Raw genomic sequence first — 54,497 nt, 5'->3', positions numbered from 1 at the left:
GGTGCCGTCCTCGCGCCAGCAGCTCGCCGAGCGCGGCCAGCTCACCGACGCGGCCGAGCAGCTGCTCGCCGACCTGCCCTCGATCTGACCCGCTCCGACATGTCGCGCCCGTGGCCCTCGCCGCGGGCGCGATCTGCCGCCCGGCACGCGACCTGATTCACCACGCGAGCGCGAAGCCTTTCCGCGGCGCCCGGCTACGCTGACGCCATGATCGGGTATGCCGAGCGGCGCGACCGGCTCACACCGGACGAGGTCGCCGCCGTGGTCGAGCTGGCACGCGCGGCGGGGGACACTGACGGCGCGTACCCGCTGTCCGAACACACGGTGCTGCACCTGCGGCACGGTGGCGAGGCCCCCGCGGTGCACCTCATCGCCCGCACGCCCGACGGCGAGCTCGCCGGCTACGCCCACGTGGACACCACCGACGCGGTCGACGGACCGTCGGCGGAGCTGGTCGTACACCCGCTGCGCCGCCGGCACGGCCTGGGCCGGGCTCTGGTCAAGGCGGCCATCGAGGCCGCGGCCGAGGCCGACCCGGCGGGCCGGCTGCGGCTGTGGGCGCACGGCGACCACCCGTCGGCCGGCGCGCTGGCGCTGTCGCTGGGCTTCCGCCGGGCCCGGGTGCTGTGGCAGATGCGGCGCTCGCTGTTCGCCGAGGTGCCCCAGCCCGACCTGCCCGAGGGCGTGCTGCTGCGCCCGTTCCGGCCGGGCGAGGACGACGAGGCCTGGCTGGCGCTCAACGCGCGCGCCTTCGCCGACCACCCGGAACAGGGCCGGTGGACCCTGCGCGACCTGCACGTGCGGATGGCCGAGCCGTGGTTCGACCCGGCGGGCTTCCTGCTGGCCGAACGTGACGGGGTGCTGGCCGGGTTCCACTGGACCAAGGTGCACGGCGAGCTGCGCCGCGACGCCGAGGACGCGCACCACCACGACCCGATCGGCGAGGTGTACGTGCTCGGCGTCGACCCGTCGGCGCACGGCTCCGGCCTGGGCCGCGCGCTGACCGCGGCCGGGCTGCGCCACCTGCGGGCCCAGGGCCTCGACCAGGTGATGCTGTACGTCGACGAGTCCAACACCGCCGCGACGGCTCTCTACCAGCGGTTGGGCTTCGCCCGCTGGTCCACCGACGTGCTCTTCCAGCGCGCCTGAACACCCTCTTCCGCAATGCTGTGAGATCCATCACCATCTAAGGGTGTGGTTGCGGCCGTAGCCGCACCTCGGCCACGGCCTGCGGAACACGGCCCGGGTGCGGTCAGCGCCGCGGCCGGCGCGGGCGGCGACGGTGGGAGGCGGCATGGAGCAGGAGTCGCCTGATGTGCTGTCGCAGGAGCCTACGCCGAGCCCGGCGGCACCGGCCGACTTCACCGACTGGGTGGCCCGCCGGCTGCCGCCGCTGGAACACGCCGCACGACAGCTCACCGGCGACGACACGCAGGCCGCCACGCTCGCCCGGGAACTGCTCGGCCTGGTCGCGATGCGCTGGTCGAGGTTGCGCGGCAACGACGCGGAGCACCATGCCCCGCCCGGTGCGGCCGCGGACCGGCTGCTGCAGCGCCTCTTCGCCCGGGAGGTCGCCGACGCCGTACCGCAGCACCGGGTGCGGCTGGACCTGGACCGCACCCCGCCTGCCCGGCGTGGCCGCGTACTGCCCGCGACCGTCGAGGAGGAGGCGGCCGCCCTGTGGCGACGTGGCCGGGCCACCACTCGCCGCCGGTTGCTGATCGCCGGCGCGGTCGGCGCGGTGGCGCTGGGCGCGGCCGGGATCAGAGCACTGGCCGCCGGGCGCGAGGAGGGCCGGCAACCGCTGTCCGCCCTGCCCACCGGCCCGGCCGCGCTCGACGGGGTCGACGAGGTGCCACCCGTGGCGCGGCAGCTCGCGCTGCCCGTGGCGCTGGTCGCGAAACTGCCGAGGGAGCTCGCCCCCGGCGACCCGGCGCGGCTGCCCGCCCTGAGCGCACGGCCGACGCCGCGGGCGCTCGCCGTGCTCGACGCCGCCATGGGCGCGGCCGCCGCCGGGCCGCTGCTGGTGCTCGGCGAGGACGGCGGCTGGCGCCGGGTCGACAAGCTCCCGGTGGAGGCCGCCGCGCTGCTGTCGCCGGGAGCGCTGGCCCCGGACGGTGCACGGCTGGCGGTTGTCACGGCCGACGAACTCTGGGTGGTCGAGTCGGCCGGCGGCCTGGCGCGGCGGCACGACGTCGCGCCGGAGTCGCCCGTGGTCGTCTGGCTCGGGCCGCGGCACCTGCTGGTGGCCGTCGACAAGCTGCTCGACGTCGGCTCCGGCGCGTTGCTGCCGGCGCCGGTGGGCGTACGCGACGCGATCGCGCCCCGCCGCGCCGCCGGGACGGACGCGCCGTCGACGGTGCTGGAACTGCTCTCGGCCGGCGACCCGATCACGGCTCCGCCGCGGGTGCGCAGCTGGGAGTTCGCCGGGCGCGAGCACAGCGAGGGCACGGTCGCGGTGACCGGGCCGGGCGCGGGGCGGCTGGGCCGGTTCCTCGGGCCGGGGTTCGCGGTCGCGGGCGGTGGAGGCCTGGTCGCGCGGATGTGCGAGCCGGTGGGGCTGCCCGTCCGGCCCGGCTGGCGGCCCGCGGAGGCGGTGGCCGTGCTGGATCCCGGGGCGGCCCGGGTGCGTCGGCTGCTGGTGGCGGACGCCGACGTGACCGGGAGCCTGACCTTGCTGGGCTGGCTGGACCGGCGTCGGGTGCTGCTGTGCTGCGGCGTCGCGTCGGGCGCCACGCCGGGGGTGAACCAGCGGTTGCTCGTGTGGGACGTACGCGACGGCAGCCTCGCGCTGGTGGCGACGGTGGCCTCGAACGGCTCGTTGTCGCTGGCAGACCTGGACGGGGCGGTGTGACCGCGTTCACTTCCCGGCCACATCTTGCTGATGGAACCGACACCGGTCCTGTTTTGCCTGTTCACCCTGCGTTCACCTGAGACGGGAGAACCGTCTACCTGCGCCGTGCAATGTCGGGGTCAGGCCGGCGACGGCCGTTATCCCTGACTAGGAAGGCACCCCTGAAGTGAACCGTAACGTGCTCTCTCGGCGCGTGCTTGCGGGCGTCGCGATCGCTGCGCTTGCTCTTGCCGGTTGCTCCTCGAAGGGCGACACCACGACGGACCCCTCCGCCAGCGCCGACGCGTCCGGCGTGGCCGCCCTCTCCGGTGAGCTGAAGGCGTCGGGCGCCAGCTTCCCGAACACCTACTACCAGGAGGTCATCCTCTCCCTGAAGGATGCCGCTCCGAACTTCAAGGTGACCTACAACTCGGTGGGCTCCGGCACCGGCAAGAAGGAGTTCGGCTCCGGCCTGGTCGACTTCGCCGGCACCGACAGCACGGTCAAGGACACCGACGGCGTGCCCGCCGGCTCCTACCTGTACATCCCGACCGTCGCCGCGCCGATCACCGTGTCGTACAACCTCAAGGGCGTCGACAAGCTGCAGCTCAGCCCGGTCACCCTGGCCAAGATCTTCCAGCGTGAGATCAAGACCTGGAACGCGCCGGAGATCGCCGCCGACAACCCGGGCGTGACCCTGCCGGCCACCGCCATCTCCGTGGCGCACCGCTCGGACGGCTCGGGCACCACCAACAACTTCACCAAGTACCTGGTCGCCGCCGCCGGCGCCGCCTGGAAGCTGGGCAGCGGCGACACCGTCGCGTGGCCGGCCGACACCCAGGCCGGTGCCAAGAACACCGGTGTGGCGCAGCTGATCAAGGCCGCCGACGGCGGTATCGGCTACGTCGACCTGAGCGACGCCAAGGACTCCGGTCTGCCGTTCGTCGCGATCAAGAACAAGGACGGCCAGTTCGTGCTCCCGACGCTGGACGGCGCCACCGCGGCGCTCGCCGGTGCCGAGCTCAAGGACGACCTGACCTTCAACCCGCTGAACGCGGCGGGCGCGACCTCCTACCCGATCACGGCGCCGACCTACCTGCTGGTCAAGCCGAAGTACGACGACCCGAAGAAGGCCGAGCTGGTCAAGGGCTTCGTCAAGTACCTGCTCACCGACGGCGCGGCCATCGCGGCCGAGGTCAACTACGCGGTGCTGCCGGCCGACCTGCAGGCCAAGGCCCTCGCCCAGCTGGACAAGGTCAGCTGAAGCTGAGCTGACCTGAGCACCACCCCGGTGCGGCGGGTCCTCCCGGACCCGCCGCACCGGCCTCGCCAGGCCACCCCTCGGAGAAGAGATGACAGTCCTAGACAAATCCGCTCAGCTGACCCGGAAGGACCGCGGCAGGCACGCCGACCGGCTCTTCTGGGCCTTGTGCGTATCCGCGGGCTTCGCGGTGCTGGTGATCCTGGCGTTGATCCTGATCACCATGGTGAAGCAGGCGTACCCGGCCTTCTCCGCCGAGTTCTTCACCAGCTCGACCTGGATCCCGAACGACCCCGACGGGGACGGCCCGGCCAAGCCGGTCTACGGCACGCTCGCCTTCCTGTACGGCACGCTCGTGGTCTCCGCCATCGCCGTCGTCGTCGCGGTCCCCGTCTCGATCGGTATCGCGCTCTTCCTGACCGAGCTGGCCCCGCGCCGCGTCCGCACCGCCATCGTCACCCTCATCGACCTGCTCGCGGCGGTGCCCTCGGTGGTCTTCGGCCTCTGGGGCATCCTCGTCGTCGCGCCGGCCATGACGCCGGTCTACAACTGGCTGCACGAGGTGCTGGGCGGCGTGCCGGTGCTCGGCGCGCTGTTCGGCGAGCCGCGCAGCAGCGGCCGCAGCTTCATGACCGCCGGCCTGATCCTCGCCATCATGATCGTCCCGATCATCACGTCGATCGCGCGCGAGGTCTTTGCGACCGTGCCCGACTCCGACAAGCAAGCGGCCTGGGCGCTCGGCGCCACCCGCTGGGAGATGATCAAGGGTGCGGTGCTGCCGCACAGCTTCGGCGGCGTGGTCGGCGCGGTGATCCTGGGCCTCGGCCGCGCGATGGGCGAGACCATCGCGGTCGCCCTGGTCATCGGCAGCTCGGTGCAGATCGCCGCGAACCTGTTCGAGGGCGGCTACGCGCTGCCGGCCATCATCGTCGACCAGTGGGGCGAGTCCACCGGTGACTTCACCGCCGCCCTGATCGGCATGGGTGTGGTGCTGTTCGTCATCACCGTCGTGGTCAACCTGATCGCCCGGTTCGTCGTACGCCGGGCAGAGATCCGGATGAGGGGAGCGTCGGCATGAGCGAGCCTTGCGAGCGAATCATGATGCAGCGCCATGGCGCCGACGAGCAGAGCGAGGAGAAGGCATGAGTGAGCCTTGCGAGCGAATCATGATGCAGCGCCATGGCGCCGACGAGCAGAGCGAGGAGAAGGCATGACCACGACCGCCACCCGTCCTGCGGCGGCCGCTCCGGTGCCGGCGGACCTGCGCCGCTCCGCGCTGCCGCTGCGCCGCCGCCTGACCGACGGCTTCAGCAAGTCGCTCATGGGCCTGGCGCTGCTGATCGCGCTGATCCCGCTGGGCCTGGTCATCTTCCACGTGGCCAGCCGCGGCCTGGCGCTGATCAGCTGGGAATTCCTCATCGAGGACATCCCGAACTCGGCCCGCCGGGCCGGTGGCGGCATGGGTCCCGCGGTCGCCGGCACGCTGGTCATCACCGGCGCTGCGGCCGCCATGGCGATCCCGCTCGGTGTGCTCGGCGCGATCTACCTCAACGAGTACGGCAAGCAGAACGCGCTGGCGCGGCTCATCCGGACGATGTCCGACGTCATGACGGGCGTGCCCTCGGTCGTCATGGGTCTGTTCATCTACGTCTCGTACGTGCTGGTGGTCAAGGAGCAGTCCGGCTTCGCGGCCGCGCTCGCCCTGGGCTGCCTGATGCTCCCGGTGATCATCCGCAGCTCCGAGGAGATGCTCCGGCTGGTGCCGGACGAGCTGCGCCAGGCCAGCGCCGCGCTCGGCGCCCGGCGCTGGAAGACGACCGTCTCCGTGGTGCTGCCCGCGGCGATCTCCGGCATCGTCAGCGGCGTGATGCTGGCCATCGCGCGCGCGGCGGGCGAGACTGCCCCGGTCGTGCTGGTCGCCGGCACGATCTTCACCTCCAACTGGAGCCTGGACGGGGCCAACACCACCCTGGCCGCGCAGATCTTCAAGAACGCCGGGGAGCCGTTCGTGGCGGCACAGGATCGTGCCTGGGGCGCGGCGCTCACGCTGATGCTGATCGTGCTCGTGTTCACCATCGCCGCCCGCCTGATCTCCAGCCGCTTCGCCATCAAGGAACGTTGAGGATGACCGCCATGAGCACCGACTTCACCCTGTCCACCCTTCTTCCGGGAGCCGTGCCCGCCATGCCCGTCGCGTCCGCACCGCCGGTGATGCAGCTGGAGAACGTCAGCGTCTTCTACGGCAACTACGAGGCTGTCCGCGGCACCACCATGGCGGTCCGTGAGCACCAGATCACCGCGCTCATCGGCCCGTCGGGCTGCGGCAAGAGCACCGTGCTGCGCTCGCTCAACCGGATGAACGACCTGGTGTCGGGTGCCCGGGTGGCCGGGAAGATCACGTTCCACGGCCAGGACCTGTACGCCCCGGACGTCGACCCGATCCAGGTGCGCCGCCGCATCGGCATGGTCTTCCAGAAGCCGAACCCGTTCCCGAAGTCCATCTACGAGAACGTGGCGTACGGCCTGAAGATCAACGGGATCAAGGACAACATGGACGACCGCGTCGAGCAGGCGTTGCGCGGCGCGGCCCTGTGGGACGAGGTCAAGAACAAGCTGAAGACCAGCGGCCTGGCCCTGTCCGGCGGCCAGCAGCAGCGGCTGTGCATCGCGCGGGCGATCGCGGTCAAGCCCGAGGTGATCCTCATGGACGAGCCGTGCTCCGCGCTCGACCCGATCGCCACCGGCAAGATCGAGGACCTGATGCACGACCTGGCGGGCACGTACACCATCGTGATCGTGACCCACAACATGCAGCAGGCCGCCCGCGTCAGCCACCACACCGCGTTCTTCACCGCGGAGCTCGACGAGGCCGGCGTCCGCCACGGCCGCCTGGTCGAGTTCAACGACACCGGCCGCATCTTCACCAACCCCGCCGACAAGCGCACCGAGGACTACATCACCGGCCGCTTCGGCTGACCCGCCCACGGTCTCCCCACGGCCCACCGCCCGGCGCCCGCGGCCCCCACGGCAACTTTTAAAGACTTGCGGCCTCAGGAATTCCTGAGGCCGCAAGTCTTTAAAAGTCGCGCCAGGTGAGGGCGGCGGCCCTGGGCGGGGTCAGAGGGTGGGCATGTAGGGGCTGGTGACGTCGCGGTGGGTGGTGAGCATGTCCGGCACCGTGGGGTATGCGGAGAGTTCGCGCAGCGTGACCAGGGTGGGTGGGAGCATGGGCAGGTCGCCGGACTCGTGTTCGGCGATCGCCTCCTCGGGCGTCAGCCAGCGGGCCCGGTCGGCCTCGAACTCCGGCAGCGCGGCGTCCTGGCCGTCGGGCATGGCGGCCAGGAAGAACCAGGTGTCGAAGCGGCGCGGCTCGAACACCGGGGTCAGCCAGCGGTGCCACGGCGTCAGCGCGGCCGGCAGCAGGGTCACCCCGGTCTCCTCCTCGATCTCGCGTACCGCCGCGTCGGCCGGGGTCTCACCCGGCTCCAGCGAGCCGCCGGGGAATGCCCACATGCCGCCGAACGCCATCGCCCGCATCCGCCGGATCAGGAAGATCGTGCGGTCGGGGCGGATCAGCACCACGGTCGACGCCTCGCGGGGCGTCGCGGGCTCGGCGCCGGACTCGGCGAACTCGCGGGCCAGCGTCTCGAACCGGGCCCGTTGCTCGGGCGGCAGCAGGTCGAACGGGTTACTCGACATGGACCAGCACCGCCTGTCCCTGCCCGACACCGATGCAGGCCGCCGCGATGCCGTAGCCGCCGCCCTGGCGGCGCAGGGTGTGGCACAGGTCGACGACGACCCGGGGCGCGGACGCGCCGAGCGGGTGGCCGTACGCGATCGCGCCGCCGTCGACGTTGACCAGCTCGGGGTCGATCTCCGGCAGCTCGTGCAGGCAGCTGAGGACCATCGCGGCGAACGCCTCGTTCAGCTCCCAGGCGGCGATGTCGCCGAAGCCGAGCTTCGCCTTGGCCAGCAGCGCCCGGATCGCGGGGACCGGGCCGGTGGAGAAGCGCTCCGGCGAGACACCTGCGACGGTGCTGGCCACGATGCGGCCCAGCGGCTGTACGCCGAGGCGCTCGACGGCGGCGGCGGAGCCGATCAGGGTCGCCGCGGCGCCGTCGTTGACGGGCGAGGAGTTGCCCGCGGTGACCGTGCCGTCCGGGGTGAACGCGGGGCGGAGCTTGGCCAGCGCGGCGGCGCTGGTGTCGGGGCGCACCGACTCGTCGCGGGTCACCCCGGCGACCTCGACCACCCGGTCGTCGAAGCGGCCCTGCGCCCAGGCGGCGGCCGCGCGCTGCTGGGAGCGCAGCGCCCAGGCGTCCTGCGCCTCGCGGCCGATGCCGAACTCGTGCGCCACCTGCTGGGCGGCCACGCCCAGCGGCACGGTCCACGCGTCGGGCATCAGCGGGTTGACCATGCGCCAGCCGAGCTGCGTGTTCCACAGCTTCGCCTCGCCGGGGAAGGCCGTGTCGGGCTTGGCCAGCACGAACGGGGCGCGGCTCATGCTCTCCACACCACCTGCGACGACCAGGTCGTTGTCGCCCGCGCGGACCGCCCGGGAGGCCTGCACGATCGCCTCGGCGCCCGCCGCGCAGAGCCGGTTGACGGTCACCCCGGGCACGGTCATGGGCAGGCCCGCCAGCAGCGCCGCCATGCGGGCCACGTTGCGGTTGTCCTCGCCGGCTCCGTTGGCGTCGCCGAGGATGACGTCCTCGATCAGCGCCGGGTCCAGTTCAGGATGCCGCTTGAGCAGCGCGACCAGGGGCGCGGCCGCGAGGTCGTCGGTGCGTACGCCGGACAGCCCGCCCTTGTGGCGGCCGAACGGGGTGCGGACCGCGTCGATGAGAAACGCCTGCGAGGTCATGCTCCGCAGGCTACGTCAACTGAGGGATCGTTCAGTAACCCAGGTTCGTGAAGCCGAGGTACGCGCGCAGCTTCTCGGTGTGCGCCGACGAGGGCTGGGTGGCTCCGTCGATCGCCCGCAGCTCGGCGACGCCGCGCACGCTGGACAGCAGCCACACGCCGTCGGCCGCGGCCAGCTCGGCCGGGGTCACCATGCGCTCGGCGGCGGTCCAGCCGAGGTCACCGGCGTTGTCGAGCAGGTGCCGGGCGGTCGTCCCGGGCAGGATGCCGGTGGTCTCCACGGGCACCGTGTACAGCGTGTCCCCGCTCAGCCAGACCAGCGTCGAGGTGGGGCCCTCCAGCACGTAGCCGTCCGCGGACACCCACAGCGCGTCGTCGGCCCCCTGGGCGAGGGCCCAGCGCTGCGAGGCCATGTTGATCGCGTACGACAGCGACTTCACGCCGCCCAGCAGCCACGGAGCCGAGGTGCGCGCGTCGGCCGGGTAGCCCAGCGAGATCGTGGTGACGGTGATGCCGTCGCGCCGGGCGGCCAGCGTGGCCGCGCCGATCGGGTTCACGGTGGCGAAGCAGGTCACCGGGCCGCCGGTGGCGGCGGTCGCCTCCGCGCCACGGGTGCAGACCAGCCGCAACGCGCCCTCGGCCTCGGCCGGCCACTGGGCGCAGGCCGCCGCGGCCAGCTCGCGCAGCGCGTCCTCGGCGGGCAGGGCCAGCTCCATCCGGGCGGCCGAGCGGGCCATCCGGGCCAGGTGCTCGCCGATCAGCCACGGCTGCACGCCGCCACGCCCGTCGGGCCGCACGTGCATGGTCTCGAAGACCCCGTCGCCGCGCAGCACGCCGAGATCGTCGGCACGGAGCACGGGAGTGTCGGCCGGCACCACGCCGAGGCCCTGGACCACGAGAACAGGCTGCACCACGGCCGGAATGCTACGCCGCCGCACGGCCGCTCCCGCGACGGCCTTGATCGTTCGAGCGCGCTCAAGCGCCGAACTATGATCGGACGATGCCCGAACAAGGCTCCGCCGAGCTGGCCGAACTCCTCCGGGACCGCGGCCTGCGGCTCACCCCCCAGCGGCAACTGGTGCTCGACGCCGTGCGCCAGCTCGTCCACGCGACCCCGGAACAGGTGCACGCGGCGGTGTGCGAGGTGGCCTCCGGAGTCAACATCACCACCGTGTACCGGACCCTGGAGCTCCTGGAGGAGCTCGGGCTGGTGACCCACGTGCACCTGTCGCACGGCGCGCCGACCTACCACGACGCGGCGGTCGTGCAGCACGTGCACCTGGTGTGCCGCAGCTGCGACACGGTCACCGAGCTGGAGCAGAGCGAGCTGGCCCCGCTCGCCGAGCGGCTGCTGACGCAGCGCGGCTTCCGGATGGACATCGGGCACGTGGCCTTGTTCGGACTCTGCGGGAGCTGTGCGTGATGGGTACGACCGTGCTGGTGGGTCACTTCGACCCGGACTCCGCCGACGCCGCCGTCCCGGCGCACCACGGCGACCCGAACCGTGAGCAGCGCACCCTGCTCACCGCGGCCGGGCTGGTGGACCGCTCGCACCGCGGCGTGCTGGCGCTGACCGGCCCCGAGCGGCTGAGCTTCCTGCACAACCTCACCTCGCAGCACCTGACCGCGCTCGCCGACGGCCAGGGCACCCGCACGCTGGTGCTGTCCCCGCACGGCCACATCGAGCACGAGCTGTGGGTCTCCGAGCTCGACGGCACGCTCTGGGTGGACGTCGAACCCGGCACCGTGGACGACCTGGTGACCTTCCTGACCCGGATGCGCTTCTTCACCCAGGTTGAGATCAAACCCGCCGACCTGGTCGTACACAGCCTGGTCGGCCCGGGGGCCCTCGCCGCCGCCGCGAAACTCGGCGTCGCCGTGCCCGCCGAGCCGGACGTGCTGGAGGTGCCGGGGCCGAAGTTCGCCACCGGCGCGGTGCCGCCGCGACCGACGACGGTGTACGCCTTGGCCCCGCTGCCCGGCGGCGGTTTCGTGCGCCGCCACACGCTCGGCGACCTCCCGGTGCTGGACCTGCTGCTGCCCGCCGAGACCGCCGCCGCGACGCTGGCCGCCCTGGAGCTGCCGTCCGCGGGGCTGTGGGCGTACGAAGCCGTGCGGGCGGCCGCGAAGCAGGCCCGGGTGGGGGTGGACACCGATCACCGGACGCTGCCGTCGGAGGTGGACCTGACCGCCGCCGCGGTGCACCTGGAGAAGGGCTGCTACCGGGGTCAGGAGACGGTGGCCCGGGTGCACCACCTCGGCAAGCCGCCGCGCGCGCTGCGCCTGCTGCACCTGGACGGCATCGCCACCGACGAGCTTCCGGCGCGTGGCACCGAGATCACGGCGAACGGCCGTACCGTCGGATTCATCGGCACCGCGGCCCGGCATGCGGAACTCGGACCGATCGCGCTCGCGGTCCTCAAGCGCAATATTTCCGGCGACACCCCCCTCATCGCGGGAGAATCTACGGCCTCTATCGACCCTGACTAGAAATATGACAGGATGCGCGCATGACGAACGGCACTCTGATCACCGTCGCGCCCACCGGCGCGGAATCCGCCAAGGCTGACGTCCCCGCCCTGCCGGTGACGCTCGACGAGCTGGTCGCGACCGCGAAGGAGTGCGAGGCCGTCGGCGCGAGCGTGATCCACGTGCACATCCGCGACGAGGCCGCCAAGCCGAGCCTGGACCCGGTCCGGCTGCGCGAGACCGTCGCCGCGCTGCGTTCGAGCACCGACCTGATCGTGCAGCTGTCCAGTGGCGGCTCGGTGCACGACCCGGAGTCCGCCCGGCTGGCCGTGCTCGACGCCGGCCCGGACATGGCCAGCTGCACCATGGGCACCGTCAACTTCGGCGACGACGTGTTCATGAACCGCTGGGAGTTCATCGTCGACCTGCACACCCGCATGCAGGAGCGCGGCGTCGTGCCCGAGTACGAGATCTTCGACCTCGGCCACCTGTGGGCCCTGCAGCGCCTGCTCGACAAGTACGGCCTCCCGTCCGGCGGCCACGTGCACGTCGACCTCGTGATGGGCGTGCCCGGCGGCATGCCCGGCACCGCCGCCGCGCTCGTCGCCTGCCAGCAGGCCCTGCGCGACCTGCCCGAAGGCACCACGTTCTCGGCCACCGGCATCGGCCGGTTCACGCTGCCGGTGCTGCTCACCTCGCTCGGCTCGGGCGGCCACCTGCGCGTCGGCATGGAGGACACGGTCACCTACGCCAAGGGCCAGCCGGTCGAGTCCAACGCCCAGCTGGTCGCCCGCGCGTCCGCATTCGCCCGGTTGGCGCAGCGGCCCCCGCTGACGCCGGGTGAGGCACGCAACCTCCTGGGGATCCCGCCGCGCTGAAATGTGAAACCCCGGTAGCGTTCCTTACCATGGGCAAGGTTTACGAGGGCGGCGTGCCGCTCGTCGAGGTGGAGCGCAGCGGGTTCGTCGAGGGCTGGCACCGCGGGTCGGTGATCGTACTGGACGCGGCCGGAAACCCGGTCGCGGCCGCCGGTGACGTCACCGGGCCGATCTTCGCGCGCTCGTCCAACAAGCCCATGCAGGCCATCGGCATGCTGCGGGCCGGGCTGCGCCTGGCCGACCCGGCCGACCTGGCGCTGGTCGCCGCCAGCCACTACGGCGAGGACTTCCACGTCTCCCGGGTACGCGCCCTGCTGCGCAGCGGCGGGCTCACCGAAGCCGCCCTGCGCTGCCCGCCCGACCTGCCCCTGGACGACGCCGCGAAGATCGCCAGCGGCGGCACCCCGCAGCGGGTCTACATGAACTGCTCCGGCAAGCACTCCGGCATGCTGCTCACCTGCCGCGCCGCCGGCTGGGCCGTGGAGGACTACTTCCAGCCCGATCACCCGCTGCAGCACCGCCTCAACGAGACCATCGAGGAGTTCGCGGGCGAGTCCGCGGCGGCGATGGGCGTCGACGGGTGCGGGGCGCCGGTGCTCGCGCTGTCGCTGACCGGGCTGGCCACCGCGTTCCGCCGGATCGCCGAGGGCGTGCCCGGGTCGCTGGAGCGCTCGGTCGCCGACGCGATGCGGGCGTACCCGGAGCTGGTCAGCGGCACCAACCGCGAGGACGCCCAGCTCATGCGTGCCGTTCCCGGCCTGGTCAGCAAGGTCGGCGCCGAGGGCGTGTGGGCCGCGGCCGTACCCGGCAAGGGCGCGGTAGCCATCAAGATCGATGACGGTGCCGCCCGCGGCCGCGGCCCCATCATGATCACCGCCCTGCGCCGCCTCGGCATCCCCGTCGACGTCCCCACCCTCACCGAACCCGCCCTCCTCGGCGGCGGCCGCCGCGTAGGCGCCCTCCACCCCCTCTGGTAGCCCACTCCACCGCCACGGCCGCCGCCACCGCCTCAGCGCGCCGCGCTTCACCGCACTGCGCATCACCGCACTGCGCCGCGCCCCACTGCACTGCGCCGCGCCTAATCGCGCCGCGCCGTGCTGCGCTGATCATGAAGTTTTGGCGGCGACACGCCGGTGACCGTGCCATAAGTTCATGATCAACGTGGTTGTGGCGCGAAGGGCTGGGCTGGGGTGGGTCGGGAATGGGGGGTTTGTGGCGTGGCGTAGGTCGCTAGCGGGTAGTTAGCAATATGCTTGCTGTTGCTAGCGGTCGTGGGTAGCTTGGTGGGCGTGCAGAGTCCCGACATCGGCGCCTTCATCAAGGACTTGCGGGAGAACGCCCGCATCTCCCTGCGGCAGCTGGCCGAGCAGGCCAACATCAGCAATCCGTACCTGAGCCAGATCGAACGCGGGTTGCGCAAGCCGTCCGCCGAGGTGCTGGCGCAGCTGGCTGCGGCGCTGCGGGTCTCCACCCCGGCCATGTACCTCAAGGCCGGGCTGCTCGGCTCTGACGACCACCAGGGCGTGCCGACCGCGATCGCGGCCGACCCGCTGCTGACGGTCGCGCAGAAACAGTCACTCACGCAGATCTACGAGACGTTCGTACGCGAGAACGCGCGCGCCGAAGAGGCCGCCACCCCGGAGCCCGTCCCCGCGGCGGCCCCGGTGGAGCCGACCGTCGCCACGGCGAAGAAGCCGGCGGTCAAGAAGGCGGTCAAGAAGGCCGTGCGCCAGCAGGCACAGGAGGAACAGTGACCATGACCCAGACGTCGAGCAAGTCCGGCAAGTCCGACGAGCGCACCTACCCGAGCGCGTTCTACGCCGCCGCGGGCGTGGGCGACATCGCGTACGAGCAGCTGCGCAAGCTGCCCGAGCTGGCCGACAAGCTGCGCGACAAGGCCGCGGAGCTCGCCGACCAGGCCGCCAAGACCGACATGCCGCAGTGGAAGGCCAAGGCCAACGAGTACGGCGCCTTCGCCACCAGCAAGGCCGCCGAGTTGACCTCGAAGGTCGACGCGGCGCAGATCCGCGACAGCATCGTCTCGGGTACGCAGACCGCGGCGGAGAAGGCGACGAAGTTCTACGACTCGCTGGTCGCCCGTGGCGAGCAGGCGTTCACGGAGCAGCCCGCGACGCCGGGCTTCGACGCCAAGCCCGAGACCAAGTCCGCGCCCACGGCGGAGGCGAAGGCCGAGGCCAAGACGGGGGAGGACGTGCCGCCGGCCGCCAAGCCCGCCGCGAAGAAGCCGCCGCGCGCGGCGAAGTGACCCCGCGCTCTCGTCGCGGCGCGCCGATCGATCGGTCGGCACGCCGCGACGAGACGTATCCGGCGTCGTCACCGCTGGGATGCCGGGCTCGATGGTTCTAAGCTGTGAGCCATGGCTGCGATCGTTATCAAGGGCTGGATCGACTTCATCCTGTGGATCTTCATCCTGGGAATCCTGCTCTGGGCTTTCGCCGACTGCGTCATCCGGCGCAAGGAGGCGTTCCCCGCGATCGGCACCATGCCCAAGGCCGGTTGGCTGCTCGTGATGGTGCTGCTGGTCGTGCTGACGTTCTTCACCGGTGTCAACTTCTTCGCGTTCATCGGTGCCGGCGTCGCCGCGTACTACCTGCTGGATCTGCGCCGCGGCCTGCGCGAGGCCGCCGAGGGACCCTGGTGATTCGGTGATCAACGATCTGCGCTGGCCGCCCCCGCCGGACGGATTCCCCCGACGCCTCGGCAAGCCGCGCAACTCCGCCCCCAACACCGGCCGCCCCGCCCCGCCCGCGCTGCCCACCGAGATCGTCGACACCCCGCACGGCGTGCAGCTGGAGCGGCTCAGCACCGGTGTCGGCGAGCCGGTCACCGTGTTCGCGCACGGGCTCGGCCACGGCATCGCCGAGACCCGGCCGCTGGGCAGCGCCGTCGCCGGCAAGCGGGTCTTCTTCCAGTTCCGCGGCCACGGCGAGTCCAGCTCGCCACGGGGTGCCTGGGACTACGGTGATCTGGCCCGCGACCTGCGCGCCATCGCCGACATGGCGGGCGCCACCCGGGCCCTGGGGGTGAGCCTGGGCGCGGGCGCGCTGTGCCGGCTGCTGGCCGAGACGCCCGACCGGTTCGAGAAGGTGGTGCTGTTCCTGCCGGCGGTGCTCGACCGGCCGCGGCCCGAGGCGGCCCGCCGCCGGCTGGTCAACCTGCTGGAGGCGATCAGCAGCGGTGACCTGCCGACCGTGGCCAACGCCGTGGTCGAGGAGATCCCGCCGTCGGCCCGCAACGGGGCTTCCGGCTGGGCGTACGTGCGCCAGCGCCTCAACACGCTGATGAACACCGGCCTGAGCAGCGGCCTGCTCACCCTGCCCGACCAGGTGCCCGTGCCGGACGTCAACCTGCTCCGCGACGTGAGCGCCCACGTGCTGGTCATCGGCTGCATCGGCGACGACCTGCACCCGGCGTCGGTCGCCGAGGAGCTGGCGGGCGTGCTGCCGGAGGCGACCCTGCACATCTACAACCGGCCGTCGGTGCTCTGGCACGAGCGGGCCGACCTGCGGGAGCGGATCTCCGGTTTCCTGAACGGCTGACCGCCGCGTCGCGGTCCGCCCGCACGGCCGACCCCTACGACTTCCCACCGGCGTCCACTAGGCTCCCCGTTCGTGGCAGGACGAGCGGTCTCAGAGTTCTTCTTCGGCGTACGGCTGCTCCTGCGGGGTATCGGGCGCTACGTCCGCAGCCCGCGGCTGATCCTGCTGGGGCTGATCCCCGCTGTGCTCAGCCTGCTGCTGTTCGCCGGGCTGTTCACACTGCTGTTCTTCTACGTCGACGAGTTGTCGGCCGAGGTCACCTGGTTCGCCGACGACTGGGCGCAGGGCCTGCGCGACTCGGTGCGCCTGCTCGCCGGGATCGCCCTGGTCGGGGTGAGCGGGCTGGTCGCGATCCTGTCGTACACGGCGGTGACGCTGCTGATCGGCGACCCGTTCTACGAGGCGATCGGCGCGGCGGTCGAGGAGGACTTCGGCGGCGTGCCCGACGCGGTCGACCTGCCCTGGCACCAGGAGCTGCGGCGCAGCATCTTCGACGCGCTGCGGCTGCTGGCGGTGTCCGTGATGATCGCGATCCCGCTGTTCGCCGGCGGTTTCATCCCGGTGGTCGGCCAGACGGTGATCCCGGTGCTGGGCGCGTTCGTCGGCGGCTGGTTCCTGGCGCTGGAGATGGTCGCGGTCGCCTTCAACCGGCGCGGGCTGCGGCTGCCCGACCGCCGGGTGGCGCTGCGCAGGCACCGGGCCAGCGCGTTGGGCTTCGGCGTCGCGGTGTTCTGCTGCTTCCTGATCCCGCTCGGCGCGGTGCTGATCATGCCCGCCGCGGTCGCCGGCGGCACGCTGCTCGCCCGGCGCTCCCTCGGCCTGTCGATCGAGCAGTAGCCCATGTCCAGCCGAGCCCTCCCCGACAGCCCCACGTCCGCTGCCTCACCGGCTGACGCTCCCGAGAGCCCGAGCCCGAGCCCGAGCCCGAGCCCGAGCCCGAGCCCGAGCCCGAGGCCGCGCGGTGCCACGCCCGGCCCGCTCCCGGCCGGCGCTCAGCGCAGCCCGGGAGGCGGGTCCGCGACCTGGCGGCCGGTCGCGATCATCGCGCTGCTGTTCGCCGTCACCGCCGAGTCGCTGCGCGCCTGCGGGCCGCTGCTCGACCAAGTGGCCGGGCCGGTCGGCATCGTCAACGCGGCGCTGATCGCGGTTGCGATCTTCACCGTGCCGGGACTGCTGCTGAAGGTGCGAGTCGGCACCGGCAGGATGCCGTTCCTCTCGATCACGGTCGGGTTGCTGGCGGTGGTGCGGGTCGGCGGGGGTGAGCCGTACCTGGAGCCGACGCTGCTCGTGGTCGCGCTCGGGGCCGTGCTCGCGATGGTCGCGCTCGCCGGGGCGGTGCGCCGGCTCGGCGACCCGGTGACGGTGACGGTCGGCCTGCTGGCCGGTGGGGCGCTCGACCTGGCGGTGCGGTCGGTCTCGGTGACCTGGGACGGGCTGTGGCACCGCGGCGACCTCACCGGGGTGCTGGTGCCAACCATGATCCTTGGTGCGCTGGCGCTGCTGTGCCTGCCGCGCACGCCCGAGGTCGCGCCGGAGGCCGGCGGGCGCACCTGGGCGCTGGGCGGATACCTCGCGCTGTGGACCACGACCCTGGGCAACGCGGCCTTCGCCGCGTCGCAGTCGGGGGTCGCGCTGCAGCTGTGCCTCGCGGCCCTGATCGGGGTGCTGCTGGTCGCGATCGAGCTGGTACGCCGGCTGACGCTGCGCGGCGGCACGAACGCCATCCCCGAGCCCGACCACTGGATCGCGGGCTCGGCGGCGCTCGCCGGGATGGCCGGCGGCCTCGCCCTGGCCTGGTGGGGCGCCGGACCATGGGTGCTGCTCGGCATCGCGCTGACGCAGCTGTCCGCAGCCGTCGCCGTCGCGCGGGCGACCGCGGCCCCCGGCAACCGGGGCGACTGGGCGTACGGCCTGGTCTGGGTCCTGCCTGTGCTGCTGTTCCAGGTGCACTACGACATGCCGCTGCCGTTCGACAACCGGTGGCTGCTCATCGCGCTCGCGGTCGCCGTCGGGCTCGCCGCGATGGGCCGGCGGCCGCTCCACCCGGGCGGCTGGCGCGTCGACCTGCGCGGGCTCGTGGCCCGACCGGCCCTGGTCACCGGGGTCGCCGCGCTCCTGCTGGCGGTACCGGCGCTGATGCACGTCACTCGACCTGCCGCCGCCACGGCCGAGGCGAGCGCCACGGGCCTGCGAGTGCTGAGCTGGAACGTCAAGTACGGCCGGGACGACGCCACCGGTCAGGCGGACCCGCACCAGCTTGCCGCGGCGATCCGGGCCGCGGCTGCGGACGTGGTCGTGCTGCAGGAGGTCAGCCGGGGCTGGGCGATCGGCGGCGGCGTGGATGTGGCCGAGTACCTGTCGCGCGAGCTGGGCATGCCGTTCACGTGGTCACCGGCCGCGGACGGGCAGTTCGGCAACCTGCTGCTGACCCGGCTGCCGGTCAGCTCGGTGCGCACCGGGCGGCTGCCGTACGGGCAGGGGCCGATGTGGCGGTCGTACCTGAAAGCGACGCTGACCCTGCACGGCGGCCGCACCCTCGACGTGGTCACCGCGCACCTGACCCACCGCAAGCCGAACACGCCGACCCGGCTGGCGCAGATCGACGGGCTGCTCGCGCAGGTCGACCCGGCCGCCCCGACGCTGATCGCGGGCGACTTCAACTTCTGGCCGAGCTGGCCCGAGCAGCGCTCGTTCACCAGCGCGGGCTGGGTGTCCGCGCAGGACGTCACCGGCCACGGCGCGGCCTGGACCTCCCCGACCGACCGGCCGACGAACCGCGTGGACTGGGTGTTCGGCTCCCCGCAGGTCGCCTTCACCGACTTCGCCGTTCTCACTCAGATCACCGCCAGCGACCACTTCCCGGTCCTGACCGCCCTCACCCTTCGCTGACCCGCCCACGACGGGCCGCGCCGCAGGTCACGGTCTGTTCGACGTTAAGAGAGGCACCTTCTACAACGCGGAGCGTTGTGAAGGTGCCCTTCCTTCTCAGGTCGTGCCGCGGATGACGAGTTCGGTGGGGAGGATGACGCTGTCGGCGATGGACTCGCCGGCGGCGAGGCGGAGCAGCTGGCGGGCCATCTCGCGGCCCTGGCCGACGATGGGCTGGCGGACCGTGCTCAGCGGGGGCTCGGTGTAGCGGGCCAGGGCGATGTCGTCGAAGCCGATCACGGCGACGTCGTCGGGGACGCGTCGACCGGCTGCCTGCAGCGCTTGGAGGGCGCCGTGGGCCATCAGGTCGGAGGCGACGAAGACGGCGTCGAGGTCGGGGTCGTCCTCCAGGAGCTGGCGCATCGCGACAGCGCCCGAGTCGCGGGTGAAGTCGCCGACGGCCACGATCGAGCGCCGATCGGAGCCGCGCAGCTCTTCCCGGTAGCCGGTGAGCCGGTCGATGCCGGCGACCATGTCCTGCGGGCCGGCGATCGTCGCGATCCGGGTCCGGCCGGTCTCCAGCAGGTGGCGTACCGCCATCCGGCCGCCGTTGACGTTGTCGACCTCCACGTACGGCACGCGCACCGGCCCGAGCGGGCGGCCGCCGCACAGCACCGGGATGCCCATCCGGGCCAGCGTGCCGGGCAGCGGGTCGGCGCCGTGCATCGAGGCGATGAGCACGCCGTCGATGTGCCGGGCCAGCGCGTACCGCTCGATGCGGTCGTGGCTGGCCTGCGAGCCCGCCACCATCAGCACGAGCTGCTTGTCCGCGGAGTCCAGCTCCTGGCTGACGCCGCGGATGATGCCGGGGAAGAACTGGTCGTCGGAGAACACCCGGGACGGGCTCTCCGGCAGGATCAGCGCGAACGAGTCGGTGCGCTGGGTGACCAGGCTGCGTGCGGCCTGGTTGGGCACGTACCCCAGCTCGTCGATGGCGCGGCGCACCGCGGTGCGGATCGACTCGGCGACGGTGGGGGAGTCGTTGACGACGCGCGACACGGTGGCCCGGGACACCCCGGCCCGCTGCGCGACCTGTTCGAGGGTCGGCCGGGGCATCGGTGCGCTCAGCCGGTGCGCAGGCAGGCCAGCAGCGACTCGTCGCCGCTCACCTCGAGCGTGTCGAAGCCGATCCGGCCCCACAGGGCGAGCATCAGGTCACTGGCCGGGCCGGACGCGTGCACGCGGGTGTCCGGGCCTTCCGCGTCGAGCAGGGTGTCCGTGTCGAGCAGGGCGATGCCCTCCCCGCGCAGCCGGACGAACCACTCCTGGCCCTCCTCGGGGGCGGTGAGCTGGACGACGCCGTACCGGTCGGTGGGGCCCTTGCGGCGGCCCGCGGGCAGCCAGCTGTCCAGCACCTCGGTGATGCCGTCGACGGCCAGCCGGTCGTCGAGCGGCTCGGCCAGGCCCTGCGCCATCTGCATGTCCCAGCGGTGCACGGCGGTCTCGTGCGCCATCCGGCGGTGCCAGAAGTCGGCCGTCTTCGCCTGCGGGGCCCAGTTCCAGGCGGGCATGTGCGGGTCGAGCGCGTCGAGCAGCTCCAGCAGGCTCTTGCACTCCTCGTCGAACCAGGTCAGCGACTCGTCCGCGCCCGGGTAGTCGTGCCGCCGGGCGGCCGGGTCGGGCGCGCTGGTGATCCCGCGGCTGGCGAAGCTGCGCACCCACCGGTACACCCCGCCCAGGTGGTGCACGAGGTTCAGCACGGTCCAGTCCGGACAGGTGGGCACGATCGCGGTCAGTTCGGCCTCGCCCGCCACGGCCCGGAACGCGGCCGCGTCGGCACGCAGCGAGTCCAGCCAGAGTTCCTTGCTGCCGTGAGCTCTCATGGCCTCGTCCTCATCGCGTCTTCCCCACCTGGTCATTCGGGATCAGTGGCGGCACTAGTGTGGTGACGTGTCTGACAATAGTCCCGCCCGCCACGCGCTCGCCGACCTGACCACCCTAGGGCTCGGAGGCCCGGCCGGGCGGCTGGTCACGGCCGAGTCCGCGGACGACATCGTGTCGGCCGTACAGGAGGCCGCCCGCGCCGACGAGCCGCTGCTGGTCCTCGGCGGGGGCAGCAACGTCGTCATCGGCGACGTCGGCTTCCCCGGCACCGTGCTGCTGATCCGGTCCTCCGGGGTCGAGGTGACCGCAGAGCACGGCGACGCCGTGTCGGTACGCGTCGCCGCAGGTCATCCGTGGGACGACTGTGTCGCCCAGACGGTCGCCGACGGCCTGGCCGGGGTGGAGTGCCTGGCCGGCATCCCGGGGGCGGCCGGCGCCACGCCGATCCAGAACGTCGGCGCGTACGGCCAGGACGTGTCGCAGACGATCGAGTCGGTGACGGTGTACGACCGCACCGAGGGCGAGATCGACGTGTTCACCCCGGCCGACTGCCGCTTCGAGTACCGGAACAGCCTGTTCAGGTACAGCGACCGCTGGGTCGTCCTCGACGTCACGTTCCGGCTGCGCCGCGACCCGCTGTCCGGCCCGGTGGGACACGCCGAGCTGGCCCGCCTGCTCGGGGTCGGGGAGAACGACCGGGTGCCGGCGGCGGCCGCCCGCGAGGCCGTGCTGGAGCTGCGTCGCGGCAGGGGCATGGTGCTCGACCCGGGTGATCCGGACACCGACTCGGCCGGCCCGTTCTTCGCCAACCCGGTGCTGAGCGCCGCGGCGTACACGGAGCTGCGCCGGCGGGCCGACGGCGCGGAACCGCCGGCCTGGCCGGGTGCGGACGGGGTGATGAAGGTGAGTGCGGCGTGGCTGGTCGAGCGGGCCGGGTTCGCCCCCGGGTATACGCGCGGGCCGGTCGCGATCTCGTCCAAGCACATCCTCGCGCTGACGCACCCGGGCGGCGGCACCACCGGGGAGCTTCTGGAACTCGCCGCGGAGATCCGGGACGGCGTGCACGAGCGGTTCGGGGTCACCCTGCGCCCGGAGCCGGTCCTGGTCGGCTGCGAGCTCTGAGGTCAGCCGTGCGGGCGGCGCCGGCCGCCCGCCAGCCACCCGAGGCCGCCGCACACCGTGAACAGCACGAGCAGGCGGATCAGGTCGTCGCGGTTCACTCCGCGGACCGCCTGGCCAGCACGAACGCCACGACCAGCATGATGATGCCGAGCAGCAGCAGCCCGACGCCGAGCAGGAACGGCGGGCTGGCGCGTACGGTGAGCTGCTGGCCGTGCGCCAGCATGGCGGGAAACTCCCCGATAAGGTTCATAACGGACGTAACGACCGGCGGGCTCGGAAGGGATCATCGCTCCCACGCATGCCGCACCACCGGTCCGGCGCTCGGGCAGGTCAGCGGGTCGGCCAGGTGAGGGTGACCTCGCCGAGCCGCCAGCGGGCCGGGCGATCCAGGACCGGCCAGCCTGCCGCCTTGAGCCGGGACACCGCGTCCAGCCAGCGCTGGCGCGGGCCGAAGACGGCCAGCGGGGCGGCGTGCCGCCAGGCCTCGTCGAGCGTACGCAGCAGGTCGTACACCGGCTCGCCCGGCACGTTGCGGTGGATCAGCGCCTTGGGCAGGCGCTCGGCGAACGTCGCCGGGGACTCCAGGGTGGACAGCTTCGCCGCCAGCGTCAGCGTGGCCGGGGTGGCCGCGCCCGCGGGCAGCGCCGCCCAGCTGCCGAGGCGGCCCAGCTCGTCACAGGTGCCCTCGATCAGCCAGCCGCCCGGGGCCAGGTTGCCGGTGATCGTGGTCCAGGCGGCGGGCACGGCGCTCTCGTCGTACTGCCGCAGCACGTTGAAGGCCCGGACCACGACGGGCCGCAGCCCGGCCAGCTCGAACCCGCCCCGCGCGAACGTCAGCCCCGGCGGGTCCGCGGCCACCTGTGCCGCCGCGACCCGCGCCGGATCGATCTCCAACCCGGCCACCCGGACCCCCGGCCGCACCTTCGCCAGCCGCGCCCGCAACTCCACCGCCGTGATCGGCGTAGCCCCGTAACCGAGGTCGACGACCAGCGGATCGGCCGCCTCAACCAGCGCGCGACCACACCACCAGGCGATCCACCGGTCCACCCGCCGCAGCCGGTTCGGATTGGTGGTCCCCCGCGTGATCTCCCCCTGCGGCTTCACCGCCCGCACCCCTCCCCTCCGCGTTGATCATGAAGTTATGCCGGCGACACGCCGTCCAACCGTGCCATAAGTTCATGATCAACCCGGAACGGCGGCCGGGGGCTAGACGCCGACGCGGTGGACCTTGTGTTGGGCGGCTTGGGCGAGGGGGCGGACGACCATGCGGTCGATGTTGACGTGGTGGGGGAGTTCGGCGCACCAGGTGACGCATTCGGCGATGTCGTCGGCGGTGAGGGGCTCGGCGACGCCGGCGTAGACGGAGGCGGCGCGGGCGGCGTCGCCGCCGAAGCGGTTGAGGGCGAACTCGTCGGTCTTGACCATGCCCGGGTCGATCTCGACGACGCGGACCGGGTCGCCGCACAGCTCCAGGCGCAGGGTCTCGACCAGGGCGGTCTGGGCATGCTTGGCCGCCGCGTAACCGCCGCCACCCTCGTACACGATGAGGCCGGCGGTGGAGCTGATGGTGACCACGGTGCCCGCGCCGGAGGCGATCAGGGCCGGGAGCAGGGCCTTGGTCAGGCGCAGCGTGCCCAGCACGTTCACGTCGTACATCGCCTGCCAGTCGGCGACGCTCGCGGTGGCCACCGGGTCCGCGCCGACCGCGCCGCCGGCGTTGTTGACCAGCAGGTCCACCCGCTCCACCGTCGCCGCGTACTGCGCGACCGCGTAGTCGTCGGTTACGTCGCAGGTCACGGCGGTGCCGTTGATCTCCTTGGCGAGCGCCTCGACGCGCTCGGTGCGGCGGGCGAGGGCGTGCACGTGGTAGCCCGCGGCGGCCAGGCGCCGGGCGGTGGCGGCGCCGATGCCGCTGGACGCCCCGGAGACGACGGCGATCTTCTGGTACGACATGAGCAGCATCCTAAGCGGCGTGACGTCCCATCATCCGGGCTGCGACGCTCATCACGCCCGGATCGGGAAGACACCCGGCCCAGCCGATGTTGATCGACCTGTGAGCTCTCGTTCCCTCCCCCAGGGGCTGCCCAGGCGGATCGCCACGCTCTCCGTGCACACGTCACCGCTGCACCAACCGGGCACCGGCGACGCGGGCGGGATGAACGTGTACATCGTCGAGGTCTCCAAACGCCTGGCCAAGGCCGGGATCGAGATCGAGGTGTTCACCCGGACCACCGGCGGCGACCTGCCTCCGCGCGCGGAACTCGCGCCCGGGGTGACCGTCCGGCACATCAGCGCCGGCCCGTACGAGGGCCTGGCCAAGGAGGACCTGCCCGCGCAGCTGTGCGCGTTCACGCACGGCGTGCTCGGCATCGAGGCGGCCCGCCCGCCCGGCCACTACGACCTGCTGGCCTCCCACTACTGGCTGTCCGGCCAGGTCGGCTGGCTGGCCAAGGACCGCTGGGGCGTGCCGCTGGTGCACACCGCGCACACCCTCGCCAAGGTCAAGAACTTGCAGCTGGCCGAGGGCGACCGGGCCGAGCCGATGGGCCGCGTCGTCGGGGAGGAGCAGGTCGTCGAGCAGTCCGACCGGCTCGTCGCGAACACCCCGACCGAGGCCCGCGAGCTGATCGACCTCTACCACGCGCCGCTGGAACGCGTCGCCGTGGTCGCGCCCGGCGTCGACCTGGAGCGCTTCCGCCCCGGCGACCGGCTCGCCGCCCGCGCCCGCCTCGGCCTGCCGCCGCACGCCAAGATCGTTGCCTTCGTCGGCCGCATCCAGCCCCTGAAGGCCCCCGACGTGCTGATCCGGGCACTTGCCGAGCTGCGCGACCCCGACGCGATCGCGCTGGTCGTCGGCGGCCCCAGCGGCTCCGGCCTGGACCGGCCGACCTCGCTGATCGAGCTGGCCGACTCGCTGGGCGTACGCGACCGGGTGCGCTTCCTGCCGCCGCAGGCCGGGGACCGGCTCGCCGACGTGTACCGGGCCGCCGACCTGGTCGCCGTGCCGTCGCACAACGAGTCGTTCGGGCTGGTCGCGCTGGAAGCCCAGGCCTGCGGCACACCCGTCGTCGCGGCCGCCGTCGGCGGTCTGGTCACCGCGGTACGCGACGAGGTCAGCGGCGTGCTGGTCGACGGGCACGCCGCCGCCGACTGGGCCCGGGTGCTCGACCGGCTGCTCGCCGAGCCCGGCCGCCGCGACGAGTTGGCCCTGGGCGCGGTCAAGCACGCGTACGACTTCTCCTGGGACCACACGACCGCCCGGCTGCTCGACGTCTATCGTGAGGCGATGACCGAGCACCGGTCCCGCCGGCAGCTCGAACTCGCCGGCTGCGCCCGGTGGTGACCCGCTAGGAGCCTCATGACCACGGTCGCCGAGGCCTGCGCGCTGATCGAGCAGGCCTGCGCCGAGCTGCCCCTGGACCGCACCGGCCCCCACTCGTACGTGGTGACCCTGCCCGGCACGCACAAGCTCAAGACGAACGTGAACCTGATCGTCGGCGAGCACGCGCTGCGCATCGAGGCGTTCGTGGTGCGCCAGCCCGACGAGAACCGCGAGGCCGTCTGGGCCTGGCTGCTGCGCCGCAACGCGAAGCTGTACGGGGTCGCGTTCACCGTCGACGCCGTCGGCGACGTGTACCTGACCGGCCGGCTGCCGCTGGCCGCGGTCACCCCGCAGGAGCTGGACCGGCTGCTCGGCGCGGTGCTCGCCGCAGCCGACGAGTCCTTCGACACCCTGCTGGAGCTGGGCTTCAGCACTGCGATCAAGCGCGAGTGGCGCTGGCGGATCAGCCGCGGCGAACCCACCGACAACCTGCGCGCCTTCCGCCACCTCATGGACGAGCCGGCCGCACCCGCCGAGGAGTCCGTCCTCGACACCGGCACCGACGTGCTGCCGGAGCCGGGCCGCGACAACCCGGCCGGCGCGGACGCGGACCACCGGGCGTGAGCCGGTCCCGTGCGAGCCGGACCGCACGCCGAGCAGACGCGTTCGGCCTGCTGGCCGGAGTAGCCCTCGACGCCGCGTTCGGCGACCCGCGACGGCTGCACCCGGTCGCCGGGTTCGGCGACTTCGCGAAGGTCGTGGAGCGGTACACGTACGCCGACTCGCGGCGGGCCGGGGCCGTGTTCACCACGCTGGCCGTGGGCGTGCCGGTGGCGGCGGCGGTGCTGGCGCACCGGGCCACCCGGCAGCGGCCGGTGCTGCGGGGCGTGCTGATGGCGGCCGGGACCTGGGCCGTGCTCGGCGGGCGCAGCCTGCGCCGCGAGGGCGGGCTGATGGCCGGGGCGCTGGAACGCGGCGACCTGCCCGCGGCCCGCGCCCGCCTGTCCCATCTGTGCGGCCGCGACCCGTCCACGCTGGACGAGCCGGAACTGGCCCGCGCGACGGTCGAGTCGATCGCGGAGAACTCCTCGGACGCGGAGGTCGCACCGCTGGTCTGGGGCGCGCTGGCCGGGCTCCCCGGCCTGGTCGGCTACCGGGCGGTCAACACACTGGACGCGATGGTCGGGCACCGGTCGGCGCGGTACGCCCGCTTCGGCACGGCCTCGGCCCGCCTCGACGACGCCGCGAACCTGCTCCCGTCCCGCCTCACCGCCGCGCTGGCCGTGGCCGCCGCGCCGCTGGTCGCCGGTTCCCCGGCCCGCACCGCCCGCGTCTGGCGTCGTGACGGCCGCGCTCACCCCAGCCCCAACTCCGGCCAGTGCGAGTCAGCCTTCGCCGGCGCGCTCGGCGTACGCCTCGGCGGCACCAACGTCTACTTCGGCCGCTCCGAGACCCGCCCGTACCTCGGCTCCGGCCCCGGGCCCCGCTCCCGCGACATCCGCCGCGCCGCCACCCTCTCCGCCGCCGTAGGCCTGGCCACCGCCACCCTCGCCGCCCTCACCCGCTTCGGGCGAAGGAAGGGCACCTTCTTAACGGAATCCGTAGAGGAAGGGCACCTTCTTAACGGTCGAGGTGGCTTGAGCAGCGGGTTCGGTTCCCGGTTGGGGTTGCGGGAAGGTGGGCGGTTGCGGGCGGGGGTGCGGTTGCGGGCGGGGTCGGCGGTGGGCGGCGGGGCGGCGGCGCTTGCCGCGGTGCCGTCGCCGACTTGGCGGGCCGGCCGCTTCGCCGCGGTCGCGCGATCCCTGACTGCCGGATCTAGAAGAGTTGTGGTCGCCAGGACGACCACAACTCTTCTAGATCCAGAGGCCCGCCGCAGCGTCGAGCCGCGAAACGGGGCAAAGCGATGACCGGGGGCTTCGACCTCGGGCACCACGGGGACGTCGAAGTCGGCCCAGGGCTGATCGACCTGGCGGTGAACGTGCGCCAGGCCCCGCTCCCGGACTGGCTCGCCGACCCGATCCGCGAGTCGCTGCACCGCCTCGACGCGTACCCCGACGGCGCCGCCGCCCGCGCCGCGATCGCGGCCCGGCACCGCCGGAACCCGGAGGAAGTGCTGCTCACCGCCGGTGCGGCGCAAGCGTTCACGCTGCTCGCGCAGGGCCTGCGGGACGCCCGGCGGCCGGTCGTGGTGCACCCGCAGTTCACCGAACCGGAGGCGGCCCTGCTCGCCGCCGGGCACCGGGTCGACCGGGTGCTGCTGCCGGAGCCGTTCACCCTCGACCCGGCCGCCGTGCCGGACGACGCCGACCTGGTGCTGCTCGGCAACCCCACCAACCCGACCTCGGTCGCCCACCCCGCCGCCGCGGTCGCGAGCCTGGCCAGGCCGGGCCGCATCCTCGTCGTCGACGAGGCGTTCGCCGACACGATCCCCGGCGAGCCGCACTCCCTGGCCGCGCGGCGCGACCTGCCCGGCCTCGTGGTGGTCCGCAGCCTCACCAAGACCTGGGCGCTGGCCGGGCTGCGCGTCGGCTACCTGCTGGCCGCGCCGGAGCTGGTGCGGCGGCTGGCTGCCGTACAGCCGCTGTGGCCGGTGTCGACGCCCGCGCTCGCCGCGGCGGCCGCCTGCGCCACCGATCATGCCGTCGCCGCCGAGGAACGCATCGCCCACGAGCTGGCCGCGCGCCGCGAACACCTGCTCGCCGCCCTGCGGCGGCTGCCCGCGGTGGTCGTCGCGGGCACGCCGGCCAGCTCGTTCGTGCTCCTCAAAGTCAACGACGGTCTGGGCGTACGCAGCCGCCTGCGCGACGCGGGCTACGCCGTGCGCCGCGGCGACACCTTCCCGGGCCTGGGCCCGGACTGGCTGCGCATCGCCGTCCGCGACGAGCCCACCACCGACGCCTTCGTCGCTGCTCTGCTCGCGACTGTGTCCTGAGCTGTCGGCGGGCAGCCGCAGGTCGCGGACTGCCCAGCCGCCGATACGGCGTTTCCCGGTAATTGGCGGTATCTCCATTCCGCCCACTTCTCAAGATCTGTTTTTGTGGTCGCTGGACGTCCCTATAGGGGCACCCAGCGTCCACAAAAACGGATCTTAGGACGGGAAGACCTCATCCCGAACCGAGAGAGCGGTTTGGTAGGTGGCGGCGTCGAACAGGACCAGCGTTGCCTCCTCGACTGCGGTCTCGGTGTGCTCCAGCACGTCCAGGGCCTGGCGGACGGCGTCGTCGACCGGCCAGCGGTATACGCCCGACGAGATGAGCGGGAAGGCGACGGTACGTGCGCCCAGGTCGCTCGCCACCCGCAATGCGTTGCGGTAGCAGTCGCGGAGCAGCTCGGACCGGTCCTCGGTGGCGCTGTAAACCGGGCCCACGGTGTGTACCACCCAGCGCGCGGGCAGCCTGCCTGCGGTGGTGGCGACGGCCTGGCCGGTGGCGAGCCCTCGGCCGTACTGGGACGCGCGCAGCGCACGGCACTCGGCGAGGATCTCCGGCCCGCCCTTGCGGTGGATCGCCCCGTCCACCCCGCCGCCGCCGAGCAGCGACGAGTTGGCCGCGTTGACGATCGCGTCCACTTCCTGCCGGGTGATGTCACCCTGGATGAGGTTCACCTGCATGATTTGCTCCAGGATCAGCGGTCGAACTCACCGGCTTTGACCCCGGAAAGGAAAGCGGTCCAATCGTCGGCGGCGTAGGCGAGCACCGCGCCGCCCCGGTCCTTGCTGTCCCGAACACCGACGGTATCCGTCTCGACCGCGACCTCGACGCAGTTTGCGCCCTGGCCGTCACTGCGGCTGCTCTTTTTCCAAATGGCGTGCTCGAACATGTCCATCATCCTCGATCAGCAAAGAGCCGGGCGGATTCCTCGACGCTCAATGCGCCTCCCACCAGCATTTCGAAGGACTGTCGATGGGTGGCTATTTGAGCCTCGTCCTCAACGTACACGCCCTTGCCGAGGTGATCGAAGTAAACCAGGCCCGGGTCATCGGGCTCGGGAAAGTCCAGGATGACGACAGGTCGACCGTAGGGGGCGTACGCGGGCGAGCTGAACGGCACGAGGCGTAGTTCAATGTTCGGAGACTTGCTCATCCGCGCCAGGTGCGCGAACTGTGCTCGCATGACGTCTGCGGTCCCGACCACACAGTGCAGTGCAGCCTCGCCGATGATGGCACGCAGCTGTAGCGGTTCGTCGCCCGTCAGGCGGGCCTGGCGCTTGAGTCTTGCGTCGACGACCCGGTCAACGCGTTCGGCCGTCGCCGTAGGTTGAGCCTGGCGGACGAGTGCGCGGGTGTAGTCGGCCGTCTGCAGCAGCCCGGGAACAAGCAGGGTTTCGAAGTTTGAGATCGATGAAGCGGCGCTCTCGAGCCCGATGTACAGGTTGAACCACTCCGGCAGCTCGTATGCCTGCCACCAGCCGCGCCGACCAGACTCACCCGCGAGCTGCACCAGCAGGTCTCGTTCACTTGGATCGACCCCGCCATAGCGGTCGAGCAGAAGCTGGACGTCCCCGGGGCGAAGTGGCGTCAGCCCGCGCTCAAGACGGCTGATCTTCGCGTCGGAGCCTCGGATGACCGCTGCGGCTTCGATCGTGGTCAGGCCGGCCTTGCCGCGCAACTCGCGCAATCTGTAGCCGACGCGTCGCCGGATAGCAGTGGGACTCATGGGCATCAAGACAGTGTGCAGGGGCGTCATGGTGTCTGTAAAGGAATCATCAACGATAGGTTGCCCGTGCAGATTGCATGCGGCAGACTAAGTCAACCGTCCATATGCAACAGACAGCGCATCAGGAAGGTGCGCTGAAAAGCTGGAGGCGGGGCTGACTGGTTGGTCCCCGGCGCCCCGCCTCCCCACAACTCCACAAGGAGGTGGTTGATGGCAGTCTACGTGGCCGTCGCCGTGCTCGGCGCGGTCGTCGTCCTGGCCATGCTGGCCGGGTGGGCGCTGCGCGGGTACGCGGCGAACTGGTGCATGTGCTGCGGTGGCGCGGTCGGTGCGGTCTGCGGTGCGTGCACCCATCGCGCGATTCGCGAGCAGGTGATGTGCACCCCGTCGCCCCGGCTTGTCCGGGACCGAGTCGACGTCGAGGCGGTGTCCGCGTGAGCACTCCTCCGCAGGGTCATGCCCCGATCTCGGATGAGCTGGCGCGACGGTACTGGGAGGCCGTCGCCGTGCACGGCGACGACCCGGCCACCGACATGTGCGTGCACTGTCGGCGGAGCCGCTGCCCCGAGTGGGCGTACGCCGTGGAGCAGCTGATCCTGGCGGACCTGCTGAACTTCGAGAAGTAGGCCCCGCGTACGGCTGAGCCCACCCGCTGGACGGCGGGTGGGCTCAGTGTTCGTGCGTCACTTGCAGGAGTACGTGAACTTCGACGAGCCCTGGACCACGCTGGGCTCCAGGATGCGCAAGGTGGCCTCGGCCTCCCGGCTGCCCTTGCCCTGGAAGCGCCAGAACAGGTGCACCTGCACGCTGCGCTCGCCCTTCTTGACGGCCTGCTCCAGCATGCCGGAGGTCTCGCCGTCGTTGCGCAGCCACTCGTACTTGATGATCCCGGCCTGGCCGTCGGTCTCGATGAGGCCGACCACGTCGACGTTGACGTTGCACTCGGCGGTGACCGGCGGGACGACGGGCGTGACGGTGACCTTGGTGACCTGGACGGCGTTGTTGCGCTCCTGCCACCAGTTCCAGCCGACGTACCCGGCGATGACCAGCAGGGCGACCGTGGTCAGCGCGCTGAAGAACGCGGCGATGCGCTTGCCGATCGTCTTCTTCGGGCGGCGCGGCGGGGCGGCCTGCGCGGCGGCCATCTGCCAGGCGGGCGGCGCGGGCGGCACACCCTGCCCGAAGCGCAGGTTCACGTCCGGCTGAGGCTGGTGCGCGGCGGGCGGCGCGGCGCGGCCCACCTGGTACGCGCCGGACTTGCGCTGCTCGTCGGCGGCGCGGTTGCCGAGCCGGGTCGCGCCGTCCGGCGGCACAGCGGGCATGACGGCGGTCGGCGGCGCGGTCCGGGGCGTCTGCGGCGGCACCGGCGGCGGGCCGGAGTGCGAACCCCCGGCCAGGTGCACGGTCTCCTCGGAGCCGGGAGCAGCCGCGGGCGGGGAGATCGGCGGAGCAGAGACGGGCGGAGCAGAGACGGGCGGAGCCGGCACCGGCGGTGCGGAGACCGGGGCGGCGGAGAGCGGGTGCATCTGGGCGGCGAGGGCCTTCAGCGCGGCGCGGTCGCCGAAGCCGGGGATGCGCTGCGCCGAGGTGCTGAGCGTGGTCAGCGCGGCGGTCAGCCCGGCGCTGCCGCCGACGGCCTCGGCCTGCTGCCCGGCCTGGCGCAGCAGCTGCTGGGTGCCGGCGTCGTGGCAGGCGTCGGCGAGCTGGGCCAGCAGCCGGGACCAGCCGGTCGCGTCGTGGCCGGGGCCGGGCGTCGTACCGAGCACGGCGTGCCCGTAGCCGGCCTCGGCGAGCAGCGCGGCGCCACCGGCGCTGACGACCACGCCGTGGGCGTTCAGCTCGCCGTGGGCCAGCTGCCCCTGGTGCAGCTTGAGCAGTGTCTGCGCGGTGTCGGTGGCGATCAGCGCGGCGACGGCGGGCGGCAGGGTCACCCCGGCCGCCAGTGCCTGCGCGAGCGTCGGCGACGGCGCCGCGTTGGTGATCAGCCAGCTGTGCCGGCCCTCCGTCACCTGGTCGATGACGTTGAGCAGGCCGGGCACGCGCAGGCGGGTCTGGGCGCCGACCGCGTCGGCGAGCCGCCGCGCGGCGGCCGGGTCGGTCAGGCCCCGGTCCTCCAGGCGCAGCGCGCCGCGCTGCTTGCCCTCCGCTGTGGACACCGTGTGCCACGTGCCGAGCCGTCCGGCCCGCCCCGCGTCCAGCAGGGTGTACTTGCCCCCGATGGTGTCGCTCAAGTCCTGCTCCTAAAAGATGCAAACGCCGTCGGAGACGATGGTCATGGGCTTGCTTGCCGGGCCCGCAGGCTTCGACGTGACAGTCAACTGGATGCGAGGTGCCTGAACCTGGTCATTATGGAATGCGGCCAGTGATTCAGTTTCGATCACCGGCATCGTTGCGCCGGCGGCTACGGATTGCGTCACGCTGATCGGGTCCCCGACCTGCTTCCCGAAACAGTCGAGCTGAATGTAAGTGAATATCAGCGTGAAAGCGCCGCCGTTGTTGGTGCGAACTGTGACCTGGGCGCGTGTGTTGCCGCTAGTGGGTGGCGAGCTCTGGCAGACCCTGCCGTACCAACAGAATTCGCTGAGCACGATCGCAAGCACCTGGGTAGGCGCGGGCGGCGACACGGAAGGCGACGGCGACGGCTTCCGGCTCGGGCTCGGCTCCGGCTCATCCGACGGGGAGGGCGACGGCTCCGCCGACGGGCTGGGCGAGGGTGACGGGCTGGGCGAGGGTGAGGGCGACTCGCTCGGCAGCGGCGACGCGTCCGCGGTCGCGCTGGGCAGCACCGTCGGGTTGCTCGCCGGGCTCGTCGGCCACAGCGCGGCGGCTCCCGCGCCGCCCAGGACCAGCACCAGCGCGGTGATGCTGGCCGCGGTGGTGAACGCCTTGCGGGACATGCCGAGGATGGTGGTGCCGATGGCGGTGGCGTTGGCCTGCACCGCGGCCAGCGGGAACAGCAGCGCCAGGAGCAGCGCGCGGCGGGCCAGCTTGCTGCGGCCCTCCTCCTCCCACTCGGGTCCGTAGCCGGCCCCGGCGACGGCCTCCAGCTCGCGCAGGAACGTGGCGGCGTCCTTGGGGCGCTGCTTGGCGTCCTTGGCCAGGCCGCGCCGGACGAGTCCGCGTACGGCCTCGGGCACCATCTCGACCGGGACCGGCGCCTGCTCGTGCTGGCGGCGCAGGCCCTGGAGGTCGCCGGGGGCGCGGAACGGCGGCTGCCCGGCCAGGCACTCGAAGAACGTGGCGGTCGCCGCGTAGATGTCGGTGGACGGGCTGGCGGGAGCGCCGGCCCACTGCTCGGGAGCCATGTACGACGGCGTGCCCGCGAGCGGGCCCTGGCGGCCGCTGCGCGCGGCGATGCCGAAGTCGGCCAGCTTGCTCTGGCCCTCGCCGTTGACGAGCACGTTCTCGGGCTTGTAGTCGCGGTGCACGACGCCGCGGTCGTGGGCGGCGGCCAGGCCGAGCAACGAACCCTTGAGCACCACGAGGGCGGCTTCAGGCTCGGTGGGGCCCTGCTCGCGCAGGATCGCGCGCAGCGCGACGCCGTCGACCAGCTCCATCACGATCGCCGCGCCGCCGGGCGCCTCGATGTACTCGTACAGCCGCGCGACCTGCGGCGACTCCACTTCGGACATGACCCGGGCCTCGGCCCGGAACGCGCGGATGAAGTTCTCGTCGTCGCGCAGGTGCTCGGCCAGGTACTTGATGGCGACCTTGACCTGGGTCGCCTCGTGCTCGGCGAGCACCACCAGCCCGGACGCGCCGCGCCCCAGCTCCCGGATCTCCACGTATCCGGGCACGGTCCATGAAACGGGCTGAGTCATGCGGTCACCTCCGCGGTCGCGGCCTTGCGGGACTTGATGATGCCGGTCAGCTTGCGGAACAGCCGGTACCAGATCGGGAACATGATCAGGCCGATGCCCAGGGCGATGACCAGCACGTCGATGCCGGGCGGCAGGTACTCCTCGACGAGCCCGCCGAGCCGGTCGCGCCAGGCCAGGAAGCCCAGCAGCACGAACAGGCCGGTGCCGACGACGGCGGTGAAGCCGTACGCCGCCATGCCTATCTGCTTGATGCCGGGCTTGCGACCGGCCTTGATGTCGGACCAGATGCCCTTGGTGAAGTACGCCGACGCCTCCTCGCGCAGGCGCGGCAGCCGCAACCCGTCCGCGAGCGCCTGGTAACCGTCCAGCGGCATCAGCGGGTTGAGGTTGTACAGCGTGTTCAGGTAGAGGCCGAAGGCCAGCTGGTAGGCGATGCCGGAGACCTGCGGCGCGGGCACCCAGGCGGCGACCGCGCCGAGCATCCCGGCGATGGCCGCGGTGGACAGCGGCCCGGACAGCGTCACCACGATGCGCGACCAGCGGCTGCCGAACCACATGTCCGAGGTGTCCACGAAGGCGAACGGCATGCCCATCATCAGCATGAACCCGCCCCGGGTGACGGTGCGGCCGTAGGACTTCACCGCCAGCGCGTGCGCCGACTCGTGCACGATCAGGGCGAACAGGTAGCCGGCCGCGATGATCACCGCGCCCCAGATGCCCGCGCCGTTGATGTCGAACAGGTTTTGGCTGCCGCCGGCCACGGTCATCGCGTAGATGCCGCCGACGATGCAGAACCAGAGCCCGACCACGCCGGTACGGGTGAAGAAGCGCCAGCCGAACGACCGGTACATCTTCGTGAACAGCGTGTCCAGGCCCTTGACCGACACCTCCATGCGCAGCAGCGTCTTGAGCACGGCCTGCCCGAAGCGCTTGAGCAGCGGCGGTTTCTCGGCCTCGCGCTGGCCGTGCACACCGCGCACCAGCTCCAGCGCCGCGAACGTGCGCAGCGTGCGCTCGATGCGGGGCAGCGCCAGCTCGCCGTAGCGCTGGGCGTATGCGAAGAGCAGGTCGCGGATGGTGTTCTCGCCGTCGAGCTGGTGCCACAGGAACACGTCGCGCTCGTCGAGCTGCAGGTACTGCCCGGTGCGGGTGTTGCGCAGCACCCACTGCTGGTCGCCGCGCATGTCGGGCACCTGCTTGAGGGCCCAGCCACTGCGCCGCCGCGGCCGCGCGGTCAGCGGGCCGGTGGCCGTCGGCGCGGTCTCCGGCTGCCCGGCCGGGAGCAGGATGCTGTGCTCGACGCCGCGCACCATGGTCTTGGAGCCGATCGCCGCCGAGCGCGGCTGCGCGAATCGCAGCGGTATGTCGCCGATGTGCAGTTCGGACTCGTCGGGCAGCGGGGCCCAGTCGCCGTGGAAGGTGCGCCGGCCGATCGTGGTGCCGTTGAACGAGTTGAGGTCCTCCAGGTGGAAGCCCTCGGCGTTGCGGACGACCCGGGCGTGGTGGCGCGAGACGCTGGCGTCGTCGAGCACGATGTCGTTGTCGGGGGCCCGGCCGATCGTGGTGTGCGGCTTGACCAGCGGGTGCACCCGCTCACCTGCGGCGTCGTGCCAGCGCAGCTCCGGCGCCGCGTAGGACTCCACCACAGCGCCCTTGCGGAGAGTGCCGCAGTGCAGGCAGTAGGGGTAGTCCCGCCGCAGGTGCACATGGCAGGCGTGGCACAACATCGTTCGGCCTTTCCAGGGGGTGTGGAGCCGTGCGGCGAGCCGAATCATAGGCGTCCGAACGGCTGCACGCTCTCGGCTGACTGCTTTACGACGGTGATCCGTTCAGGCGGTTCGTCGATGCGTGGAACGCCTGCCGGGCAGCAGAGGTGCGACGGGGGCGCACACCCCTGCTGCCCGGTGTCTGTGCGGACGGTCAGGCGGTCGCCGTGGCTTCCGTACCGTCGTCGTCGGACTTGAAGACCTTGCCCGCCACGGCGCCGGCGACGCCGCCCGCGACCGCGCCGGCGGCCAGGCCGGCACCGCCGATGATTAGCTCCTCGGTGCCGATGCCGGCCGAGCTCTCGCTCGCGGCGGCCGCCGGGTCGGCCGGCACGGCCGGTGCGGCCGAGCCCGGCTGGGCCGGGTCCGCGGCGCCCGGGGTGCCGGTCGGGTCGCCGGACTGCACGACCACCACGACCGGGCCGGACTCCTCGGCCGGCACGGGTGCCGGGTCCGCGGCGGGCGCGGGCGCAGGGTCCGGCGCGGGAGCGGGTTCCGGAGCCGGGGCCGGCTCGGGAGCGGGCTCCGGCGCGGGTTCCGGCGCGGGCGCGGGCTCCGCGGGCTCGGCGGGCTCCGCCGGTTCCGCGGGCTCGGCCGGCTCGGCCGGCTCCGGGTCGGGGTCGGCCGGGAACAGGTCGAGGTCCGGCGGCAGGTGGATCGGCGGGATCCACGGGCCCGGGTCGGGGTCCGGGGTCAGCGGCGGCAGGTCGAGGTCCGGGGGCAGGTGGATGATCGGCGGCACCAGCGGGCCGGGCTCCGGGTCGGGGGTGAACGGCGGCAGCAGGTCGAGGTCCGGCGGCAGCTCGATGATCGGCGGCACGATCGGGTCGGGCTCGGGGTCCGGGACCAGGGGCGGCAGCTCCAGGTCCGGGGGCAGGTGGATGATCGGCGGGACGAGCGGCTCGGGCTCCGGGTCGGGGTCCAGCGGCAGCAGCTCCAGCGTCGGGGGCAGCTCGATGCCCTCCTCGGGCAGCGGCAACGGCAGCGGGGGCGGCGGCAGCGGCTCGTCCTCGGGCTCCGGGGTGAGGTCCTCGGAGGCGACCGGGATCAGGTCGGCCGGGACGAGCGGCGGCGGAGGCGGCGGCGTCGGGTCGTCCGGGGGCTCCGGCAGGTCCGGCAGCTCGGGCACGGCCGGGGTCAGGTCGGCGGGCGAGATCAGGCTGCCGAGGCCGCCGGTGCCGATGCCGGACTTGGACAGGCGTACGCCGAGGGCGGTGGGCCCGGCGCCGGCCGAGGCGTCGGCCAGCCCGCGCAGCTGGTCGGTCTCGTCGGGGGTGAGACCGTACTGCGCGGCGACGGCGTCCGGGTTGGCCCGTGCGTGCCGGGCGAACTCCGGGTCCACCGCCATCCTGGCGATGAGATCGCGGAACTGGGACATCGGAGGCTCCCTTTCGGTGGGAGGGGGTTTCCTGCGGGGGCGTTGCGAGGTGACTTCACGCTAGGTCCGCTAGGGGACTGCGCACATCGCGGCGAGTACGTAACTTCTGCACCGGGGGTGCCTGCGTACCGACCCGGAGAGGGGAGGCGTCGTGGACCGACGAGAGGCCGCCGAGCTGCTGCGGGAGCGCACCGGCCGCTCCGTCGCGCCCCGCCTCGTGGAGCAGCTGCTGCGGCGTACCGACGCGGACCCGACAGTGCTGGCGGCGATCGCCGACCAGGTCGACACCGACGGCGACGGCCTGCACCGGCTGCCGCTGCGCTGGCCCGACGAGCTGGCCGAGCCGGTACGCGCCGCGCTGCGCGCGCTGGAGCCGGCCGCGCGCGAGACGGTGACCGCCGCCGCCGTGATCGGCCGCGAGTTCGACCTGGCCATCCTGGAGGGGGCCTGCCCCGAGGTGGACGTCCTGAGCGGCCTCGACGACGCGGCCGAAGCCGGGCTGGTCCGCGAGCAGGGACCTCAGGTGTACGGCTTCGTGCGCGCGCTGGACCGGGAGGTCTGCTACGACACGCTCGGCGCGCGGGCTCGCGCGGCGCTGCACGAGCGCGTCGCGGCGGTGCTGACCAGGCTGGGCGCGCTCGGCGGGACGCGGGCGGCGACACTGCCCGAGCTGGCGCATCACACGGCGGAGGCGGCGGCGCTGGGCGGGGCCGCCCGGCTGGACGCCGCGGTAGCGGCCTCGGCCACCGCTGCCGCCGCCGCCGACGAGGAGGGCGCCTACGACCTGGCCGCGGGCTACTACGCGCAGGCCGCCCTGTTCGCCGGGCGGGCCGGGTGGACCCCGGCGCAGGCCGGGCGGCTGCTCGCGGCCTCCGGCACGGCCCGGCTGCGCGGCGCGGGCAGCGCGGCGGCCCGAGAGGCCGGGCGGGCGTCGCTGACGGGCGCGCTGCGACTGGGCCTGCGCGCGACGGACGTCGGCCTGATCGCCGCGGCCGCGCTGGGGCTGGGCCCGCGTCCGAGCGCGGGCGCGCTGGCCGGAGGCACGGCGGTGCCCGCGGATCCGGTGCGGGTGGCCGTGTTGCGGGACGCCTGTGCGGCGCTGCCCGCTGCGGGGTTGCCGCCGGAGCAGCATTCGGCGGCGGCGCGGCTCATGGCCCGGCTGGCCGACGAGCTGGGGGAGGCCGAACTGGCGCGGCGAGCGCTGGACCTGGCCCGCGCGGGCGGGGACCCGCGGGCGGTCGCGGAGGCGCTGCTGGTCGTGGGGGACCGGCTGGACCAGGTGGTACGCGAGGCCGCCGCGCTGGGCGACGCCGAGCTGCAGGCCAGGGCGTACGACCTGGCGGCGGCCGACGCGCTCCGGCGGGGCGACAAGGCCCGCGCGGCGGCGCTGCTGGCCCGGACTACGGCGCTCGGCGAGGGCCGTCCCACGGCGCTGGTCCGCTGGTACGCGCTGCGGGCCGCGGCCGAACTGGCCACCCTGCGCGGTCGCCCGGATCCGGTGGCGGCCGACCGGGCGCTGGCCGCCGGGCAGCTCGTCGACCCGGCCGCGGCCGAGGCGGCCGACCGGGCGCTGCGGAGCTGGTCGGGGGCGGACGCCGGGCCGGGCGGGTTGACCGCCCGCGAGCGGGAGGTGCTGGCCTGGGCCCTGCGCGGTGCGCCCGCCAAGGAGATCGCGAGCGCGCTGGTGCTCGGCGAGCGGACCGTGGAAACCCACCTGGCCAGCATTTACCGCAAGCTCGGGGTACGGACCCGGATCGAGTTGATCAAGAAGTGGGGAGACGGTAGCCCACCGTAGAGACGGTGGTTACCAAGTGTGACGAATGAGATTCGCAAATGACTGGACGGCCACTTGACCAGCGGCGTAGCGTCTCTTTCAAGCGCATCGCTCGATGAAACCCGGGGGATGGCCCAGCCGATCATTTATCGGTTGTGGCGCCGAGCGGATGCGCCGGGGGATGGGTGGCACCACGCCGTTGGGGGACGGCCGCCACCTGAGACCGGTCGGCCGGCCGGCGACGCTAACGGGGGTGAGCGTCGCCGCCGGCCACCGGCATGTCCAGCCCTCGCCGCCGGGCAGCGACCCGTCAAGATCGCCCGACTTGCCTGGCACCTGTGCGTATCTTGAGCGCGCATACGCCCATGTGCCAGGCAAGTTCGACGATCATGGGGCCGGGTTGGCCCGGTGGTGGGTCAGCGGCCCTGGTTGGCGACGGCGGCGGCGGCCTCGGCGGCCGCGGCGGGGTCGAGGTAGGTGCCGCCCTTGGTGATCGGGCGCAGGTTCTCGTCGAGGTCGTAGCGCAGCGGGATGCCGGTCGGAATGTTCAGCGCGGCGATCGCCTCGTCCGAGATCCCGTCCAGGTGCTTGACCAGGGCGCGCAGCGAGTTGCCGTGGGCGACCACGAGCACCGTGCGGCCCGTGCGCAGGTCCGGGATGATCGCGTCGTACCAGTACGGCAGCATCCGGCCGACGACGTCCTTGAGGCACTCCGTACGCGGCTTCAGCTCGTCCGGGAGCTGCGCGTAGCGCGGGTCGGCGACCTGCGAGAACTCGTCGTCGTCGGCGATCGGCGGCGGCGGGGTGTCGTACGAGCGGCGCCAGAGCATGAACTGCTCCTCGCCGTACGTGTCGAGGGTCTGCTTCTTGTCCTTGCCCTGCAGCGCGCCGTAGTGGCGCTCGTTGAGCCGCCAGCTGCGCGACACCGGGATCCAGGACCGGTCCGCGGCGCCGAGCGCGATCTCGGAGGTGCGGATGGCGCGTCGCAACACGCTGGTGTGCACCACGTCGGGCAGCAGTGCGTGTTCCTTGAGCAGCTCGCCGCCGCGGCGCGCCTCGGCCTCGCCCTGGGCGTTCAGGTCCACGTCGACCCAGCCGGTGAAGAGGTTCTTGGCGTTCCATTCGCTGTAGCCGTGCCGCAGCAGCACCAGTGTTCCAACCATGCCCGCCATCTTTCCCGATGGGCGTCAAGGGCCTGTGACCAGTCCCCTTGCGGCGAACGACCGCGCAGCGCAGCGGAGCGGTCGCCGAGCCGTCGGCGCAGCACAGTGACGACCACCACGTGATATTCGAGGTGACTTCCGTCGTGCCAGCGCCCTAGGTTGTAAGGCACCGAGTGGGGTTTCGAGCATTACAGGGGTGCGGCGTGCGGGGCTGGTTGGCGCAGACGGCGGGCGGACTGCCGAAGATCTTCTGGTATCTGTGGACCGGCACCTTGATCAACCGAACCGGCGCGTTCGTGATGCTGTACCTCGAGATCCACATGGTGGTCGAGTACGGCTTCTCCGCCACCTTCGCCGGGCTCGTGCTCGGCCTGTTCGGCGGGGGCATGGCGCTCGGCTCCCTGGTCGGCGGCGTGCTGGCCGACCGCTGGGGGCGGCGTTCGACGCTGCTGGTGTCCAACGTCGCGCTGGCCGGCACCGCCGTGGTGCTCGGCTTCGTGTTCCAGCCGGTCGCGGTCGCGCTGCTGGCAGCGGTGTACGGGTTCTGGAACGGCCTGGGCCGCCCCGCCTTCTCCGCGACCATGGTCGACGTGCTCGGGTCGACGAAGCGCATGCGTGGCATGAACCTCAACTACTGGGCCATCAACCTCGGCTTCTCGTTCGCGGCGGTGCTCGCGGGAGTGCTGTCGCGCACCCCGCACCTGACGGTGTTCCTGCTCAACGCGGCGACGCAGCTGGTCATGGCGGCGATCGTGTTCTGGCGGGTGCCGGAGACGCAGCCGGTCCGGGCGGCGGCGACCGGCACCGCCGTGCCGCACAAGGCTCCGGTCGAGGGAAGCATCCTCATGGTGCTGCGCGACCGGGTGTTCATGACGTTCGTGCTGCTCAACCTCGGCCTGTGGATCATCATCGAGTCCTGCAAGCTGATCCCGATCGCGATGCACCAGCGCGGCCTGGACGCCGCCGACTACGGCACCGTGATCGCGGTCAACGGCATCATGATCGTGGTCTTCCAGCTGTTCGTGCCGAAGCTGCTGGCCGGGCGCAACCGCAGCCGGGTGCTGGCGCTGTCGGCGCTGCTGGTCGGCCTGGGCATGGGCGCGACCGCGATCGCGGGCACCGTGCCGGCGCTGATGCTGACCGTGGTGGTGTGGACCGCGGGCGAGATGCTCAACGCCCCGGTCAACGGCACTCTCATCGCCGACCTGTCCCAGCCCGCGATGCGCGGGCGCTACCAGGGCGTCGCCTCGATGGGCTTCACCGCGGCGAACTTCGTCGCGCCGGTGTTCGGCGGCATGCTGCTCGACCACGCGCCGCCGATGACGTTGTGGCTGGTGCTCGCCGCACTGGGTGTCGTCGTCGCGACCGGTCAGCTGCTCAGCGGCCCGGTCCGCGAGCGCCGCGCCCGCGCCCTCACCGAGCCCAAGCCCACCGCGGAAGGAGCGGACCTTGCCCCCGTCGCCGCGTGAGACCAGCGTCCCGGCCGGATCCAGGCGGTCGGCGACCGACCCCGATGCGGGTGTCCAGGCCGTGTCGGACCGCGCGGCCGCCGTTACCGGACCGGCCGAGACCGCCGGGCCGGGCCGGCCGGTGACCGGCGGTTCCGCTCCGTCCGGGGTCCGGCGCTGGTTCGCAGAGACGGTCGGCGGGCTGCCCGCGACCTACTGGTACCTGTGGACCGGGTCGCTGATCAACCGGGCCGGCGGCTTCGTCATCGTCTACCTGACCATCTACCTGACCACCGTGCAGGGCTTCTCGCCGTCGCAATCCGGCCTGGTGCTGGGGCTGTGGGCGGCGGGCGGCGCGATCGGCACGATGGCGGGCGGCGTGGCGGCCGACCGGATCGGGCGGCGGATCACCCTGCTCGTCGCGCACCTGGGCGGCGTGGTGCTGCTGGTGTCGCTGGCGTTCGCCCAGGGCTTCTGGGTCATCGCGCCGCTGACGTTCCTGTTCGGTCTGGTCGGCGAGGCGTCGCGGCCCGCGTTCCAGGCGCTGATGGTGGACGTGGTGCCGGAGAAGGACCGGCTGCGTGCCTTCACGCTCAACTACTGGGCCGTCAACGTGGGCTTCGCCGTCGCCGCGACGCTGGCGGGACTGGCCGCGTCCGCCGACCCGAAGCTGATCTTCCTGGTGGACGCCGCGACCGCGCTCGCGCCGTTCCTGTTCATCCTGCTCAAGGTGCGCGAACCACACCGGGCGCGCCCGGCCGCCGCGCCGCACGCGCCGGTCGAGCGAGCGGGGATCGGCGTCGTGCTGCGCGACCGGGTCTTCCTCGGCTTCGTCGCGGTGAACCTGCTGATCTCGTTCGTGTTCATGCAGCACCTGTCCACGCTGCCCATCGCGATGACCGGCGACGGCATCCCGGCGCAGCAGTACGGCCTGGTCATCGCACTCAACGGGGTGCTCATCGTGGCCGGGCAGCTGTTCATCCCCAAACTGATCAGGTCGTACGACCGCTCGCGGGTGCTCGCCGTGGCGGCGCTGATCATCGGGCTGGGCTTCGGGCTGACCGCGTTCGCCGACTCGGCCGCGTTCTACGCGCTGACCGTGCTGATCTGGACGGTCGGCGAGATGCTGAACTCGCCGTCGAACTCGACGCTGACCGCCGCGCTGTCCCCGGCCGCCATGCGTGGTCGTTACCAGGGGGTGATGTCGCTGTCCTGGTCGGTGGCCGGATTCGCCGCGCCGGTGCTCGGCGGGTACGTGCAGCAGCACCTCGGCGACGAGGCGCTGTGGCTGGGCTGCGGTGTGATCGCTATCGTCGCGGCGGCCGGTCAGCTCTGGTCGGGCCCGGCCCGCGAGCGGCGGGCCGAAGCGCTCCAGGCGGTGTGAGGACGGGTATGCGGTTCGTTCGTGAGTCGGTGGCCGGGCTGCCGCGTACCTTCTGGATGCTCTTCTCGGCGATGCTCGTCAACCGGGTGGGCGCGTTCGGCATGCTGCTGCTCCCGATCTACCTGACCACCGCGCGCGGCGCGTCCGTCGCGGTCGCCGGCCTCGTGGTCGGCGCGTACGGGGCCGGTGGCGCGGGCGGCACCCTGCTCGGCGGGGTGCTGGCCGACCGGTGGGGCCGCAAGGCGACGTACCTCGCGGGCACCAGCACTGCCGCGGTGCTGATGGTCGGGCTCGGCCTGGCCCGGCCGATCTGGCTCATCGCGGTGCTGGCCGCCGCCGTCGGCCTGGCGCACTCGCTGCCCGGCCCGGCCACGGTCGCCGCCATCGTCGACGTGCTGCCCGAGGCCGACCGCTCCCGCGCGTTCAACCTGCAGTTCTGGGCGTTCAACATGGGCAGCGCGATCGCGGCGGCGCTGGCCGGGGTGATCGCCGAGTTCAGCTTCCTCGCCCTGTTCCTCATCGACGCGGGCATGACCGCGGTGACCGCGCTGCTGGTCTGGCGTCTGGTGCCGGAGACCCTGCGGCGCGAGCGTGTCGCGACCGGTCCGGCCGCCCGTCCTTCCATCGACGTTGGCCTATCACATGGAAAATCCGGCGGCCGGAGTCGACGTGATAGGCCAACGTCGATGGCGGGGTGGCTGCCGATCGGCCGGCCGAGGACCGTGGGCCGGTCCGGTGAGCGGGGTGGGCTGGGGGTCGTGCTGCGGGACCGGGTGTTCCTGACCTTCGTCGGGCTGACCTTCGTGCTGGCGCTGCTCACGGTGCAGGGGCAGTCGATCCTGCAGCTGGCGATGGAGGGCGACGGGCTGCGCCCGTCCGCGTACGGGCTGGTCGTCTCGCTGGGCGGGGCGATGATCGTGGTGGGGCAGCTGTTCGTGCCGCGGCTGATCGGGGCACGGCGGCACGCGGTCGTGCTGGCGGCGGCGTTCGCGCTGCTCGCGGTCGGCTACAGCACGGTCTTCCTGGCCGACCGGCTCTGGGTGTACGTGGCCGCGGCCGCGGTGTGGACGGTCGGCCAGATGCTGGCCGCGCCGCCGAACGCCTCGATCATCGCCGAGCTGGCCCCGACCGCGTTGCGCGGTCGCTACCAGGGCGTCTTCTTCCTGGTGTTCCCGGCTGCCGGGTTCGTCGCGCCGTCGGTGGGCGGCTGGAGCCTGCAGCACCTGGGTGCGTGGCACTGGCTCGCGTGCGGCGTGCTGGGTCTGCTGGGCGCGGCGGGTCACCTGTGGACGGCCCGCCGGCGCGAGGCGCGGGCCGCGTCGATCCGGGCGGCGGAGATCGCCCCACAAGAGACGGTCGAGCCCGCTTTCGCCTGATCGGCATGGGATCGCGACGCACCGTCGGCGTGAGCCGCAGTGCCGTGATAACCGGGTGACATCGACTCCACCGAATGGCCGATCGGGCGCTCATCCCATCGAAGGATGTCGCAAAGTAACGGTTTGAAAACGGCCAACGTGACTGTTGACACAGCGCCAAATTAAGTAAGAATTCTTTCCACATACAGTTAACACTCCTTCCTAAAAGAGGTTGACGAACGTGGAACGAGGCGCGTACCCGACGGCCGGCACGGACAGCGTGCTCGCCCGTTTGCGCGCCAAGCTTCCCGAGTTCACGGGCGCTCTGCGGCGGGTCGCCGAACAGGTGCTCACCGATCCCTCCGGTGCCTCCCGCGCCACCATCGTCGAACTCGCCGAGCGCTCGCGAACCTCGCCCGCCACCATCACCCGGTTCTGCCGGGCGGTCGGCTTCGAGGGATACGCCGATCTGCGCCTGGCCATCGCGGGGGAGACCGGCCGCGCCGCCCGCTCCGCGGGCTGGGTCGTCGACATCGGACGCGAGATCGAACCGGGCGACCCGCTGGAGCGCGTGCTCGGCCAGATCATGGCCGCCGACACCCGGGCCATGCAGGACACCGCCGCGATGACCGACCTGGTCGAGGTCGAGCGCGCCGCCGACGCCATCGCCGCCGCCGACCGCGTCGACATCTACGGGGCCTCCGGCTCCGCCCTGGTCGGCGCGGAGATGCAGTTCTCGTTGCACCGCATCGGCATCGCCGCCTGGTCCTGGCCCGACGTGCACAACGGTCTGGCCAGCGCCGCGCTGCTGAGCGCCGGTGACGTCGCGCTGGGCATCTCGCACTCCGGCCAGACCCGGGAGACCATCGAGATGGTCGCCGAGGCCGGCAGCCGCGGCGCGATCACAGTCGCGCTCACCAGCTTTCCCCGCTCACCGCTGGCCGACGTCGCCGATGTCGTGCTCACCACGGCGACGCAGGCCACCACGTTCCGGCCGGACTCGCTCTCGGCCCGGCACCCGCAGCTGGTCGTGCTCGACCTGCTGTACATCGCCGTCGCGCAGCGCACCCACGAGCGTGCGCACGCGGCGTTCCAGCGCACCGCCCAGGCGGTCGCCGGCCACCGCCTCCGGGAGGTGGTGTGAGCGATGTCCACCCTCACGGCGGTTCTCACCCGCACGGCTTCGGGCCGTGCCCTCAACTCCGGCGCATCTGTGCCGGTAGACGCGGCGACGTCGAACGACGCACCGCTGCGGTATCTGGTCACGCCCCCCGGCGTGACGTTTCCCGGTCTCCCCGGGGAAGCGCAACACCAGATCGAAGTGCAGCGACGCGCCGGATGGGCCCGACGCGCCGCGATATCTCGTACGAGGAGATTGTCATGACCGTAACCCCCGACAGCCCGTCGGAGCTGAACCGCCGCACCGTGCTGCGCCGGGCCGCTGCCGCCGGTCTGCTCGCCGCCCCCGCCATCAGCGCCCTGGCCGCGTGCGCCAGCGAGGACGGCGACGGTGGCACCACCGGCGAGAAGACCGAGGCCAACCCGTTCGGCGTCGGTGACAAGCAGCCGCTGGAGGTCGCGTTCTTCAACGGCGGCTTCGGCGAGGACTACGCCAAGTTCGACGTGGCCGCCTACGAGGCCAAGTGGCCGGGCAGCAAGGTCGACCTGAAGTTCTCCAAGCTGATCCTCACCGACTACCAGCCGCGCTTCTACGGCGGCAACCCGCCGGACCTGCTGAACAACTCGTCCCCCGAGACCATCCCGGTCGGCCCGGTCATCCAGGGCAACCAGCTGCGCGACCTCACCGAGCTGCTCGAGGCGGGCAGCTACGACGACCCGAAGGTCAAGGTCAAGGACACCCTGGTCGCCGGCACGATCGAGTCGGGCCTGTTCAACGGCAAGCCGTACACCCTGAACTACGCGTACTCGATCTACGGCATGTGGTACGACGAGACCCTGTTCGCCACCAAGGGCTACACCGTGCCGAAGAACTGGGACGAGTTCGCGGCGCTGGCGGAGAAGGCGAAGGCCGACAAGATCGCGGCCTTCACGTTCCAGGGCATCCACCCCTGGTACATCTTCAACGTGGTGAACGAGTTCATCTGGATGGCCGGTGGCCTCGACGCCTTCATGAAGATCGACAACCTTGAGCCGAACGCGTGGAAGCAGGACGCGGTCAAGCTGACCGCCGAGCGCCTCGCCGAGATGGCCGCCAAGGGCTGGGTGCAGGCCGGCGCGTCCGGTCTCGACCACACCACCACGCAGCAGGCCGTGCTCGACGGCAAGGCCCTGTTCATCTGGTGCGGCTCGTGGCTCGAGGGCGAGATGGCCAAGACCATCCCGGCCGGGGTCAAGCTGGCCGTGGCTCCGCCGTGGAACATCTCCGCTTCGGACAAGAGCAAGTACGGCACCGTGCACGCGGCGCCGGGCGAGGGCTTCATCGTCCCGAGCCGGAGCAAGAACCCGGCCGGCGGCCTCGAGTTCCTGCGCATGATGCTGGGCAAGGAGCAGGCGCGCAAGTTCGCCGAGCTCACCAAGTCCCTGCCGGTCGTCAAGGGCGCCGCCGACGGCCTGACCATCTCCAACGCCCTGACCTCCGCCTCGAAGGTGGCCGCGGCCGCCCCCGAGGTCATCAGCTGGCGCTACGAGGGCTGGTACGCCCCGCTGGTGACGGCCGTGGGCAACGCCGCCACCGACCTGCTGGCGGGCAAGTCCACGCCGGACGCCTTCATGGCCGCCGTGCAGAAGGTCGCCGACGAGGTGGCCAAGGACGAGAAGATCGTCAAGCAGAAGCGCACCGCCTGATCGTCGCGTGATCGGGTCTCCCGATCACGGGTGGGGCCGGCCCGGCCGGCCCCACCCCCCGCGGAACGCGGCTCACCTGGTCTGTGGCTGCCCCGGCAACCCGCCCGTTCCCCTCGCAGCTGTCAGCAAAGGAACTAGATCATGCGGAACGGCAGAGCGCCCTTCATTGCAGGATTCCTCTTCGCCCCGGTCCTGCTCTACGTGGTGTACGTCCTCATCCCCTACGTGCGTACGGCGTACTTCTCGCTGACCGACTTCAACGGGTTCAGCCCCGAGTACGGCTTCGTAGGCCTCGGCAACTACCTGGAACTCCTCAAGGACGAGGTCTACCTGCGGGCCATCGGCCACAACGCGGTCGTGCTCACGGTGTTCCCCATCGTCACGATCCTGCTGGCGCTGTTCTTCGCGTTCATGCTCAACGTCGGCGGCCGGGGCGACAAGGCCGGCATCCGCGGCGTGCGCGGCTCGTCGCTGTACAAGTTCATCTTCTTCTTCCCGCAGGTGCTGTCGATCGCCATCGTCGCGGTGATCTGGCGCCGCGTGTTCCAGAGCAACGACGGCGGCATGATCAACGCGGTCCTGATGTCGCTCGGGCTGGTCGACGAGGAGAAGCCGCTGCTGTTCCTCGCCGAGTCCGACTCGGTGATCCCGCCCATCCACCTCGGCGCGTTCACGCTCGACGCACCCGTGGTGCTGATCTGCCTCATCGCCGTCGCGATCTGGGGCGGCGTCGGCTTCTACCTGGTGCTCTTCTCGGCGGCCATGCAGTCGATCCCGAAGGACATCTACGAGGCCGCCACCCTCGACGGCGCGACCCGCGTGCAGACCTTCTTCCGCGTGACGCTGCCGCTGCTGCGCGAGCACGTCTCGGTCGCCTGGATCTACCTCGGCATCGCCGCACTCGACTTCTACGCGCTGGTCATCGGCCTCACCCCGGGAGCCGGTGGCGGCGGCCCGAACAACGCCAGCGAGGTCATGAGCTCGTGGATGCTCACCAGCGCCTTCCGCAGCAGCCGCTACGACGGCTTCGCGTTCGCCTGCGCGATGGGCATGTCCATCGCCCTGCTGACGATGCTGCTGGCCGGTGTGCAGTTCCGGCTCACCCGCAGCCGCGACAAGCTCGAGTTCTGAGAGGTATACGAGATGGCCACCACCGTTACCGCAGACGCCCCCGCCGCGGCCGCGCCGCCCGCGCCGGCCGCCGCGCCGGTCAAGCAGCGTGAGGGATACGCCGCCAACGCCTTCGCCCACATCTTCCTCGCGGTCTGGGGCCTGCTGGTCACCATCCCGCTGATCTGGGCCGTGATCCAGTCGTTCAAGACCGACGACGAGATCATCCACGACCCGCTCGGCCTGCCCGAGCAGTGGCTCTTCGGCGCCTTCGGCCGCGCCTGGACCAAGGGCAACATCGGCGAATTCTTCCTGAACACGGTCATCGTGCTGCTCGGCAGCGTGACGCTGACCATGCTGTTCGGCGCGATGGCGGCGTACGTGCTCGCACGGTATCCGTTCCGGGGCAACCGGGCCGTGTACTGGATGTTCGTCGCCGGTCTGACGCTGCCGATCTACCTCGGCATCCTGCCGCTGTTCCTGCTGGTGCAGGACATGTCGACGGCGCTGGGCCTGGAAGAGGTCATCGGGCTGAACACGCACCTGGGCCTGATCCTGGTGTACGTGGCGTACTCGATGCCCTTCACGGTGTTCTTCCTGCACGCCTTCTTCCGGACGCTGCCGACCACCATCGCGGAGGCCGCGTCGGTGGACGGGGCCGGGCATGTGCGACTGTTCTTCCAGGTCATGATGCCGATGGCGAAGCCCGGTCTGATCAGCATCGGGATCTTCAACGTGATCGGGCAGTGGAACCAGTTCCTGCTGCCGACCGTGCTGATGAAGGACTCCGACAAGAAGATGCTCACCCAGGGCCTGCTGGAACTGGCGACGAACGCCCGGTACGAGACGGACTTCGCACGGCTGTTCGCGGGCATGACCATCGCGATGCTCCCGATCCTCGCCGTGTACCTGGGCTTCCACCGCCAGGTCCAGTCCGGCCTGACCGGCGCGACACTCAAGTAACCCACCCCCGCCCGCCCGCCCCGGCTCCGCGCCCCGGCTCCGCTTTACATACACGTTGGCCTATCTCATCGAATCCCAGTGCCGGATTTTCGATGAGATAGGCCAACGTGTATGGCGGGACGGGTGGGGTCCTGTGGATGACGCGCGTGTCGTCCACAGGTGGCAGATTGCCGGTGGTTTCGGGGTCGGCGATCGTCGACGCTGCCGGGATGCGACCGGCTCTGCGTGAGGTGATGTCGGCTCGGGACGGGCTGGCCGACCGGGCGGCCCTGACGAGCGCCGTGCCCGAGTACGTGCTCGCGTACGCGGTCCGGGCCGGGCACTTGGCGCGGACGTTGCCGCGGACGTTCCTCCTGCCGGACGCGTTGAACGACTGGGACACAGTGCTTCGGGCCGCGCTGTCGTACGCGGGCCCGCCGGTGGCCGTGAGCCACCTCTCCGCGTTACGGGTCTGGGGACTGCCGGTGCCGGACGACTCGTGGATTCACCTGCTCACCGGGCAGTCCCGCCATCTGCGCGGCGCGCCTGGGGTCAGGGTTCACCGGCGGGAGGACTTCAATCCTGAGCCGTCACACGTCGTCACCCGGGTCGGGATCCCGGTCACCCGGTTGGAAACGGCGATCGTGGACAGCCGGCCGCTGCTGGACGGTGACGCCAGGCGAGCCCCGGCGATCACGGCCGTCGCAGATCGGATGACGACGCCGGGCCGGCTTCGTGAGGAGCTGGAACGTACTCCGCGACTGGCCGGCCGCCGCTATCTGGTGCAGCTGCTGGACCGGCTGGCGGCGGGCTGCCACAGCCCGCTCGAGTTGTGGGGACACGACCGGGTGTTCCGTGGACGGGCGTTCGCCCGGCTACGCCGTCAAGTGAAGGTCATGGTGGGTGAACACGCCGTCTACCTGGACATCCTCGACGAGCAGACGGGGCTCGACATAGAGCTGGACGGCGCGGCGTACCACTCCTCACCCCGTGATCGGGAGCGTGATCTTCGGCGGGACGCGGCGCTCACCGCGCTGGGCTTCACGGTCGTACGGTTCACCGGGACGCGCCTGCGGCGCGAGCCTGATGCCGTACGGGCGGAGGTGGCCCAGATGATGTCCCACCGCTCGCGACGTGCCTGAGCATCCCTTGCAGGCCAACTCCTGTTCGCCGGACCGCCCGGTGATCTGCGAACGGCGCCGGTTCGCCGTGAACCCCATAAACGTTGGCCTATCTCATCGAAAATCCGGCGCTCGGAGTCGATGAGATAGGCCAACGTCTACGTAAGGCGGGGTCTGGCGATGGTGCGGGGAGGGTGGGGGTCAGGATTCGCCGGTTACCAGGTAGATGACGTGGCGGCCGGCGTTGACGGCGTGGTCGGCGTAGCGCTCGTAGAAGCGGGCCAGCAGGGCGGCGTCCACGGCGGCTTCGACGCCGTGCGTCCACTCGGCGTTGAGCAGCTTCTGGAACAGCGCCTTCTCCAGCTCGTCCATGGCGTCGTCGTCGCGCTCCAGCTCGGCGGCGCGCTCGATGTCGCGGGAGGCGAGCACCAGCGTGATCTTGCCGGCGATGCGGTCGGCGATGTTGGCCATCTGGCCGAAGACGCCGGTGAGCTCGGCGGGCACGCAGACCGCGGGGTGCCGGCGCAGCGCCGACTTGGCCACGTGCTCGGCCAGGTCGCCCATACGCTCCAGGTCGGTGCCGATGTGCAGCGACGTGATCACCATGCGCAGGTCGGAGGCGACGGGGGCCTGCTGCGCGAGCAGCCGGAGCACCTTCTCCTCGACGGCGCGGAACAGGGCGTTGATCTCCTCGTCGCGGGCGATGACGCGCTCGGCGCCCTCCTTGTCGGCGCTGAGCAGGGCGGTGGTTGCCGCGCTCATCGCGGTGCGGACCGCCTCGGCCATGGAGACCAGCAGGCGGCCGACCTCGAGCAGGTCGGCACGGAACTCCTCGCGCATTGATCACTTCCAGTAACGGTGGGGGGCTCTGGTCCGCCCCACGGTAGGCGGCGTGCACGGCCGGAAGGTGAACGCCGGTGAACGGGAGCAGGCGCGACGGTGAACACTGTGCAACCAATGCCCTATATGAGCAGGTTACAGATGATTTGTACAAGAACGTTGGCTGAATGATCTGACCTACGATCGCAACGTGACGATACTGGCAGCGCCCCCGGACGGCGGCACGCTCATGCTGGCGATCGCCGTCGGCATCGTGCTCGGCCTCGCCGCGGGCCTGCTGCTGGCCCGTTACCAGGCACACCGGCGAGCGGCGCGCGCGGTGAACGCGCTGGGGCCGTCGGGGCTGGGCGCGCCGCCCGTGGGCGACCCGCTGGCCGGGCTGGGCCGCAAGAGCCTGGACGCGCTGCGGGTGGGCGTGGTGCTGCTCGACGGCACCGACCAGGTCGTGCTGGCCAACCGGTCGGCGCGGGCCATGGGCATGCTGCGGGCCAGCGCCGTGCCGGGCACGATCGCCGCTCACCCGATCCTGCGTACGCTCGCCGGGCAGGTGCGCCACACGGGCGTGCCGCGCGAGGTGGAGCTGGACCTGCCGCGCGGCCGCGAGCTGGCCGAGTCGCAGCCGCTGGGCGTGCACCTGCGCGCGGTGGCGGTCGGCGGCGGGCTGGTCTGCGTGGAGGCGGCCGACGTCACCGACGCGCACCGGGTCGAGCGGGTGCGCCGCGACTTCGTGGCGAACGTGAGCCACGAGCTGAAGACCCCGATCGGCGCGCTGCAACTGCTCGCCGAGGCGCTGCTGGACGCCACCGAGCCGCCCGACGAGCAGCCGGCCGACCCGGAGGCGGCGGCGGCCCAGGCGGCCGAGGACGTGGTGGCGAGCCGGCGGTTCGCCGAGCGCATACAGCGGGAGAGCACGCGGCTCGGCCGGCTGGTGTCGGAGCTGCTGGAGCTGTCCCGCCTGCAGGGCGCCGAGCGGCTGCCGGACCCGGAGCCGGTCGCGGTGGACGCGGTGGTGGCCGAGGCGCTGGACCGGGCCCGCACCAACGCCGCCGCCAAGCACATCGAGCTGGTCGTCGTCGGCACCCGCGGGCTGACCGTGTACGGCAACGACAACCAGTTCGCCACGGCGCTGGGCAACCTGGTCGAGAACGCGGTGGCGTACTCGCACGAGCACTCCGCGGTCGTGGTCAGCGCGCTGGCCGAGGGCGACCGGGTCGACATCAGCGTGTCGGACCAGGGCATCGGCATCGGGCCGGGGGACCTGGACCGGGTGTTCGAGCGCTTCTACCGGGCCGACCAGGCCCGCTCGCGGGCGACCGGCGGCACGGGCCTCGGCCTGGCCATCGTCAAGCACATCGCCACCAACCACGGGGGGCGCGTGGACGTGCGCAGCCGTCTGGGTGGAGGCTCGACGTTCACCCTCCGGTTACCTGCCCGACCACCGGAGGCGATGCTTCCGCTACCCGCCTCCTTTGAGATCGATGCGGCGCCGGTGCCCGACGCCCCTGCGCCCCCGACCCTCTCCGACGGCCCCGCCGTCGCGGACCTGAACCACGCGGCCGACGCCGTGAACCTCGCAGCCGAGGACGCCAACCCCGCAACGGCGGCTGCGAACCCCGCACGACCGGCACAGACCGGCTGACTGGCAACTGCGAAAGGTGGGCGTGATGTCCCGCGTACTGGTCGTCGAGGACGAGGAGTCGTTCTCGGACGCGCTGTCGTACATGCTGCGCAAGGAAGGCTTCGAGGTGTCCGTCGCGGCCACCGGCACCGCCGCGCTCACCGAGTTCGACCGCACCGGCGCGGACATCGTGCTGCTCGACCTGATGCTGCCGGAGATGTCCGGCACCGAGGTCTGCCGCCAGCTGCGCCAGCGCTCGCACGTGCCGATCATCATGGTCACCGCGCGGGACAGCGAGATCGACAAGGTGGTCGGCCTGGAGATCGGGGCCGACGACTACGTGACCAAGCCGTACTCCCCGCGCGAGCTGGTCGCCCGCATCCGGGCGGTGCTGCGCCGGCAGACCACCGACGTGGTCGAGGTGGCGGGCGGCACGCTGGCGGCCGGCCCGGTGCGGATGGACGTCGAGCGGCACGTGGTCACCGTCGACGGCGCGCCGGTGCAGCTGCCGCTGAAGGAGTTCGAGCTGCTGGAGCTGCTGCTGCGCAACGCCGGCCGGGTGCTGACCCGCGGCCAGCTCATCGACCGGGTATGGGGCGCCGACTACGTCGGCGACACCAAGACCCTGGACGTACACGTGAAGCGGCTGCGCTCGAAGATCGAGCCGGAGCCGTCGACGCCCCGCTACCTCGTCACCGTCCGCGGCCTGGGCTACAAGTTCGAGCCGTAGGCCGTCACCGCGACTTTCTCCACGCTCCGTCCCTGCCGGGTCCCGCGGCACGGGCGGAGCTTCTTATTACCCCCAGGCTGTCAACCTTCGGGTTAAGGGCGTCGTCCTTGGTGGGCGACGAAAGGAGAGCCTGTGCGGTCACGAGACGCGTACGCCGGGCTGGCGGACCTGGTCGCCGCGCGCGGCCCGGCCCTGCTGGCCACGGCGACCCTGCTCAGCGGCGGGCGCACCGCCGGAGAGGACCTGCTCCAGGCGGCCCTGGAACGGATGATGCGGGCCTGGCGCCGCATCGACGGCGACACCGAGGGCTACCTGCGCCGGACCATGTACCACCTGGCCGTGGACAGCTGGCGGCTGCGGCTGCGGCGGCGCGAGGTCGTCGCCACGGTCGAGCCGCCCGCCCACTCCGACGGCACGGACCGGCTCGCGCTGCGCCACGCCCTGGTGCAGGCGCTGGCCCAGCTGCCGCCCCGGCAGCGGGCCGTGCTGGTGCTGCGTTACTGGGAGCAGCTCAGCGAGGCCGAGGCCGCGGCGGCGCTCGGCTGCTCGGTCGGCACGGTCAAATCCAGCGCCTCGCGCGGCCTGGCCCGGCTGCGCGAGATCACGGCGGCCTGGGCTCTCGACGAATCCCCACTGCGGATCGGAGCACCTTCATGAACAGCGCACTGGAAGAGGAACTGGCCGCCGGGATGCGGGAGCACACCGCCGACCTGCGGCCGAGCGCGGACCTGCTGGACCGGGCGGTACGCCGTAACCGCCGCCGTACCGCCGGCCGGGCGGTCGGCACCGGCGTGTTCGGCCTGGCGGCCGTGGTGGCGGTCGCGATGACGGCGCTGGGCGGCACACCCGCCGCCCCGACCGCGGACCCGGGCCTGCGGCCCGCGCCCGAGCTGCTGACCGTGGGCATGGTGTCGGAGCGGGCCGTGGCGGCGCTGGCCGGGGACGACGTGCAGCACGTCGTCTCGACCACCACCCACCAGGGCACCACCGAGCACGGCGAGTGGTGGTTCGACCAGACGACCGGCGACTCGCGCATCACCCACCTGCCGGCCCCCGGCGGCGCGTCGACCATGGACCTCTGGCAGGTGGTACGCGACGACACGCTCACCATGACGCAGGTCTTCCACGACGACCGGAGCTTCGTGCGCGACGAGCGGCGACTGAACGGGTTGCGGCCGTCGGGTCCGGCCGGAGGCACCCCCGAGGAGCTCCGGGCGGCGCTGCAGCGCGGCGACGGCTACACCCTGGTCGGCCCCGTCGACCTGGACGGCCGGGCGGTCCTGCACCTGCGCCTGGAGTTCGAGGACGGCTCGGACGAGCTGTGGGTGGACGCCGAGACCTACCGGGCGGTCCGCCGCGAGACGGTCAAGCACACCCCCGACGGCGACGCCCGCAACCGCCTCGACTTCGAGTGGCTCTCCCGCACCCCGGACTCCCTCGCACCCCTGACAGTGACCATCCCGACCGGCTACACCCAGCGGTCCCTGCCCCCCGTCGACGGCCCCATGTAGGCAGCTGCTGTTTCGG

Annotated in this window: 51 protein-coding genes and 2 pseudogenes; 36 read left to right on the top strand and 17 right to left on the bottom strand. The window is 72.2% G+C overall.

Going from position 1 to position 54,497, the window contains the following annotated elements; all coding sequences use genetic code 11:
• Positions 1 to 207 precede the first annotated feature (207 nt).
• From mshD to pstB, 6 genes are all read left to right on the top strand, one after another.
• On the top strand, positions 208 to 1,149 hold the full coding sequence (mshD, locus tag Cco03nite_RS09995) for a mycothiol synthase (protein ID WP_203691454.1): 942 nt from the start codon (positions 208 to 210) through the stop codon (positions 1,147 to 1,149).
• Positions 1,150 to 1,294: 145 nt separating this feature from the next.
• Positions 1,295 to 2,854, top strand: a complete 1,560-nt coding sequence (locus Cco03nite_RS09990) for a hypothetical protein (protein WP_203691452.1) — start codon at positions 1,295 to 1,297, stop codon at positions 2,852 to 2,854.
• 292 nt (positions 2,855 to 3,146) lie between these two features.
• Positions 3,147 to 4,097, top strand: coding sequence for a phosphate ABC transporter substrate-binding protein PstS (gene pstS, locus Cco03nite_RS09985; RefSeq protein WP_239167261.1), 951 nt, complete (start codon positions 3,147 to 3,149; stop codon positions 4,095 to 4,097).
• An 88-nt stretch (positions 4,098 to 4,185) separates the two neighbouring features.
• Positions 4,186 to 5,172, top strand: coding sequence for a phosphate ABC transporter permease subunit PstC (pstC, locus tag Cco03nite_RS09980; protein ID WP_203691448.1), 987 nt, complete (start codon positions 4,186 to 4,188; stop codon positions 5,170 to 5,172).
• 132 nt (positions 5,173 to 5,304) lie between these two features.
• Positions 5,305 to 6,216 (top strand): phosphate ABC transporter permease PstA, encoded by a 912-nt coding sequence (gene pstA / locus Cco03nite_RS09975; protein WP_203691446.1) that lies wholly within the window; start codon positions 5,305 to 5,307, stop codon positions 6,214 to 6,216.
• Between the two features lie 62 nt (positions 6,217 to 6,278).
• Positions 6,279 to 7,070, top strand: a complete 792-nt coding sequence (gene pstB, locus Cco03nite_RS09970) for a phosphate ABC transporter ATP-binding protein PstB (RefSeq protein ID WP_239167263.1) — start codon at positions 6,279 to 6,281, stop codon at positions 7,068 to 7,070.
• A 141-nt stretch (positions 7,071 to 7,211) separates the two neighbouring features.
• Here pstB and Cco03nite_RS09965 read toward each other — a convergent pair whose 3' ends face one another.
• From Cco03nite_RS09965 to Cco03nite_RS09955, 3 genes are read right to left on the bottom strand one after another with little or no spacing between them, the layout of a single operon-like run.
• Positions 7,212 to 7,793 (bottom strand): NUDIX hydrolase, encoded by a 582-nt coding sequence (locus Cco03nite_RS09965; RefSeq protein WP_203691442.1) that lies wholly within the window; start codon positions 7,791 to 7,793, stop codon positions 7,212 to 7,214.
• Positions 7,783 to 8,958, bottom strand: a complete 1,176-nt coding sequence (locus Cco03nite_RS09960; RefSeq protein ID WP_203691440.1) for a thiolase family protein — start codon at positions 8,956 to 8,958, stop codon at positions 7,783 to 7,785. The genes Cco03nite_RS09965 and Cco03nite_RS09960 overlap by 11 nt, the downstream gene beginning before the upstream one ends.
• Positions 8,959 to 8,989: 31 nt before the next feature.
• On the bottom strand, positions 8,990 to 9,871 hold the full coding sequence (locus Cco03nite_RS09955; RefSeq protein ID WP_239167260.1) for an aminotransferase class IV: 882 nt from the start codon (positions 9,869 to 9,871) through the stop codon (positions 8,990 to 8,992).
• Between the two features lie 86 nt (positions 9,872 to 9,957).
• On the opposite strand from Cco03nite_RS09955, the gene Cco03nite_RS09950 reads away from it, so the two are divergent.
• The 10 genes from Cco03nite_RS09950 to Cco03nite_RS09905 all read left to right on the top strand — a co-directional run bounded on the left by Cco03nite_RS09950 (position 9,958) and on the right by Cco03nite_RS09905 (position 18,753).
• A complete protein-coding gene (locus tag Cco03nite_RS09950; protein WP_203691438.1) occupies positions 9,958 to 10,380 on the top strand; it encodes a Fur family transcriptional regulator in 423 nt (140 codons plus the stop codon).
• The gene (gene ygfZ / locus Cco03nite_RS09945) at positions 10,380 to 11,447 is read left to right on the top strand and encodes a CAF17-like 4Fe-4S cluster assembly/insertion protein YgfZ (protein WP_203691436.1); all 1,068 of its coding nucleotides are present in this window, start codon (positions 10,380 to 10,382) and stop codon (positions 11,445 to 11,447) included. The genes Cco03nite_RS09950 and ygfZ overlap by 1 nt, the downstream gene beginning before the upstream one ends.
• A 20-nt stretch (positions 11,448 to 11,467) precedes the next feature.
• Positions 11,468 to 12,304, top strand: coding sequence for a beta-keto acid cleavage family enzyme (locus tag Cco03nite_RS09940; RefSeq protein WP_203691434.1), 837 nt, complete (start codon positions 11,468 to 11,470; stop codon positions 12,302 to 12,304).
• A gap of 29 nt (positions 12,305 to 12,333) precedes the next feature.
• Positions 12,334 to 13,281: an asparaginase gene (locus Cco03nite_RS09935; protein WP_203691432.1), complete on the top strand. Its 948-nt coding sequence runs from the start codon at positions 12,334 to 12,336 to the stop codon at positions 13,279 to 13,281.
• Between the two features lie 303 nt (positions 13,282 to 13,584).
• Positions 13,585 to 14,058: a helix-turn-helix domain-containing protein gene (locus Cco03nite_RS09930; RefSeq protein WP_373314224.1), complete on the top strand. Its 474-nt coding sequence runs from the start codon at positions 13,585 to 13,587 to the stop codon at positions 14,056 to 14,058.
• A gap of 2 nt (positions 14,059 to 14,060) precedes the next feature.
• Positions 14,061 to 14,570, top strand: a complete 510-nt coding sequence (locus Cco03nite_RS09925) for a hypothetical protein (RefSeq protein ID WP_203691428.1) — start codon at positions 14,061 to 14,063, stop codon at positions 14,568 to 14,570.
• Between the two features lie 111 nt (positions 14,571 to 14,681).
• The gene (locus tag Cco03nite_RS09920; protein ID WP_203691427.1) at positions 14,682 to 14,966 is read left to right on the top strand and encodes a DUF2516 family protein; all 285 of its coding nucleotides are present in this window, start codon (positions 14,682 to 14,684) and stop codon (positions 14,964 to 14,966) included.
• Positions 14,967 to 14,973: 7 nt separating this feature from the next.
• A complete protein-coding gene (locus Cco03nite_RS09915; protein ID WP_203691469.1) occupies positions 14,974 to 15,864 on the top strand; it encodes an alpha/beta fold hydrolase in 891 nt (296 codons plus the stop codon).
• A gap of 72 nt (positions 15,865 to 15,936) precedes the next feature.
• Complete coding sequence (locus tag Cco03nite_RS09910) at positions 15,937 to 16,701, top strand: EI24 domain-containing protein (RefSeq protein ID WP_203691425.1); 765 nt, start codon at positions 15,937 to 15,939, stop codon at positions 16,699 to 16,701.
• A 3-nt stretch (positions 16,702 to 16,704) separates the two neighbouring features.
• Positions 16,705 to 18,753, top strand: coding sequence for an endonuclease/exonuclease/phosphatase family protein (locus tag Cco03nite_RS09905; protein ID WP_203691417.1), 2,049 nt, complete (start codon positions 16,705 to 16,707; stop codon positions 18,751 to 18,753).
• A 96-nt stretch (positions 18,754 to 18,849) separates the two neighbouring features.
• Here Cco03nite_RS09905 and Cco03nite_RS09900 read toward each other — a convergent pair whose 3' ends face one another.
• The gene (locus Cco03nite_RS09900; protein ID WP_203691410.1) at positions 18,850 to 19,848 is read right to left on the bottom strand and encodes a LacI family DNA-binding transcriptional regulator; all 999 of its coding nucleotides are present in this window, start codon (positions 19,846 to 19,848) and stop codon (positions 18,850 to 18,852) included.
• An 8-nt stretch (positions 19,849 to 19,856) separates the two neighbouring features.
• Positions 19,857 to 20,615 (bottom strand): maleylpyruvate isomerase family mycothiol-dependent enzyme, encoded by a 759-nt coding sequence (locus Cco03nite_RS09895; RefSeq protein ID WP_203691408.1) that lies wholly within the window; start codon positions 20,613 to 20,615, stop codon positions 19,857 to 19,859.
• Between the two features lie 67 nt (positions 20,616 to 20,682).
• Here Cco03nite_RS09895 and Cco03nite_RS09890 point away from each other — a divergent pair, with 67 nt between their 5' ends.
• Positions 20,683 to 21,738, top strand: coding sequence for a UDP-N-acetylmuramate dehydrogenase (locus Cco03nite_RS09890; RefSeq protein WP_203691406.1), 1,056 nt, complete (start codon positions 20,683 to 20,685; stop codon positions 21,736 to 21,738).
• Positions 21,739 to 21,832: 94 nt separating this feature from the next.
• Here the strand turns inward: Cco03nite_RS09890 and Cco03nite_RS42795 are convergent, their stop codons facing one another.
• The 3 genes from Cco03nite_RS42795 to Cco03nite_RS09880 form a co-directional block, all read right to left on the bottom strand.
• Positions 21,833 to 21,961, bottom strand: a complete 129-nt coding sequence (locus Cco03nite_RS42795; protein WP_275412022.1) for a hypothetical protein — start codon at positions 21,959 to 21,961, stop codon at positions 21,833 to 21,835.
• A 107-nt stretch (positions 21,962 to 22,068) separates the two neighbouring features.
• Entirely contained in the window at positions 22,069 to 22,851 is a 783-nt protein-coding gene (locus Cco03nite_RS09885; RefSeq protein WP_203691404.1) for a class I SAM-dependent methyltransferase, read from the bottom strand.
• A 93-nt stretch (positions 22,852 to 22,944) separates the two neighbouring features.
• Positions 22,945 to 23,691, bottom strand: coding sequence for an SDR family NAD(P)-dependent oxidoreductase (locus Cco03nite_RS09880; protein WP_203691402.1), 747 nt, complete (start codon positions 23,689 to 23,691; stop codon positions 22,945 to 22,947).
• A 100-nt stretch (positions 23,692 to 23,791) separates the two neighbouring features.
• On the opposite strand from Cco03nite_RS09880, the gene mshA reads away from it, so the two are divergent.
• From mshA to cobC, 4 genes and pseudogenes are all read left to right on the top strand, one after another.
• Entirely contained in the window at positions 23,792 to 25,081 is a 1,290-nt protein-coding gene (gene mshA / locus Cco03nite_RS09875) for a D-inositol-3-phosphate glycosyltransferase (RefSeq protein ID WP_239167259.1), read from the top strand.
• A 15-nt stretch (positions 25,082 to 25,096) separates the two neighbouring features.
• Positions 25,097 to 25,684 carry a type III secretion system chaperone family protein gene (locus Cco03nite_RS09870; protein ID WP_203691398.1) on the top strand — a complete coding sequence of 196 codons (588 nt, stop codon included), beginning with the start codon at positions 25,097 to 25,099 and terminating at the stop codon, positions 25,682 to 25,684.
• A pseudogene (locus tag Cco03nite_RS09865) lies at positions 25,681 to 26,619 on the top strand (cobalamin biosynthesis protein); the annotation flags it as partial. The gene Cco03nite_RS09870 and the pseudogene Cco03nite_RS09865, both read left to right, overlap by 4 nt.
• Before the next feature lie 344 nt (positions 26,620 to 26,963).
• The gene (gene cobC / locus Cco03nite_RS09860; RefSeq protein ID WP_203691394.1) at positions 26,964 to 27,992 is read left to right on the top strand and encodes an Rv2231c family histidinol phosphate aminotransferase CobC; all 1,029 of its coding nucleotides are present in this window, start codon (positions 26,964 to 26,966) and stop codon (positions 27,990 to 27,992) included.
• Positions 27,993 to 28,148: 156 nt separating this feature from the next.
• On the opposite strand, the gene Cco03nite_RS09855 is transcribed toward cobC, so the two are convergent.
• Genes Cco03nite_RS09855 through Cco03nite_RS09845 form a run of 3 tightly spaced genes read right to left on the bottom strand, consistent with a single transcriptional unit; the run spans position 28,149 to position 29,721 of the window.
• The gene (locus Cco03nite_RS09855; RefSeq protein WP_203691392.1) at positions 28,149 to 28,670 is read right to left on the bottom strand and encodes an O-acetyl-ADP-ribose deacetylase; all 522 of its coding nucleotides are present in this window, start codon (positions 28,668 to 28,670) and stop codon (positions 28,149 to 28,151) included.
• A gap of 14 nt (positions 28,671 to 28,684) precedes the next feature.
• Entirely contained in the window at positions 28,685 to 28,879 is a 195-nt protein-coding gene (locus tag Cco03nite_RS09850) for a DUF397 domain-containing protein (RefSeq protein ID WP_239167258.1), read from the bottom strand.
• Positions 28,880 to 28,884: 5 nt separating this feature from the next.
• Positions 28,885 to 29,721, bottom strand: coding sequence for a helix-turn-helix domain-containing protein (locus Cco03nite_RS09845; RefSeq protein WP_203691388.1), 837 nt, complete (start codon positions 29,719 to 29,721; stop codon positions 28,885 to 28,887).
• Positions 29,722 to 29,925: 204 nt separating this feature from the next.
• On the opposite strand from Cco03nite_RS09845, the gene Cco03nite_RS09840 reads away from it, so the two are divergent.
• Together Cco03nite_RS09840 and Cco03nite_RS09835 are read left to right on the top strand one after the other, a co-directional pair.
• Positions 29,926 to 30,153 (top strand): hypothetical protein, encoded by a 228-nt coding sequence (locus Cco03nite_RS09840; RefSeq protein ID WP_203691386.1) that lies wholly within the window; start codon positions 29,926 to 29,928, stop codon positions 30,151 to 30,153.
• Positions 30,150 to 30,341 (top strand): hypothetical protein, encoded by a 192-nt coding sequence (locus tag Cco03nite_RS09835; protein ID WP_203691384.1) that lies wholly within the window; start codon positions 30,150 to 30,152, stop codon positions 30,339 to 30,341. The genes Cco03nite_RS09840 and Cco03nite_RS09835 overlap by 4 nt, the downstream gene beginning before the upstream one ends.
• Before the next feature lie 57 nt (positions 30,342 to 30,398).
• Here Cco03nite_RS09835 and Cco03nite_RS09830 read toward each other — a convergent pair whose 3' ends face one another.
• The 4 genes from Cco03nite_RS09830 to Cco03nite_RS09815 form a co-directional block, all read right to left on the bottom strand.
• Positions 30,399 to 31,946: a hypothetical protein gene (locus tag Cco03nite_RS09830; RefSeq protein ID WP_203691382.1), complete on the bottom strand. Its 1,548-nt coding sequence runs from the start codon at positions 31,944 to 31,946 to the stop codon at positions 30,399 to 30,401.
• Positions 31,947 to 31,955: 9 nt separating this feature from the next.
• Positions 31,956 to 33,536, bottom strand: coding sequence for a serine/threonine-protein kinase (locus Cco03nite_RS09825; RefSeq protein WP_203691380.1), 1,581 nt, complete (start codon positions 33,534 to 33,536; stop codon positions 31,956 to 31,958).
• The gene (locus Cco03nite_RS09820; RefSeq protein WP_203691378.1) at positions 33,533 to 35,242 is read right to left on the bottom strand and encodes an FHA domain-containing protein; all 1,710 of its coding nucleotides are present in this window, start codon (positions 35,240 to 35,242) and stop codon (positions 33,533 to 33,535) included. The genes Cco03nite_RS09825 and Cco03nite_RS09820 overlap by 4 nt, the downstream gene beginning before the upstream one ends.
• 214 nt (positions 35,243 to 35,456) lie before the next feature.
• Positions 35,457 to 36,680 (bottom strand): hypothetical protein, encoded by a 1,224-nt coding sequence (locus Cco03nite_RS09815; RefSeq protein ID WP_203691370.1) that lies wholly within the window; start codon positions 36,678 to 36,680, stop codon positions 35,457 to 35,459.
• A 151-nt stretch (positions 36,681 to 36,831) separates the two neighbouring features.
• On the opposite strand from Cco03nite_RS09815, the gene Cco03nite_RS42790 reads away from it, so the two are divergent.
• Complete coding sequence (locus tag Cco03nite_RS42790) at positions 36,832 to 38,475, top strand: helix-turn-helix domain-containing protein (protein WP_203691368.1); 1,644 nt, start codon at positions 36,832 to 36,834, stop codon at positions 38,473 to 38,475.
• Positions 38,476 to 38,870: 395 nt separating this feature from the next.
• Here the strand turns inward: Cco03nite_RS42790 and Cco03nite_RS09805 are convergent, their stop codons facing one another.
• Positions 38,871 to 39,626: a phosphoglyceromutase gene (locus Cco03nite_RS09805; protein ID WP_275412021.1), complete on the bottom strand. Its 756-nt coding sequence runs from the start codon at positions 39,624 to 39,626 to the stop codon at positions 38,871 to 38,873.
• 194 nt (positions 39,627 to 39,820) lie between these two features.
• On the opposite strand from Cco03nite_RS09805, the gene Cco03nite_RS09800 reads away from it, so the two are divergent.
• The 8 genes from Cco03nite_RS09800 to Cco03nite_RS09765 all read left to right on the top strand — a co-directional run bounded on the left by Cco03nite_RS09800 (position 39,821) and on the right by Cco03nite_RS09765 (position 49,803).
• Entirely contained in the window at positions 39,821 to 41,086 is a 1,266-nt protein-coding gene (locus Cco03nite_RS09800; protein ID WP_203691364.1) for an MDR family MFS transporter, read from the top strand.
• Between the two features lie 121 nt (positions 41,087 to 41,207).
• Positions 41,208 to 42,449: an MDR family MFS transporter gene (locus Cco03nite_RS09795; RefSeq protein ID WP_203691467.1), complete on the top strand. Its 1,242-nt coding sequence runs from the start codon at positions 41,208 to 41,210 to the stop codon at positions 42,447 to 42,449.
• 8 nt (positions 42,450 to 42,457) lie between these two features.
• Positions 42,458 to 43,825 carry an MFS transporter gene (locus tag Cco03nite_RS09790; RefSeq protein ID WP_239167257.1) on the top strand — a complete coding sequence of 456 codons (1,368 nt, stop codon included), beginning with the start codon at positions 42,458 to 42,460 and terminating at the stop codon, positions 43,823 to 43,825.
• A 220-nt stretch (positions 43,826 to 44,045) separates the two neighbouring features.
• Positions 44,046 to 44,948, top strand: coding sequence for a MurR/RpiR family transcriptional regulator (locus tag Cco03nite_RS09785; RefSeq protein WP_203691363.1), 903 nt, complete (start codon positions 44,046 to 44,048; stop codon positions 44,946 to 44,948).
• Positions 44,949 to 45,184: 236 nt separating this feature from the next.
• On the top strand, positions 45,185 to 46,609 hold the full coding sequence (gene ngcE, locus Cco03nite_RS09780) for an N-acetylglucosamine/diacetylchitobiose ABC transporter substrate-binding protein (protein WP_203691361.1): 1,425 nt from the start codon (positions 45,185 to 45,187) through the stop codon (positions 46,607 to 46,609).
• 141 nt (positions 46,610 to 46,750) lie between these two features.
• Complete coding sequence (locus tag Cco03nite_RS09775; protein WP_203691353.1) at positions 46,751 to 47,740, top strand: carbohydrate ABC transporter permease; 990 nt, start codon at positions 46,751 to 46,753, stop codon at positions 47,738 to 47,740.
• Between the two features lie 12 nt (positions 47,741 to 47,752).
• Entirely contained in the window at positions 47,753 to 48,682 is a 930-nt protein-coding gene (locus Cco03nite_RS09770; protein ID WP_203691351.1) for a carbohydrate ABC transporter permease, read from the top strand.
• Positions 48,683 to 48,891: 209 nt separating this feature from the next.
• Positions 48,892 to 49,803: a PDDEXK-like endonuclease domain-containing protein gene (locus Cco03nite_RS09765; protein ID WP_203691349.1), complete on the top strand. Its 912-nt coding sequence runs from the start codon at positions 48,892 to 48,894 to the stop codon at positions 49,801 to 49,803.
• A 180-nt stretch (positions 49,804 to 49,983) separates the two neighbouring features.
• Here Cco03nite_RS09765 and phoU read toward each other — a convergent pair whose 3' ends face one another.
• A complete protein-coding gene (gene phoU / locus Cco03nite_RS09760) occupies positions 49,984 to 50,622 on the bottom strand; it encodes a phosphate signaling complex protein PhoU (protein WP_203691347.1) in 639 nt (212 codons plus the stop codon).
• A gap of 229 nt (positions 50,623 to 50,851) precedes the next feature.
• Here phoU and Cco03nite_RS09755 point away from each other — a divergent pair.
• The 4 genes and pseudogenes from Cco03nite_RS09755 to Cco03nite_RS09740 all read left to right on the top strand — a co-directional run.
• Positions 50,852 to 52,111: pseudogene (locus Cco03nite_RS09755) on the top strand (sensor histidine kinase); the annotation flags it as partial.
• Between the two features lie 175 nt (positions 52,112 to 52,286).
• A complete protein-coding gene (locus Cco03nite_RS09750) occupies positions 52,287 to 52,970 on the top strand; it encodes a response regulator transcription factor (protein WP_120317276.1) in 684 nt (227 codons plus the stop codon).
• A gap of 132 nt (positions 52,971 to 53,102) precedes the next feature.
• A complete protein-coding gene (locus tag Cco03nite_RS09745; RefSeq protein WP_239167256.1) occupies positions 53,103 to 53,627 on the top strand; it encodes a SigE family RNA polymerase sigma factor in 525 nt (174 codons plus the stop codon).
• Positions 53,624 to 54,481, top strand: a complete 858-nt coding sequence (locus Cco03nite_RS09740; protein ID WP_203691345.1) for a hypothetical protein — start codon at positions 53,624 to 53,626, stop codon at positions 54,479 to 54,481. Before Cco03nite_RS09745 ends, Cco03nite_RS09740 begins: the two co-directional genes overlap by 4 nt.
• The last annotated feature ends 16 nt before the right edge of the window (positions 54,482 to 54,497 follow it).

Source organism: Catellatospora coxensis (genome assembly GCF_016862635.1).
Classification (GTDB): Bacteria; Actinomycetota; Actinomycetes; order Mycobacteriales; family Micromonosporaceae; genus Catellatospora; species Catellatospora coxensis.
This window is presented reverse-complemented; position numbering and strand designations above follow the sequence as displayed.

Bases quoted from the DNA above. Each gene is read 5' to 3' on its own strand.
- Cco03nite_RS09900 (WP_203691410.1), bottom strand. From the start codon at position 19,848: ATGCCCCGGCCGACCCTCGAACAGGTCGCGCAGCGGGCCGGGGTGTCC.
- pstC (WP_203691448.1), top strand. From the start codon at position 4,186: ATGACAGTCCTAGACAAATCCGCTCAGCTGACCCGGAAGGACCGCGGC.
- Cco03nite_RS09940 (WP_203691434.1), top strand. From the start codon at position 11,468: ATGACGAACGGCACTCTGATCACCGTCGCGCCCACCGGCGCGGAATCC.
- Cco03nite_RS09925 (WP_203691428.1), top strand. From the start codon at position 14,061: ATGACCCAGACGTCGAGCAAGTCCGGCAAGTCCGACGAGCGCACCTAC.
- Cco03nite_RS09775 (WP_203691353.1), top strand. From the start codon at position 46,751: ATGCGGAACGGCAGAGCGCCCTTCATTGCAGGATTCCTCTTCGCCCCG.
- mshD (WP_203691454.1), top strand. From the start codon at position 208: ATGATCGGGTATGCCGAGCGGCGCGACCGGCTCACACCGGACGAGGTC.
- Cco03nite_RS09965 (WP_203691442.1), bottom strand. From the start codon at position 7,793: ATGTCGAGTAACCCGTTCGACCTGCTGCCGCCCGAGCAACGGGCCCGG.
- Cco03nite_RS09920 (WP_203691427.1), top strand. From the start codon at position 14,682: ATGGCTGCGATCGTTATCAAGGGCTGGATCGACTTCATCCTGTGGATC.
- Cco03nite_RS09895 (WP_203691408.1), bottom strand. From the start codon at position 20,615: ATGAGAGCTCACGGCAGCAAGGAACTCTGGCTGGACTCGCTGCGTGCC.
- Cco03nite_RS09990 (WP_203691452.1), top strand. From the start codon at position 1,295: ATGGAGCAGGAGTCGCCTGATGTGCTGTCGCAGGAGCCTACGCCGAGC.
- Cco03nite_RS09870 (WP_203691398.1), top strand. From the start codon at position 25,097: ATGACCACGGTCGCCGAGGCCTGCGCGCTGATCGAGCAGGCCTGCGCC.
- cobC (WP_203691394.1), top strand. From the start codon at position 26,964: ATGACCGGGGGCTTCGACCTCGGGCACCACGGGGACGTCGAAGTCGGC.
- Cco03nite_RS09805 (WP_275412021.1), bottom strand. From the start codon at position 39,626: ATGGCGGGCATGGTTGGAACACTGGTGCTGCTGCGGCACGGCTACAGC.
- ngcE (WP_203691361.1), top strand. From the start codon at position 45,185: ATGACCGTAACCCCCGACAGCCCGTCGGAGCTGAACCGCCGCACCGTG.
- Cco03nite_RS09845 (WP_203691388.1), bottom strand. From the start codon at position 29,721: ATGCCCATGAGTCCCACTGCTATCCGGCGACGCGTCGGCTACAGATTG.
- Cco03nite_RS09935 (WP_203691432.1), top strand. From the start codon at position 12,334: ATGGGCAAGGTTTACGAGGGCGGCGTGCCGCTCGTCGAGGTGGAGCGC.
- Cco03nite_RS09825 (WP_203691380.1), bottom strand. From the start codon at position 33,536: ATGACTCAGCCCGTTTCATGGACCGTGCCCGGATACGTGGAGATCCGG.
- Cco03nite_RS09960 (WP_203691440.1), bottom strand. From the start codon at position 8,958: ATGACCTCGCAGGCGTTTCTCATCGACGCGGTCCGCACCCCGTTCGGC.
- Cco03nite_RS09770 (WP_203691351.1), top strand. From the start codon at position 47,753: ATGGCCACCACCGTTACCGCAGACGCCCCCGCCGCGGCCGCGCCGCCC.
- Cco03nite_RS09880 (WP_203691402.1), bottom strand. From the start codon at position 23,691: ATGTCGTACCAGAAGATCGCCGTCGTCTCCGGGGCGTCCAGCGGCATC.
- pstB (WP_239167263.1), top strand. From the start codon at position 6,279: ATGCCCGTCGCGTCCGCACCGCCGGTGATGCAGCTGGAGAACGTCAGC.
- ygfZ (WP_203691436.1), top strand. From the start codon at position 10,380: ATGGGTACGACCGTGCTGGTGGGTCACTTCGACCCGGACTCCGCCGAC.
- Cco03nite_RS09815 (WP_203691370.1), bottom strand. From the start codon at position 36,680: ATGTCCCAGTTCCGCGATCTCATCGCCAGGATGGCGGTGGACCCGGAG.
- Cco03nite_RS09905 (WP_203691417.1), top strand. From the start codon at position 16,705: ATGTCCAGCCGAGCCCTCCCCGACAGCCCCACGTCCGCTGCCTCACCG.
- Cco03nite_RS09765 (WP_203691349.1), top strand. From the start codon at position 48,892: ATGCGACCGGCTCTGCGTGAGGTGATGTCGGCTCGGGACGGGCTGGCC.
- Cco03nite_RS09740 (WP_203691345.1), top strand. From the start codon at position 53,624: ATGAACAGCGCACTGGAAGAGGAACTGGCCGCCGGGATGCGGGAGCAC.
- Cco03nite_RS09850 (WP_239167258.1), bottom strand. From the start codon at position 28,879: ATGTTCGAGCACGCCATTTGGAAAAAGAGCAGCCGCAGTGACGGCCAG.
- Cco03nite_RS09840 (WP_203691386.1), top strand. From the start codon at position 29,926: ATGGCAGTCTACGTGGCCGTCGCCGTGCTCGGCGCGGTCGTCGTCCTG.
- Cco03nite_RS09790 (WP_239167257.1), top strand. From the start codon at position 42,458: ATGCGGTTCGTTCGTGAGTCGGTGGCCGGGCTGCCGCGTACCTTCTGG.
- Cco03nite_RS09950 (WP_203691438.1), top strand. From the start codon at position 9,958: ATGCCCGAACAAGGCTCCGCCGAGCTGGCCGAACTCCTCCGGGACCGC.
- Cco03nite_RS09750 (WP_120317276.1), top strand. From the start codon at position 52,287: ATGTCCCGCGTACTGGTCGTCGAGGACGAGGAGTCGTTCTCGGACGCG.
- phoU (WP_203691347.1), bottom strand. From the start codon at position 50,622: ATGCGCGAGGAGTTCCGTGCCGACCTGCTCGAGGTCGGCCGCCTGCTG.
- Cco03nite_RS42795 (WP_275412022.1), bottom strand. From the start codon at position 21,961: ATGCTGGCGCACGGCCAGCAGCTCACCGTACGCGCCAGCCCGCCGTTC.
- pstA (WP_203691446.1), top strand. From the start codon at position 5,305: ATGACCACGACCGCCACCCGTCCTGCGGCGGCCGCTCCGGTGCCGGCG.
- Cco03nite_RS09855 (WP_203691392.1), bottom strand. From the start codon at position 28,670: ATGCAGGTGAACCTCATCCAGGGTGACATCACCCGGCAGGAAGTGGAC.